The 52435-nt window shown below is 64.8% G+C and carries 43 protein-coding genes, 2 tRNA genes and 1 pseudogene; 28 read left to right on the forward strand and 18 right to left on the reverse strand.

What is annotated here, in order from left to right:
- The 19 genes and pseudogenes from AB7F11_RS19045 to AB7F11_RS19135 form a co-directional block, all read left to right on the forward strand.
- Positions 1-131: pseudogene (locus AB7F11_RS19045) on the forward strand (elongation factor Tu); the annotation flags it as partial.
- Positions 132-211: 80 nt separating this feature from the next.
- Positions 212-287 (forward strand) — tRNA-Trp (locus tag AB7F11_RS19050).
- Between the two features lie 142 nt (positions 288-429).
- Positions 430-813, forward strand: a complete 384-nt coding sequence (gene secE, locus AB7F11_RS19055) for a preprotein translocase subunit SecE (protein WP_428291397.1) — start codon at positions 430-432, stop codon at positions 811-813.
- Positions 813-1379, forward strand: coding sequence for a transcription termination/antitermination protein NusG (gene nusG, locus AB7F11_RS19060; protein ID WP_428291398.1), 567 nt, complete (start codon positions 813-815; stop codon positions 1377-1379). Before secE ends, nusG begins: the two co-directional genes overlap by 1 nt.
- A 119-nt stretch (positions 1380-1498) precedes the next feature.
- Complete coding sequence (gene rplK, locus AB7F11_RS19065) at positions 1499-1930, forward strand: 50S ribosomal protein L11 (protein WP_137922451.1); 432 nt, start codon at positions 1499-1501, stop codon at positions 1928-1930.
- Positions 1931-2626 (forward strand): 50S ribosomal protein L1, encoded by a 696-nt coding sequence (rplA, locus tag AB7F11_RS19070; protein WP_428291399.1) that lies wholly within the window; start codon positions 1931-1933, stop codon positions 2624-2626.
- A 231-nt stretch (positions 2627-2857) separates the two neighbouring features.
- The gene (rplJ, locus tag AB7F11_RS19075) at positions 2858-3385 is read left to right on the forward strand and encodes a 50S ribosomal protein L10 (RefSeq protein WP_428291400.1); all 528 of its coding nucleotides are present in this window, start codon (positions 2858-2860) and stop codon (positions 3383-3385) included.
- A gap of 43 nt (positions 3386-3428) precedes the next feature.
- Positions 3429-3809, forward strand: coding sequence for a 50S ribosomal protein L7/L12 (rplL, locus tag AB7F11_RS19080; protein WP_428291401.1), 381 nt, complete (start codon positions 3429-3431; stop codon positions 3807-3809).
- 259 nt (positions 3810-4068) lie between these two features.
- Positions 4069-8193: a DNA-directed RNA polymerase subunit beta gene (rpoB, locus tag AB7F11_RS19085; RefSeq protein WP_428300806.1), complete on the forward strand. Its 4125-nt coding sequence runs from the start codon at positions 4069-4071 to the stop codon at positions 8191-8193.
- Between the two features lie 25 nt (positions 8194-8218).
- A complete protein-coding gene (rpoC, locus tag AB7F11_RS19090) occupies positions 8219-12442 on the forward strand; it encodes a DNA-directed RNA polymerase subunit beta' (RefSeq protein WP_428300310.1) in 4224 nt (1407 codons plus the stop codon).
- Positions 12443-12616: 174 nt separating this feature from the next.
- Positions 12617-13210, forward strand: a complete 594-nt coding sequence (locus tag AB7F11_RS19095) for a LemA family protein (RefSeq protein ID WP_428291404.1) — start codon at positions 12617-12619, stop codon at positions 13208-13210.
- Between the two features lie 16 nt (positions 13211-13226).
- Complete coding sequence (locus AB7F11_RS19100; protein WP_428291405.1) at positions 13227-14243, forward strand: M48 family metalloprotease; 1017 nt, start codon at positions 13227-13229, stop codon at positions 14241-14243.
- A 42-nt stretch (positions 14244-14285) separates the two neighbouring features.
- Entirely contained in the window at positions 14286-15623 is a 1338-nt protein-coding gene (rsmB, locus tag AB7F11_RS19105) for a 16S rRNA (cytosine(967)-C(5))-methyltransferase RsmB (protein ID WP_428291406.1), read from the forward strand.
- 34 nt (positions 15624-15657) lie between these two features.
- Positions 15658-16341, forward strand: a complete 684-nt coding sequence (locus tag AB7F11_RS19110) for a DUF4390 domain-containing protein (RefSeq protein WP_428291407.1) — start codon at positions 15658-15660, stop codon at positions 16339-16341.
- Positions 16342-16374: 33 nt separating this feature from the next.
- A complete protein-coding gene (locus AB7F11_RS19115) occupies positions 16375-18627 on the forward strand; it encodes an ATP-binding protein (RefSeq protein ID WP_428290649.1) in 2253 nt (750 codons plus the stop codon).
- 30 nt (positions 18628-18657) lie between these two features.
- Positions 18658-19368, forward strand: coding sequence for a response regulator (locus AB7F11_RS19120; RefSeq protein WP_428290650.1), 711 nt, complete (start codon positions 18658-18660; stop codon positions 19366-19368).
- 58 nt (positions 19369-19426) lie between these two features.
- Positions 19427-19502, forward strand: a tRNA-Phe gene (locus AB7F11_RS19125).
- Between the two features lie 425 nt (positions 19503-19927).
- A complete protein-coding gene (locus tag AB7F11_RS19130; RefSeq protein WP_428290651.1) occupies positions 19928-20305 on the forward strand; it encodes a hypothetical protein in 378 nt (125 codons plus the stop codon).
- A 776-nt stretch (positions 20306-21081) separates the two neighbouring features.
- Complete coding sequence (locus AB7F11_RS19135) at positions 21082-21483, forward strand: hypothetical protein (protein WP_428290652.1); 402 nt, start codon at positions 21082-21084, stop codon at positions 21481-21483.
- A 64-nt stretch (positions 21484-21547) separates the two neighbouring features.
- On the opposite strand, the gene AB7F11_RS19140 is transcribed toward AB7F11_RS19135, so the two are convergent.
- Positions 21548-22030 (reverse strand): hypothetical protein, encoded by a 483-nt coding sequence (locus AB7F11_RS19140; RefSeq protein WP_428290653.1) that lies wholly within the window; start codon positions 22028-22030, stop codon positions 21548-21550.
- Positions 22027-24105 (reverse strand): ATP-dependent helicase, encoded by a 2079-nt coding sequence (locus AB7F11_RS19145; RefSeq protein ID WP_428290654.1) that lies wholly within the window; start codon positions 24103-24105, stop codon positions 22027-22029. Before AB7F11_RS19145 ends, AB7F11_RS19140 begins: the two co-directional genes overlap by 4 nt.
- A gap of 95 nt (positions 24106-24200) precedes the next feature.
- Here AB7F11_RS19145 and AB7F11_RS19150 point away from each other — a divergent pair, with 95 nt between their 5' ends.
- On the forward strand, positions 24201-25163 hold the full coding sequence (locus tag AB7F11_RS19150; protein WP_428290655.1) for an AEC family transporter: 963 nt from the start codon (positions 24201-24203) through the stop codon (positions 25161-25163).
- A 12-nt stretch (positions 25164-25175) separates the two neighbouring features.
- Here the strand turns inward: AB7F11_RS19150 and AB7F11_RS19155 are convergent, their stop codons facing one another.
- Entirely contained in the window at positions 25176-26141 is a 966-nt protein-coding gene (locus AB7F11_RS19155; RefSeq protein ID WP_428290656.1) for an MBL fold metallo-hydrolase, read from the reverse strand.
- 157 nt (positions 26142-26298) lie between these two features.
- Here AB7F11_RS19155 and AB7F11_RS19160 point away from each other — a divergent pair, with 157 nt between their 5' ends.
- The 4 genes from AB7F11_RS19160 to AB7F11_RS19175 all read left to right on the forward strand — a co-directional run bounded on the left by AB7F11_RS19160 (position 26299) and on the right by AB7F11_RS19175 (position 28246).
- Positions 26299-26799, forward strand: coding sequence for a GAF domain-containing protein (locus AB7F11_RS19160; RefSeq protein ID WP_428290657.1), 501 nt, complete (start codon positions 26299-26301; stop codon positions 26797-26799).
- Positions 26796-27212, forward strand: coding sequence for a hypothetical protein (locus AB7F11_RS19165; protein ID WP_428290658.1), 417 nt, complete (start codon positions 26796-26798; stop codon positions 27210-27212). The genes AB7F11_RS19160 and AB7F11_RS19165 overlap by 4 nt, the downstream gene beginning before the upstream one ends.
- Positions 27213-27335: 123 nt before the next feature.
- Positions 27336-27836 (forward strand): GAF domain-containing protein, encoded by a 501-nt coding sequence (locus AB7F11_RS19170; protein ID WP_428290659.1) that lies wholly within the window; start codon positions 27336-27338, stop codon positions 27834-27836.
- Complete coding sequence (locus AB7F11_RS19175; protein WP_428290660.1) at positions 27833-28246, forward strand: hypothetical protein; 414 nt, start codon at positions 27833-27835, stop codon at positions 28244-28246. The genes AB7F11_RS19170 and AB7F11_RS19175 overlap by 4 nt, the downstream gene beginning before the upstream one ends.
- A gap of 10 nt (positions 28247-28256) precedes the next feature.
- Here AB7F11_RS19175 and priA read toward each other — a convergent pair whose 3' ends face one another.
- The 4 genes from priA to AB7F11_RS19195 form a co-directional block, all read right to left on the reverse strand.
- A complete protein-coding gene (priA, locus tag AB7F11_RS19180) occupies positions 28257-30371 on the reverse strand; it encodes a replication restart helicase PriA (protein ID WP_428290661.1) in 2115 nt (704 codons plus the stop codon).
- A 435-nt stretch (positions 30372-30806) separates the two neighbouring features.
- On the reverse strand, positions 30807-31910 hold the full coding sequence (hemE, locus tag AB7F11_RS19185) for a uroporphyrinogen decarboxylase (RefSeq protein ID WP_428290662.1): 1104 nt from the start codon (positions 31908-31910) through the stop codon (positions 30807-30809).
- A 76-nt stretch (positions 31911-31986) separates the two neighbouring features.
- On the reverse strand, positions 31987-32613 hold the full coding sequence (locus tag AB7F11_RS19190) for a thioredoxin family protein (RefSeq protein WP_428290663.1): 627 nt from the start codon (positions 32611-32613) through the stop codon (positions 31987-31989).
- 41 nt (positions 32614-32654) lie between these two features.
- Positions 32655-34859, reverse strand: coding sequence for a protein-disulfide reductase DsbD family protein (locus tag AB7F11_RS19195; protein ID WP_428290664.1), 2205 nt, complete (start codon positions 34857-34859; stop codon positions 32655-32657).
- A gap of 208 nt (positions 34860-35067) precedes the next feature.
- Between AB7F11_RS19195 and AB7F11_RS19200 the strand changes: the two genes are divergently transcribed.
- Positions 35068-36291 (forward strand): class I SAM-dependent methyltransferase, encoded by a 1224-nt coding sequence (locus AB7F11_RS19200; protein ID WP_428290665.1) that lies wholly within the window; start codon positions 35068-35070, stop codon positions 36289-36291.
- A 98-nt stretch (positions 36292-36389) separates the two neighbouring features.
- A complete protein-coding gene (locus AB7F11_RS19205) occupies positions 36390-37232 on the forward strand; it encodes a creatininase family protein (RefSeq protein WP_428290666.1) in 843 nt (280 codons plus the stop codon).
- 39 nt (positions 37233-37271) lie between these two features.
- Here the strand turns inward: AB7F11_RS19205 and AB7F11_RS19210 are convergent, their stop codons facing one another.
- Entirely contained in the window at positions 37272-37955 is a 684-nt protein-coding gene (locus AB7F11_RS19210) for a histidine phosphatase family protein (RefSeq protein WP_428290679.1), read from the reverse strand.
- Between the two features lie 201 nt (positions 37956-38156).
- Here AB7F11_RS19210 and AB7F11_RS19215 point away from each other — a divergent pair, with 201 nt between their 5' ends.
- The gene (locus AB7F11_RS19215; protein WP_428290667.1) at positions 38157-40466 is read left to right on the forward strand and encodes a hybrid sensor histidine kinase/response regulator; all 2310 of its coding nucleotides are present in this window, start codon (positions 38157-38159) and stop codon (positions 40464-40466) included.
- A gap of 39 nt (positions 40467-40505) precedes the next feature.
- Here AB7F11_RS19215 and AB7F11_RS19220 read toward each other — a convergent pair whose 3' ends face one another.
- The 7 genes from AB7F11_RS19220 to AB7F11_RS19250 are packed head-to-tail and all read right to left on the reverse strand — an operon-like array spanning position 40506 to position 46245.
- Complete coding sequence (locus AB7F11_RS19220; protein WP_428290668.1) at positions 40506-41477, reverse strand: threonine dehydratase; 972 nt, start codon at positions 41475-41477, stop codon at positions 40506-40508.
- Positions 41470-41940, reverse strand: coding sequence for a cupin domain-containing protein (locus AB7F11_RS19225; protein ID WP_428290669.1), 471 nt, complete (start codon positions 41938-41940; stop codon positions 41470-41472). Before AB7F11_RS19225 ends, AB7F11_RS19220 begins: the two co-directional genes overlap by 8 nt.
- A complete protein-coding gene (locus tag AB7F11_RS19230) occupies positions 41937-42788 on the reverse strand; it encodes a PhzF family phenazine biosynthesis protein (protein WP_428290670.1) in 852 nt (283 codons plus the stop codon). Before AB7F11_RS19230 ends, AB7F11_RS19225 begins: the two co-directional genes overlap by 4 nt.
- 15 nt (positions 42789-42803) lie before the next feature.
- Positions 42804-43418 (reverse strand): glutathione S-transferase family protein, encoded by a 615-nt coding sequence (locus AB7F11_RS19235; protein ID WP_428290671.1) that lies wholly within the window; start codon positions 43416-43418, stop codon positions 42804-42806.
- Between the two features lie 2 nt (positions 43419-43420).
- Positions 43421-44632: a PLP-dependent aminotransferase family protein gene (locus tag AB7F11_RS19240; protein ID WP_428290672.1), complete on the reverse strand. Its 1212-nt coding sequence runs from the start codon at positions 44630-44632 to the stop codon at positions 43421-43423.
- 21 nt (positions 44633-44653) lie between these two features.
- On the reverse strand, positions 44654-45634 hold the full coding sequence (locus AB7F11_RS19245; RefSeq protein WP_428290673.1) for a DMT family transporter: 981 nt from the start codon (positions 45632-45634) through the stop codon (positions 44654-44656).
- Complete coding sequence (locus tag AB7F11_RS19250) at positions 45631-46245, reverse strand: LysE family translocator (protein WP_428290674.1); 615 nt, start codon at positions 46243-46245, stop codon at positions 45631-45633. Before AB7F11_RS19250 ends, AB7F11_RS19245 begins: the two co-directional genes overlap by 4 nt.
- Before the next feature lie 146 nt (positions 46246-46391).
- Here AB7F11_RS19250 and AB7F11_RS19255 point away from each other — a divergent pair, with 146 nt between their 5' ends.
- Positions 46392-47840 carry a PLP-dependent aminotransferase family protein gene (locus AB7F11_RS19255; protein WP_428290675.1) on the forward strand — a complete coding sequence of 483 codons (1449 nt, stop codon included), beginning with the start codon at positions 46392-46394 and terminating at the stop codon, positions 47838-47840.
- A 9-nt stretch (positions 47841-47849) separates the two neighbouring features.
- Here AB7F11_RS19255 and AB7F11_RS19260 read toward each other — a convergent pair whose 3' ends face one another.
- From AB7F11_RS19260 to AB7F11_RS19270, 3 genes are all read right to left on the reverse strand, one after another.
- Positions 47850-50072 carry an ATP-binding protein gene (locus tag AB7F11_RS19260; protein ID WP_428290676.1) on the reverse strand — a complete coding sequence of 741 codons (2223 nt, stop codon included), beginning with the start codon at positions 50070-50072 and terminating at the stop codon, positions 47850-47852.
- A gap of 47 nt (positions 50073-50119) precedes the next feature.
- On the reverse strand, positions 50120-52030 hold the full coding sequence (locus AB7F11_RS19265) for an ATP-binding cassette domain-containing protein (protein ID WP_428290677.1): 1911 nt from the start codon (positions 52028-52030) through the stop codon (positions 50120-50122).
- A gap of 206 nt (positions 52031-52236) precedes the next feature.
- Positions 52237-52435, reverse strand: a 199-nt coding sequence (locus AB7F11_RS19270) for a hypothetical protein (RefSeq protein ID WP_428290678.1), incomplete at its 5' end; no start/stop codon positions are given.

Below are 52435 nucleotides of genomic sequence, written 5' to 3' on the forward strand. Positions count from 1 at the left end.
TGCCGGGTGACAACGTGTCGATCACGGTCAAGCTGATTGCCCCGATCGCCATGGAAGAAGGCCTGCGCTTTGCCATCCGCGAAGGCGGTCGCACCGTCGGCGCCGGCGTGGTTGCCAAGATCATCGCTTAAGGACCTTGCGAGGCAGACCACTCGCGAAGGCGATGTGCTCGGCCTCAACTGATTAACAGCCCTCGTGGGGTATCGCCAGTAGGGGTATAGCTCAATTGGCAGAGCGTCGGTCTCCAAAACCGAAGGTTGTAGGTTCGATTCCTACTGCCCCTGCCACTCAACAGGATTAGCCGGAGGCCGAATCCACCCTGTTTTGTGGTGTCACAAGCCCACCGAAGTCGTGAAGACCTCTGGTGGGCTTGCGTGTCTCAAGCTTTTGGCTTTTTCACGCGTTTTGAAAAGTATTGTCTGGATCGTCATGGCCACTTCCGAAGTTCAAACCGTCCACTCCGGCGCCGACAAGGCCAAGCTGGCGGCTGCCATTGCGCTCCTCCTGGGCTCGTTCGTGGCCTTCTACCTGTTGTCCGCTCAAGGCGCGCTGGCACAGTGGGGTGCCCTGGTCGTGCTGCTGGCTGCTGCGGTGGTGGTGTTTGCCATCTCCGAATCCGGCAAGCAGTTGCTGGCCTTTGGCCGTGATGCCTGGCGCGAAGTGAAGAAGGTCGTTTGGCCCGCCCGCAAGGAGGCCATCCAGATGACGGCTTACGTGTTCGCGTTCGTGTTCGTGATGGCCCTGTTCCTGTGGCTGACCGACAAGACCGTCGAATGGGTGTTTTACGACCTGATCCTGGGCTGGAGAAAATGATGACAGAGCAAAACAGTCCCTTGACCGCTGCCGAGGGTATGCGCTGGTACGTGGTGCATGCCTATTCCGGCATGGAGAAGGCCGCCGAGCGAAACATCATCGAGCGCATCACTCGGGCTGGCATGCAGGACAAGTTCGGCCGCATCCTGGTCCCCACCGAAGAGGTGGTGGAGATGAAAAACGGCCAGAAACGCACCACCGAACGCAAGTTCTTTCCTGGCTATGTGCTGGTTGAAATGGTGATGGACGACGACACCTGGCATCTGGTCAAGCACACCAACAAGGTGACCGGTTTCGTCGGCGGCGCGAAGAACCGCCCGGCACCGATCTCCGAGGAAGACGTTCAGAAGATCGTCAATCAGATGCAAGAAGGCACGGACAAACCGCGCCACAAGGTCGAATTCGTCGTGGGCGAATACGTCCGCGTGAAGGAAGGCCCCTTCACCGACTTCAACGGTACCGTTGAAGAGGTCAACTACGAGAAGAACAAGATGCGCGTGTCCGTGACCATCTTTGGTCGGGCGACGCCGGTGGAGCTGGAGTTCAGCCAGGTCGAGAAGACCTGATCGTTTTTCGTGGCACAGGCGGGTCGGCCCGACGCCTGTGCCATCTGATCTTTCCCGGGTCCCCAACCGCGAGGAGGTTGCCTTTCATGGCAACCGTTTGCACTCGCAGGAGCTGAAAAATGGCGAAAAAAATCGTCGGTTTCATCAAGCTGCAAGTGCCAGCTGGTAAAGCCAATCCTTCCCCACCGATCGGTCCGGCGCTGGGTCAGCGCGGCCTGAACATCATGGAGTTCTGCAAGGCGTTCAACGCCCAGACCCAGGGCGTCGAGCCCGGTCTGCCGCTGCCCGTGGTGATCACGGCCTTTGCGGACAAGAGCTTCACCTTCATCATCAAGACGCCGCCGGCGACGACACTGATCAAGAAGGCCATCAAGCTGGACAAGGGCTCCTCGGTGCCCAACAAGAACAAGGTCGGCAAGATCACCCGCGCACAGCTCGAAGAGATCGCCAAGACCAAGATGAAAGACATGACCGCAGCCGATGTGGACGCCGCCGTGCGCACCATCGCTGGGTCGGCCCGTTCGATGGGCGTGATTGTGGAGGGCGTGTAAATGGCCAAGCTGACCAAAAAACAGAAAGCCTTCGAAGGCAAGGTCGACAGCAACAAGCTGTACCCGTTGACGGACGCGCTGGCAATCGTCAAGGAATGCGCCAACGCCAAGTTTGACGAGTCGATCGACGTGGCGATTCAGCTTGGCGTGGACGCCAAGAAGTCCGACCAGGTGGTGCGTGGTGCCGTCGTGATGCCCAATGGCACCGGCAAGACCAAGCGCGTGGCGGTTTTCGCACAGGGCGCCAAGGCTGAAGAAGCCAAGGCCGCCGGCGCCGACATCGTGGGCATGGACGACCTGGCTGCCGAGATCAAGAGTGGCAACATGAACTTCGACGTGGTCATTGCCTCGCCGGACGCGATGCGCATCGTCGGTACCCTGGGTCAGATCCTGGGTCCGCGCGGCCTCATGCCCAACCCCAAGGTTGGCACCGTGACGCCCGATGTGGCGCAAGCCGTGCGCAATGCCAAGGCGGGTCAGGTGCAGTTCCGTGTCGACAAGGCAGGCATCGTGCATGGCACCATCGGCCGCCGTTCGTTTGATGCCGACAAGCTCCAGGGCAACCTGGTGGCGTTGCTGGACGCGTTGACCAAGGCCAAGCCCGCCACCAGCAAGGGTGTCTACCTGCGCAAGGTGGCGGTGTCGTCGACGATGGGTGTGGGTGTCCGCGTGGACACCCAGTCCATCTCGGCGTAATCGCAAGGGATTCGGGCCTTTCGGGGCCCGGGTGTGGTGGGCCCGGGGCCGGCGCAAGCTGGTCCGGGGGCCATCCAAGACCGTTGGTGCTGGTGCAAACCAGCTTAATTGTGACAAGCCAACGCAGATGGCGATCCCGCTGCAGATGGAACAAGTTCCGAAACAGTTGGTCGCTGCAATGAGGCGTGCCGCAGGTCCTCAGGGGCCGAAGGCACATTTAAGGAGTAGACCTTGAGTCTGAATCGCAGTGAGAAAGAAGCGGTCATTTCTGAAGTGACCAGCCTCGCCGCTAAAGCTCAAACGCTCGTGATGGCGGAATACCGTGGCATCACGGTCGCGAACATGGACAAACTGCGCGTGACAGCCCGCAGCAATGGTGTGAGCCTGAGTGTTCTGAAGAACACCCTGGCCCGCCGTGCGGTGGCTGGCAGCTCGTTTGAAGTGGCCGCTGACCAGATGACCGGCCCGCTGATCTATGGCTTTTCTGAAGACGCCGTGGCCGCCGCGAAAGTGGTGGCCGATTTCGCGAAGACCAACGACAAGCTGGTGATTCGCGGTGGCGTGTACGGAGGCAAAGTCCTGGACGTCGCTGGCGTGAAGACGCTTGCCAACATCCCTTCCAAGGAAGTGTTGCTGGCTCAGCTGTGCGGCTTGCTGATGTCCCCCATCTCGCGGACGGCCGTGGTGCTGGGCGCGTTGGCGGCCAAAAAAGGCGAAGGCGCTGCCGCACCGGCAGCAGAAGAAGCGGCTGCTGCCTGAGTGGCGCGGCACGTTCGTTCAAACCAATTGTTAGGAAATCAAAATGGCATTCGATAAAGACGCATTTCTGACCTCGCTGGACAGCATGACGGTCATGGAACTCAACGACCTGGTGAAAGCCATCGAAGAGAAGTTTGGCGTGAGCGCAGCCGCCATGGCCGCTCCGGCCGCTGGTGGCGGCGGTGGCGGCGCAGCCGCTGCTGCAGAAGAGAAGACCGAGTTCAACGTGGTGCTGGTCGAGGCTGGCGCCAACAAGGTTTCGGTCATCAAGGCCGTGCGCGAAATCACCGGCCTGGGCCTCAAGGAAGCCAAGGATCTGGTGGATGGCGCTCCGAAGAACGTCAAGGAAGCGATCGCCAAGGCCGACGCGGAAGCCGCTGTGAAGAAGCTGGTGGAAGCCGGCGCCAAGGCCGAGCTGAAGTAATTTGCTCGTGTCCCGAGGCTGGAGTGCCCGAAAGGGCCTCCAGCCTTCTGTGCTTTCAGAGCACACCCACAAGCGCGGTCCGTGACCCCGTTTTTGAGTGTCTTCTGACCCCGACTGCAGAAGACGACTTGGTTCGGGCCTGTGTGCAATGCACAGGCCGTCCGCCAATGGTTGGTAGAGGCCAGCCACCAAGAAAGCCACCAGGAGTCCATCCCTGGTAGGCAAGACAGTCGCCGCAGACCTCAAGCCCGGAGATCTCATGGCCTCAGCATCGAAATATTCCTACACCGAACGCAAGCGCATCCGCAAGAGCTTTGGTACCCGCGAAAACGTTCTCGCGATTCCCTACCTGCTCCAGATGCAGAAGGACGCCTACACCGCGTTCCTGCAGGCCGACAGCGCACCGAAGAAACGCACCAACGAAGGCCTCCAGGCGGCGTTCGAAGCCGCTTTCCCGATCGTCTCCCACAACGGTTTCGTGGAGATGAAGTTCGTCGAGTACAACCTGGCCAAGCCCGCCTTCGACGTGCGCGAATGCCAGACCCGTGGCCTGACCTTCGCCTCGGCGGTGCGCGCGCGCGTGCAGCTCATCATCTACGACCGCGAGTCGTCGACCGCCCAATCCAAGGTGATCAAGGAAGTGAAGGAGCAAGAGGTCTACATGGGCGAAGTTCCCCTGATGACCGAGAAGGGCTCCTTCATCATCAACGGCACCGAGCGCGTGATCGTGTCTCAGCTGCACCGCTCGCCCGGCGTGTTCTTCGAGCACGACAAGGGCAAGACCCACAGTTCGGGCAAGCTGCTGTTCTCCGCGCGCATCATTCCCTACCGTGGTTCGTGGCTCGACTTCGAGTTCGACCCCAAGGACGTGCTGTTCTTCCGTGTCGACCGCCGCCGCAAGATGCCGGTCACCATCCTGCTCAAGGCCATCGGCCTGACGCCGGAAACCATTCTGGCCAACTTCTTCGTCAACGACCACTTCCGCCTGATGGACAGCGGTGCGCAGATGGCTTTCGTGCCCGAGCGCCTGCGCGGTGAGGTGGCGCGTTTCGACATCACCGACAAGAGCGGCAAAGTGGTGGTGGCCAAGGACAAGCGCATCACCGTGCGCCACACCCGTGAGCTGGAGCAGTCGGGCACCACGCATATCAGCGTGCCTGAAGACTTCATGATCGGCCGCGTCGTGGCCCGCAACATCGTGGACGCCGACACCGGCGAGATCATCGCCAAGGCCAACGAAGAGCTGACCGAAGCCTTGCTGAAGAAGCTGCGCACCGCCGGTGTGCAGGATCTGCAGTGCCTCTACACCAACGAACTTGACCAGGGTGCGTACATCTCGCAGACCCTGCGCATCGACGAAACCGCCGACGAATTCGCTGCGCGGGTAGCCATCTACCGCATGATGCGCCCCGGCGAGCCGCCGACCGAAGACGCCGTGCAGGCCCTGTTCCACCGCCTGTTCTACAACCCGGACACGTACGATCTCTCGCGCGTGGGCCGCATGAAGTTCAATGCCCGCGTGGGCCGCGACGAATCCACCGGCGCGATGGTGCTCTCCAACGAAGACATCCTGGCTGTGGTCAAGATTCTGGTGGACCTGCGCAACGGCCGTGGTGAAGTCGACGACATCGACCACCTGGGCAACCGCCGCGTGCGCTGTGTCGGCGAACTCGCCGAGAACCAGTACCGCACAGGCCTGGCGCGCATCGAGAAGGCTGTGAAGGAACGCCTCGGCCAGGCAGAGCAAGAACCGCTGATGCCGCACGACCTGATCAACTCCAAGCCGATTTCTGCGGCGCTCAAGGAGTTCTTCGGCGCCTCGCAACTGTCGCAATTCATGGACCAGACCAACCCGCTGGCCGAGATCACGCACAAGCGTCGCGTCTCAGCCCTGGGCCCGGGCGGCCTGACCCGCGAGCGCGCTGGCTTCGAGGTGCGCGACGTGCACGTGACCCACTATGGCCGTGTCTGCCCGATTGAAACGCCGGAAGGCCCGAACATCGGCCTGATCAACTCGCTCGCCCTGTACGCGCGCCTGAACGAATACGGCTTCATTGAAACGCCGTATCGCCGCGTGATAGATGGCAAGGTGACGAACCAGATCGACTACCTGTCGGCCATCGAGGAAGGCAAGTACGTCATCGCCCAGGCCAATGCCGCGCTGGACGCCGAAGGCCGCCTGACCGGTGACCTGATCTCTGCCCGTGAAAAAGGCGAGTCGATCCTGACCCCGGCCGACACCATCCAGTACATGGACGTGTCGCCCGCGCAGATCGTCTCGGTGGCCGCTTCGCTGGTGCCTTTCCTGGAGCACGACGATGCAAACCGCGCGTTGATGGGTGCCAACATGTCGCGTCAGGCGGTGCCTGTGCTGCGCCCTGAGAAGCCCCTCGTGGGCACCGGCATCGAGCGCGTCGCTGCGATCGACTCCGGCACCGTGGTGACCGCCAAGCGCGGTGGCGTGGTCGACTATGTGGACGCGACGCGCATCGTGATCCGCGTGAACGACGCCGAAGCGGTGGCAGGCGAAGTGGGTGTGGACATCTACAACCTCATCAAATACCAGCGTTCCAACCAGAACACCAACATCCACCAGCGTCCCATCGTGAAGAAGGGCGACAAGCTCGCCTCAGGCGACGTGATCGCCGACGGCGCTTCGACCGACCTGGGTGAAATCTCGATCGGCCAGAACATGCTGATCGCCTTCATGCCCTGGAATGGCTACAACTTCGAAGACTCGATCCTGATCTCCGAACGCGTGGTCGCCGATGACCGCTACACCTCGATTCACATCGAGGAACTGGTGGTGATGGCGCGCGACACCAAGCTGGGCGCGGAGGAAATCACCCGCGACATCCCCAACCTGGCCGAACAGCAGCTCAACCGCCTGGACGATTCCGGCATCATCTACGTGGGCGCCGAAGTGCTGCCCGGCGATGTGCTGGTCGGCAAGGTCACGCCCAAGGGGGAGACCACGCTGACGCCGGAAGAAAAACTGCTGCGTGCGATCTTCGGCGAAAAGGCCTCCGACGTGAAGGACACTTCGCTGCGCGTGGACCAGGGCTCGCAAGGCACCGTGATCGACGTGCAGGTGTTCACCCGCGAAGGCATCACGCGCGACAAGCGCGCCCAGCAGATCATCGACGACGAGCTCAAGCGCTTCCGCCTGGACCTGAACGACCAGCTGCGCATCGTGGAAGCCGATGCGTTCGACCGCATCGAAAAGCTGCTGACCGGCAAGCTCGCCAACGGCGGCCCGAAGAAGCTGGCCAAGGGCACCACCATCGACAAAGCCTACCTGGATGAAGTCGAGAAGTACCACTGGTTTGACATCCGCCCGGCCGACGACAACGTGGCTGCCCAGCTCGAGTCCATCAAGAACTCCATGGAGCAGACGCGCCACAGCTTCGACCTCGCATTCGAAGAGAAGCGCAAGAAGCTCACGCAGGGTGATGAACTTCCTGCGGGCGTGCTCAAGATGGTCAAGGTGTATCTGGCCGTCAAGCGACGTCTGCAACCTGGCGACAAGATGGCCGGCCGTCACGGCAACAAGGGCGTGGTCTCCAAGATCGTGCCCGTGGAAGACATGCCTTACATGGCCGACGGTACCCCCGCCGACATCGTGCTCAACCCGCTGGGCGTGCCTTCGCGCATGAACGTGGGCCAGGTGCTCGAAGTTCACCTGGGCTGGGCCGCCAAGGGCCTGGGCCAGCGCATCGGTGACATGCTGCAGGCCGAGGCCAAAGCAACGGAGGTGCGCCAGTTCCTGGAGCAGATCTACAACCAGGCCGGCAAGAAGGAAACGCTCGGCGCGCTCAGCGACGCTGACGTGTTCGAGATGGCCGACAACCTGCAGCACGGTGTGCCGTTTGCCACGCCGGTGTTTGATGGTGCCTCGGAAGACGAGATTCGCGCCATGCTCAAGCTCGCGTATCCGGACGACATCGCACAGGTCAAGGGTCTGACAGAAACCCGCACCCAGGCGCAGCTGTACGACGGCCGCACGGGTGACGCATTCGAGCGCAAGACCACCGTGGGCTACATGCACTTCCTGAAGCTGCATCACCTGGTCGACGACAAGATGCACGCACGTTCCACCGGCCCGTACTCGCTCGTGACCCAGCAGCCGCTGGGCGGCAAGGCGCAGTTCGGCGGTCAGCGCTTCGGCGAAATGGAAGTGTGGGCGCTGGAAGCCTACGGCGCGTCGTACATCCTGCAGGAAATGCTCACCGTCAAGTCCGACGACGTGCAAGGCCGCACCAAGGTGTACGAATCCATCGTCAAGGGCGAGCACACGATTGACGCGGGCATGCCCGAGTCGTTCAACGTGCTGGTCAAGGAAATCCGCTCGCTCGGTATCGACATCGAGCTGGAACGTTCCTGATTCACCGAACTTAAGGAAAGTACCCATGAAATCTTTGCTCGACCTGTTCAAGCAGTTCACGCCCGACGAGCACTTCGATGCGATCCGCATCGGCCTTGCTTCGCCGGAAAAAATCCGTTCCTGGTCCTTCGGTGAAGTCAAGAAACCCGAGACCATCAACTACCGTACGTTCAAGCCCGAACGCGACGGCCTGTTCTGCGCCAAGATCTTTGGCCCCATCAAGGACTACGAATGCCTGTGCGGCAAGTACAAGCGCTTGAAGCACCGCGGTGTCATCTGCGAGAAGTGCGGCGTTGAAGTCACGCAGACCAAGGTGCGCCGCGAGCGCATGGGCCACATCGACCTGGCGGCACCTTGCGCTCACATCTGGTTCCTGAAGTCGCTGCCTTCGCGTCTGGGTCTGATTCTGGACATGACGCTGCGCGACATCGAGCGCGTGCTGTACTTCGAAGCCTACGTGATCGTTGATCCGGGCATGACCCCATTGAAGAAGTTCGCGATCATGAGCGAGGACGACTTCGACGCCAAGCGCAAGGAATTCGGCGACGAGTTCATTGCCAAGATGGGTGCCGAAGGCATCAAGGAATTGCTGCAGGCCATCGACCTCGATATCGAGATCGAGAAGCTGCGCAACGACCTGACGGGTTCTGAACTCAAGATCAAGAAGAACGCCAAGCGCCTCAAGGTGCTGGAAGCCTTCAAGAAGTCTGGCATCAAGCCTGAGTGGATGGTGCTGGACGTGCTGCCCGTGCTGCCGCCGGACCTGCGTCCGCTGGTGCCGCTGGACGGCGGCCGCTTCGCGACCTCGGACCTGAACGACCTGTACCGCCGCGTCATCAACCGCAACAGCCGCCTGCGCCGCCTGCTCGAACTCAAGGCGCCCGAGATCATTGCGCGCAACGAAAAGCGCATGCTCCAGGAAGCCGTGGACTCGCTGCTGGACAACGGCCGTCGTGGCAAGGCGATGACCGGCGCCAACAAGCGCGCGCTGAAGTCGCTGGCCGACATGATCAAGGGCAAGAGCGGTCGTTTCCGCCAGAACTTGCTGGGCAAACGCGTCGACTACTCGGGCCGTTCGGTCATCGTGGTCGGCCCCACGCTCAAGCTGCACCAGTGCGGTCTGCCCAAGCTGATGGCCCTGGAGCTGTTCAAGCCCTTTATCTTCTCGCGCCTGGAAGCCATGGGCATCGCGACCACCATCAAGGCCGCGAAGAAGGAAGTTGAAGCCGGCACGCCGGTGGTGTGGGACATCCTGGAAGAGGTCATCAAGGAACACCCGGTGATGCTCAACCGCGCACCGACGCTGCACCGCCTGGGCATCCAGGCGTTCGAGCCGATCCTGATCGAAGGCAAGGCGATCCAGCTGCATCCACTGGTTTGTGCGGCCTTCAACGCCGACTTCGACGGTGACCAGATGGCCGTTCACGTGCCACTGTCGGTGGAGGCGCAGCTCGAAGCGCGCACACTGATGCTGGCCTCGAACAACATCCTGTTCCCCGCCAACGGCGAGCCTTCCATCGTGCCGTCGCAAGACGTGGTGCTGGGTCTGTACTACGCCACCCGCGAGCGCATCAACGCCAAGGGCGAAGGCATGATCTTCGCTGATCTGTCCGAGCTGCAACGCGCCCTGGACAACGCCATGGTGGAGATCACCGCCAGGATCAGCGTGCGCCTGACCCAGCAGATGCTGGACAAGGCCACCGGTGAGTGGGTGTCGACGACCTCGCTGGTGGATACCACCGTGGGCCGTGCGCTCCTCTCCGAGATCCTGCCCAAGGGCCTGCCGTTCGACGTGCTGAACAAGGCGCTGAAGAAAAAGGAAATCTCGCGCCTGATCAACACCTCGTTCCGCAAGTGCGGTCTGAAGGAAACCGTGGTGTTCGCCGACAAGCTGCTCCAGAACGGTTTCCGTCTGGCCACGCGCGCCGGGATTTCCATCGCAGTGGACGACATGCTGGTGCCCAAGGAGAAGCCCGCCATCATCGACCGCGCCGAGAACGAGGTGAAGGAAATCGCCCAGCAGTACGCGTCCGGTCTGGTGACCGCTGGCGAGCGCTACAACAAGGTGGTGGACATCTGGGGCAAGGCGGGCGACGAGATCTCCAAGGTCATGATGGCGCAGCTCGCCAAGCAGAAGACCACCGACCGGCACGGCAAGGAAGTGGATCAGGAGTCCTTCAACTCCATCTACATGATGGCCGACTCGGGCGCACGCGGTTCTGCGGCGCAGATCCGCCAGCTGGCTGGTATGCGCGGCCTGATGGCCAAGCCCGATGGCTCCATCATCGAGACACCGATCACGGCAAACTTCCGTGAAGGCCTCAACGTGCTGCAGTACTTCATCTCCACGCACGGCGCCCGCAAAGGCCTGGCCGACACGGCGCTGAAGACGGCAAACTCCGGTTACCTCACGCGCCGCCTGGTGGACGTGACGCAGGATCTGGTGGTCAACAGCCACGACTGCGGCACCACCAACGGCACGCTGATGCGCGCCATCGTCGAGGGCGGTGAGGTCATCGAATCGCTGCGTGACCGTATCCTGGGCCGCACCACGGCCGAGGAAGTGATCCACCCTGAAACGCGCTCGGTGCTGGTGCCCGCGGGCGAGATGCTCGACGAAGACATGCTCGACGAGCTGGAAGTCGCTGGCGTGGACGAAGTCAAGGTCCGCACGGCACTGACCTGCGAAACCCGCTTCGGCATCTGCGCCAAGTGCTACGGCCGTGACCTGGGCCGTGGCGGCCTGGTGAACATCGGCGAGGCGGTCGGTGTGATCGCAGCCCAGTCGATCGGTGAGCCCGGCACGCAGCTGACCATGCGCACCTTCCACATCGGTGGTGCGGCATCGCGTGCGGCGGTGGCCTCCAGCGTGGAAGCCAAGTCCAGCGGCTCGATCGGCTTCAACGCCACGATGCGCTACGTGACCAACACCAAGGGCGAACTGGTGGTGATCGCTCGCTCTGGCGAGATCATCATTCACGACGAACATGGTCGCGAGCGCGAGCGCCACAAGGTGCCTTACGGCGCCACGCTGTCGGTCAAGGCCGACCAGCAGATCAAGGCTGGCGCCATTCTCGCCAACTGGGATCCGCTGACGCGCCCTATCATCACGGAATTCGCCGGTCAGGTGAAGTTCGAGAACGTCGAAGAGGGCCTCACCGTGGCCAAGCAGGTCAACGATGTGACCGGCCTGTCCTCGCTGGTGGTGATCGATCCGAAGCACCGTGGCTCGGCCAAGGTGGTGCGTCCGCTGGTCAAGCTGCTTGACTCTGCTGGCAACGAAGTGAAGATCCCTGGCACTGATCACTCGGTGACGGTGGGCTTTCAGGTTGGTGCGCTGCTCGAAGTGCGCGACGGCCAGGACGTCGGCCCTGGCCACGTGCTGGCGCGCATCCCGGTCGAAGGCCAGAAGACTCGCGACATCACCGGCGGTCTGCCGCGTGTGGCCGAGTTGTTCGAAGCCCGTAGCCCGAAGGACAAGGGCATGCTGGCCGAGATGACCGGCACCGTGTCGTTCGGCAAGGAGACCAAAGGCAAGGTTCGCCTGCAGATCACCGACCCCGAAGGCAAGGTGTGGGACGAGCTCATCCCCAAGGAAAAGAACATCCTGGTGCACGAAGGCCAGGTGGTCAACAAGGGCGAGAGCATCGTGGACGGCCCGGCCGACCCGCAGGACATCCTGCGCCTGCTGGGCATCGAGGAACTCTCGCGCTACATCGTCGATGAAGTGCAGGACGTCTACCGTCTCCAGGGTGTGAAGATCAACGACAAGCACATCGAGGTGATCGTTCGCCAGATGCTGCGCCGCGTGGTCGTCGACAGCGTGGGCGATTCGAGCTACATCGCTGGCGAACAGGTCGAGCGCTCGGAGATCCTCAACACCAACGACGCGTTGCGTGCCGAGGGCAAGCTGCCGGCGGTGTACAGCAACATCCTGCTGGGCATCACCAAGGCTTCGCTGTCCACCGACTCGTTCATCTCGGCGGCTTCCTTCCAGGAAACCACCCGCGTGTTGACCGAAGCGGCCATCATGGGCAAGCGCGACGAGCTGCGAGGTCTGAAGGAAAACGTGATCGTGGGTCGTCTGATCCCGGCCGGTACCGGCATGGCCTACCACGAGGCGCGCAAGGTCAAGGAGAAGATGGACGACGAGGAACGCCGTGCCATCGCCGAAGCCGACGCGATCTCGCTGGCCGCAGACCAGGCGGACCAGGCCGATGCAGCGAGCACCAATGAAGCTTCTGAATAAGGCTTGAAGCAGCGCCTCGCGCGCCGCTGAATCTCCAGACGCCTCCGGTCATCCGACCGGGGGCGTTTTTCGTTGCGAGGCCGTCAAACCTCACGCAACCCCTCGAAAACGCTGGGGTATATTGGCCGCGCCTGCCGGCGGGCGGGCTGTGCAATCCAACAAGGAGTTCCGAATATGTCCGTCTCGCTCTGGGTGGTGCTGGCCGTGGGCCTGGTGGTGTTCTTCTGGGCGGTGGGCGCCTACAACCGCCTGGTGCGGCTGAAGAATGCGATTGCCAACGCCTTTGGCCAGATCGACGTGCAGCTCAAGCGCCGCTACGACCTGATCCCCAACCTGGTGGAAGTGGCGCGACGCTATCTGGCGCACGAAGCCCAGACGCTGGAAGCCGTGATTGCAGCGCGCAACCAGGCGCGCACCGCCGAACAGACGGCAGCGGGCAACCCGCTCAACGCTGGCGCGCTCGGAGCCCTGGCCGGCGCCGAGCAGTTGCTGGGCGGTGCCCTGGGCAAACTGTTTGCCGTGGTGGAGGCCTACCCCGACCTCAAGGCCGACCAGAACATGCGCGAACTCAGCGAAGAGCTCGCCAGCACCGAGAACCGCGTGGGCTTTGCGCGGCAGGCGTACAACGATCAGGTGCTCGAATTCAACGATGCTGCCGCGCAGTTTCCCACGCTCATCATTGCGAGGTTGTTCGGGTTCATGCCGCAAAGCATGCTGGAGTCGACCGCGAGCGAAGCAGAGCGGGCGAGCCTGCGCATCCAGATGTGAGCGGCCGCCCCGCCTGATGCGTTTCTTCGAATTCCAGCGCGACGCCCGAGGCGAAACCCGGCGGCTGCTTTTCGCCTTCGCACTCACCGTGGCGCTGCTGGTGGTGGCGGTCAATGCCGCGCTGGCATTGGCCTGGGGGCTCACCTGGGGCTTCTGGATGCCGGGTGAGCTGACCTACCCGCGCCACTATTTCGCCGTCAACACGGCTGTCACGCTGCTCTTCGTCCTGGGTGGCTGGTGGGTCGAGACTTCGCGGCTGGCCGATGGCGGTGGTCAGCGCCTGGCCGAGCAAATGGGGGCGCGGCTGGCGCAGCCCTCGGGCGACTTCGACGAGCAGCGCTTGTGCAACATCGTCGATGAAATGGCCATCTCTTCGAATCTGAAGCGACCCCAGGCCATGGTGCTCGCACGCGACCAGGGCATCAACGCGTTTGCCGCGGGCTGGGACGAGGACGACGCGGTCGTGGCAGTGACGCGCGGCGCGCTCGATCACCTCACACGCGAAGAACTGCAAGGCCTGGTGGCGCACGAACTCAGCCACATCGGTGAAGGCGACACACGCTTGAACATGCGTCTGGTAGGCATGGTCTTCGGGCTGGAGATGCTGTTTCGCCTGGGGCAGCATCTGTTCGAGCCCGACACCCGCGACCGCCGGATGGCCGCCGCTCTGATCGGGCTGGCCATCATGGCCGCAGGCTGGCTGGGCTGGCTCGCGGGGCACGCCTTGCAGGCGGCGGTGTCGCGCCAGCGCGAGTACCTGGCCGACGCCCGGGCGGTGCAATGGACGCGCAGCCGCGACGGCCTGGGTGGCGTGTTGCGCAAGGTGCTCACCCAGCGGCGCGAGGGCATCGAAAACCGTTCCACCGGCTCGCTGGTGCAGCACATGCTGCTGGTGGCCAACGAGAGCGGTCAGGTCGCACACTGGCTCGACTCTCACCCGCCGATTGCGCAGCGCATCCGCCGCATTTATGGCCGCGACATGGGACCGCTGCCGCTTTCACGCGAGGAAGCGCCCGCCGTTGGCGGTGTGTGACACTGGCGGTCCCGCCGCCAGGCCCGCCTCCGGAATCCGCTGTTGACCGCTCCCGCCACTCCTTCGCTCGCCCCCAGCCTGTCCACCCAGTTGCGCGCCACCGCCCGTTGCGTGCGCGCGGTGGAGCAGGGCCGCTCGCTCAGCGATGTGCTGCCCGAGGTGCAGCCCGCGCTTCGGCCGGGTGTGCAGGCGCTCACCTTTCACGTCCTGCGCCACCTCGGCGTGGCGCGCGCGCTGGTGGCGCTGCTGGCCGAGCGCAAGCCGCAGGCGGCGGTGCAAAGCCTCCTGCACAGCGCGGTGGCTTTGCTGCTCGAGCCCACCGATGGCGTGCGCTATGCGCCGCACACGGTGGTGAACCAGGCCGTGGAGGCCGCCCGTGCCGACCGCGCCACCGAGCGCCAGGCTTCGTTCATCAACGCCTGTCTGCGCCGCTTCCTGCGCGAGCAGTCCGATCTGCAGGCCGAGGTCGAGCGCGACCCTGTGGCACGCTGGAACCATCCCCATTGGTGGATCGAGCGCCTGCGGCGAGACCACCCTCAGGACTGGCAGGCCATCCTGACGGCCAACAACCGGCCTGGCCCCATGACGCTGCGTGTGAACCGCCGTCGCATCGACCGCGCCAGTTATCGGCAAGCCCTGCAAGCCGTCGGCCTGACGTCCACTCCGGTGGGCAGCGACGGCCTGGAACTCGCGGCCGCGCAGCCTGTGGAGCGCCTGCCCGGGTTCGCTCAAGGCGAGTGCTCGGTGCAGGACGCCGCTGCGCAGATGGCGGCCGATCTGCTGCTCGAGGGTCGCGACTGGAGCCGGGCCGATCGTGTGCTCGACGCCTGCGCCGCGCCCGGGGGCAAGACCGCGCATCTGCTCGAACGCGCCGATCTCGATCTGCTCGCGCTGGATGTGGACCCCAGGCGATGCGAACGCATCCAGGACACCCTGACCCGGTTGGGCCTGCAAGCCGAGGTGCGCTCTGCCGATGCCGCCCGACCGCAGGCCTGGTGGGACGGTCGGCCCTTCGACGCTATCTTGCTGGATGCTCCTTGCACCGCTTCGGGCATCGTGAGACGCCATCCGGACGTGCGCTGGCTGCGCCGTGAGGCCGATGTGGCCGCGCTGGTGGCCGTGCAGCGCGGGCTGCTGGAGGCCCTGTGGCCACTGCTCAAACCAGGAGGTCGTTTGTTGTACGCCACCTGCTCGGTGTTCCGCGCCGAGGGCTCCGAACAGGTCCGGGCGTTCCTTGAGCACCACACTGAGGCAGTCGTTCGCCCCTCCGTGGGGCATTTGCTGCCGGGTTTGCCGGTCCCCTCCGGGGAGTTCAACGACAATCATCCGGGTGGACAAGACGGCTTTTTTTACACCCGGATCGACAAGGCCCTGCCTTGAAGTGCCCCGCTGCGCCGAGCGCCGGAGCCGGGGCTTGAGCCTGGCCTTTCGCCGGCTTCGGGATCTGTGGCTGGCACTGGCGTGGCTCGTTTTGTGGCCCGCGCAAGCCCAGGCGCCGCTGCTCGACCAGCTCACCCTGCAGCGCACCGCCGAGGCGCTGTACCTCTCGGCGCGCATGGAAATCAACCCCTCTTCCGTGGTGGAAGACGCACTGCTCAAAGCTGTGCCACTGTATTTTGTCTGGCGCGCCGACGTCTACCGCGACCGCTGGTATTGGACCGACAAGCGCGTGACCACCGCCTTTCGCACCCTGCGTCTGGCCTACCAGCCACTCACGCGCCGATGGCGAGTGAGCCTCTCCAACGAAACCGGCAGTTCCAATGGTGGTGCGGGCCTGCAGTACGCCTTGCACCAGAACTTCGACACCCTCTCGGAAGCCCTGGCTGGCGTGGCGCGTGTCTCGCGCTGGCGCATCGTGGGGGCGGACCGGCTGGAACCCGGCTCCTCCCACCGGGTCGAATTCGCTTTCCGCCTCGATCTCTCCCTGTTGCCCCGCCCATTCCAGATCGGCATGGCCAATCAGCCCGAATGGGCCATCGAGTTGCAGCGTTCGTTGGACGTGCCAGAAGGCGTCGAGCCCGACAAGCCGCTCCTGACCGAGGGCGTGCAGGCCGTGGAAGTGACGGGCGAAACGCCCAAGTACGAGCCTGCCCGCTGATACCCTCGCGGTCCAGCCCGACCGCAGACCACCGTGACACCCACCAGCGAACCCCTGCACCCCCGCCGAAAGACCGCCGCCGTGCGCTGGGCGGTGGGCGCCGGCCTGGTCTTCATGGCCGGCGTGGGCATGGTGCTGCTGTTCTTGCTCACGCTGGCCACCAACAACCGCGCGCTATACGAACAGAATTTCACCTGGCTGGTCGGCATCAACGTGGCCGTGGCGGCATTCCTGCTGCTGGTCATTCTCTGGCTGGCCCTGCGTCTGGCTCTGCGCCTCAAACGCGGCAAATTCGGCAGCCGGCTGCTGATCAAGCTGGCCGCCATCATCGGGCTGGTGGGCATCCTGCCCGGCGTGCTCATCTACACCGTGTCCTACCAGTTCGTCTCGCGCTCCATCGAGAGTTGGTTCGACGTGCGAGTGGAATCAGCGCTGACCGCCGGCCTGAATCTAGGGCGCACCACGCTCGAGACCCTCACCGCTGACCTCAGCAGCAAGACCCGCGTGGCGGCCGAGAGCCTTTCGCGCGTACCCAACTCGTCGGCCGTGCTCGCCCTGGAGCGCTTGCGAGAACAACTTGGCGTGACCGATCTGGTGCTCTGGAGCGCCAGCGGCCAGGCGCTCGGCAGTTCGGGACTCTCGCGGTTTGACATCAATCCCGAGCGGCCAACGCCTGCGCAGTTGCGCAATGCGCGCAACTCGCGTGTCGTGGCGCAGATCGAGGGGCTGGAAGAGGGCGCAGAAACCGACATCGAGGCACTCATCGCCGTCAGCCAGGCGAGCATCAAGGTGCTGGCCCTCGTGAGTCCGCCCAATTTCGGGCTCAACGCTGAGCCTCGTTACTTGCAGGTGGTGGTTCCGCTGCCCAGTGCGCTGGTCACCGACGCGCTGGCCGTGCAGGTGGCCAACCGCGAATACCAGGAGCGCGCGTTGACGCGCGAAGGCCTGCGTCGCATGTACATCGGCACGCTCACGCTGGCGCTGTTCCTCGCCGTGTTTGGCGCCGTGCTGCTGGCCGTGTTGCTGGGCAACCAGCTCGTGCGCCCGCTGCTGGTGCTGGCCGAGGGCATGCGCGAAGTGGCCGCTGGCAACCTCGCGCCCAAGACCGCGCTGACCTCCCGCGACGAACTCGCCAGCCTCACCCGCACCTTTGCCCACATGACGCAAGACCTGGCCGATGCGCGCGGCGCTGTCCAGAAAAGCATGGAGCAAGTGGACGCCGCCCGCGACAACCTGCAGACCATTCTGGACAACCTCACCGCGGGCGTCGTGGTGCTGGATGAACAGGGGCGCCTGCACAGCGTCAACCCGGGCGCGGCCCGCATCCTGCGCACGCCGTTGGCGTTGCACATGGGCCAGCCGCTGGCCAAGGTGCCCGGGCTCGAAGCGTTCGCTTCCGGCGTGCTGCAGCAGTTCGAGCGCTTTCTCTCCGAACAGACCCTGCACGAAGGAGGCCATTGGCAACAGTCCTTCGAACTCAGTGCGGATGGCAACACCCCGTTTGACGAAGGCATCACACTCATCGCGCGTGGCGCGCTGCTGCCGCACAACGAGCGCCTGCTGGTGTTCGACGACGTGTCCGAAATGGTCTCCGCCCAACGCGCCAAAGCCTGGGGTGAAGTGGCGCGCCGGCTCGCGCACGAGATCAAGAACCCGCTCACCCCGATCCAGCTATCGGCCGAGCGCCTGGCCATGAAGCTCGACGGCAAGGTGCAGCCGGCCGAGCAGGCCATTCTCAACAAGTCGGTTCGCACCATCGTCGACCAGGTCGACGCCATGAAGCGGCTCGTCAACGAATTCCGCGACTACGCGCGCCTGCCCGCCGCCCGCCTCGCACCTACCGACCTCAACGCCCTGGTGCGCGACATCCTCGTGCTGTACGACCACGCCGCCGTGCCGGTGCGCCTGGAGCTCGCCGAAGACCTGCCGCTCGCCCTGGCCGACGGACAGCAGGTGCGCCAGACCCTGCACAACCTGGTGCAGAACGCGCAGGACGCCATGGCTGGCCTGCCCGGCGCCCAGGTGGTGCTGCGCACCCGCCGTTCCGACTCGGGGCAGTGGGTGCGCCTGAGCGTGCTCGACCAGGGGCCGGGATTTGCCGAGCACATCCTCAAACGTGCCTTCGAACCCTATGTCACCACCAAGACCAAAGGCACCGGCCTGGGCCTGGCCGTGGTCAAGAAAATCATGGACGAACACGGTGGGCGGGTCGATCTGGCCAATCGCATGACCGAAGGCAAGGTGACGGGTGCCCAAGTGTCGTTATCATTCGCAGTTGCGAATTGACAACATGCTCCAAGGGAAGCACACCGAGCCATGGCAACTATTCTGGTCGTAGATGACGAATTGGGCATCCGGGATCTGCTCTCCGAGATCCTCAACGACGAAGGTCACACGGTCGAACTGGCCGAGAATGCCGCGCAGGCGCGCGCCGTGCGTTCTCAGTTGCGCCCCGACCTCGTGCTGCTCGACATCTGGATGCCCGACACCGATGGCGTCACGCTCCTCAAGGAATGGGCCAGCACCGGCCTCTTGTCCATGCCCGTCATCATGATGAGCGGTCACGCCACCATCGACACCGCGGTGGAGGCCACGCGCATCGGCGCCACCGCGTTCCTCGAAAAGCCCATCACCTTGCAGAAACTTCTCAAGGCAGTGGACCAGGGTCTCAACAAGTCCTCCCCCAAGCCCGCCAACAGCCACAGCGTCGCCGCCATGCCGTCCATGCGCATTGGCGGCATCGTCACCGCCAGCGAACTCACGGTTGAATCCGTCATGACCGGTGGCGTGCTTCACGAGCCCATGCTCGACCTCGGCCCGCAGGCCTCGCAATCCTTCAACCTCGAAGGCCCGCTGCGCGAAGCCCGCGACGAGTTCGAGAAAGCCTACTTCGAATACCACCTGGCCAAAGAGTCCGGCTCCATGACCCGAGTGGCCGAAAAAACCGGCCTGGAACGCACCCACCTCTACCGCAAGCTCAAGCAGCTTGGCGTGGACCTGGCGCGCAGCAAACGCAACGCCCTCTGAGCCCGCCAGCCCCGGAAAACCGGGGCGAGGAAGCTGCTACAATCTCGCTTCTTCCAAAGGCCCGGTAGCTCAGTTGGTAGAGCAGCGGATTGAAAATCCGCGTGTCGGTGGTTCGATTCCGCCCCAGGCCACCAGAACATGCAAGCCCTTGATTCTTAACGAATCAAGGGCTTTTTGTTTTGGCCTTCACATGATGTCCGTTGGTTTCTGGTGCACCCAACAGTTACACCGTGAACCCTTCTATCGTTGCCTCATCGAGGCGCAAGGCCTCCCGCTCTCGCTTTCTCATGCCCCAGCCATTCAAGCATCCCAAAAGCGGTGTCTATTACCTGAGGCGCAAGGTGCCTATTCCGCGTAGGGATGCGCTGGGACGCACCGTGGAGTCCAAAATTTGGGTATGGACTGGCTTGGTGTGTTTGCGTAGTATTGCCCCGAGTGTGCAGATCGCTGTTGCGGCAGATGGATGGGGCATGTTTCAAATCGAAGGTCGTTGAAAAGTGACCGCTCGAGGAGGTTCAAATTTTGCCAGGGGTAACCGTTATCCAAACAGAGGGTTGATATGAATCTGACAGTTCGACGGTCACTTGTCGCTATGGTGCTCAGTATTGGCTCCACTAGTCTCGTGCTCGGTGCGGAGTTCCCGGAAGGGGCCACTAAGCCCAACGCTGAAGAGCTCAAACAGCGACTGGCGGACAAAATTTTTGACGTCAAATTGGCCAACGGTGGCTCTTGGCGGCTTGAATACAAGAGCAACGGCTACTTTTTCATAAATACGAACACCAACTTCAATGGCACAGGAGACTGGCACACAGAAGATGGAAAAATCTGTGGAAACCTTAGGGGACGAGGACCGGCATGCAACGATGCTCGTCTCTTCAATGGGGTAATCCACTACTTGCGAGATAACGGCGAAGTGGTGCAATTTGTTGCAAGGTAAATTCATCAGGCCTGCTATCTGTCAATAGACCATTGCCTTCATATCGTCGCTGACTAATGATGCTGGCTGCGGAGTGTGAGGGCCAGATCATGGTCGTGCCGAGCCCAGCATTTAGTTGGTGCGAGGCAAGGAACGGGCTGTGGGCCGAGCTCATTGGCTCGGTGGCGTGACGCGCGCCAGCTGGCTAACGCGGCTCTATTGATCGAGGTTGCAGAGCACCCTCAAGCCGTCAATTGCGCTGCCATTTGCCAACCGGTGCCCATTGCTCTTGGGCGGCGACCGCTGTTGTGTGCCAGTGGCTGAGGGCCACCTCGCTCCAATAAACGTGGCGCCCCAAGCGCACGGGGGGCGGAAAATCCCCATCGCGCACCATCATCTCGAGGCAGCGGGGGGAGACGGCCAGGCGTTCGCAGACGGTGGCTTTGTTCAGAAGGGTCGGGCTTGCAGGGGCCATGGTGGGTACACCAAGAGTTGCTGATGCTCCGTATAGCGCTGCACTCGCCCCATGTTTGCCTACACCGTTATGGAGGGGCAAATTTCTCTGTCATTTTTCTGGCGTTTTTGGAATAGAATGGCTGCGTTAGTATGCGCTAGGCCGCGTTAGAGTGCGGCTAAGTGCATGATTCATATGGGGGTTGCGTTTCTCTTCGCCACGCTGACCTGGGTTTTACCCTTTGAAAATCCGCGTGTCGGTGGTTCGATTCCGCCCCAGGCCACCAAACATCTCGCAAAAGCCCATCCGTCGCGATGGGCTTTTTGCTTTTCAGGATTGCCCCATGACCCCAAACACACCTCTGACCGTCAACGCTGAATGGGTGTCGCGAACGGTCAAGCTGCTCTGCACACGCACGCTCCAGCAATTCGCTGACGAAGCGCGTCAGGATGGCGAGAGCCTGCGTGATCTGGTGGACCGCTACGACATCGACTTTGCGTGGCAGGTTCTGGGTTCGCAGCGGCTGCTCGACGCGACCGTCGCTGAGCTGGAAAGCCGCATGGAACGGAAACCGACGTCTCAGCAGCAGGCCGAAGTGGTCGCTGTGCTGCATGCCGTGGCCTTAGGCCTTGCGTCCGACCAACTCATGAGCTTCGACAATGATCTGGCGCAGCAGCTGGCCGAGATGATGATCGAGCTCTGGGGCGCGGCCCAGAAAGAGCGCGCTCCGTCCGAAGCCGTTTGACGAGAACCAGCGGCGGATGCCGCCAACGAAGAGCGTCAAGCACCACGCAGGCTGGCGTGTGCGCTCAGCGCCAGCCCGGCGATTTCTTCAACACAAAGTTCATGACCGGTTCATCCGGCTTGCTGCCCTGCGCGGGACGGCGGATGCCGCGCAGCTCCTGGCCGCAGCCGCTGGGAGTCGCGTTGCCCTCCCACACGGCATCCATGTTCACGCCGTCGGCAGATTCGTCGAGGTTGAATTCACCGTGGGTGACGTCGCCCGACACCAGCGCGGCGCGATCGTTGCCTTGGCTGCTTCGCTTCAAGTTGCCGCGCACGCTGCCCGGATATTCGGGGTGGCGTTCGAAGAGCAGGGCACCTGTGGATGCAGGCGAGGATTCCTGACCGCCCAGCGGCCACAGCGTGAGCTGCCACAGGCCGTAGAGTTGCGCGGGAGCCATGTCGCCGGGTTGGTCGCAGGCGGAGGCAGGCTGTTGTGCAGGCGATGTCGTGCTGACGAATGGGACCATGCCGCATGCGAGCGCCATCAGCGCCAGGCGGCGTTTCATGGTGCGACGTCGGCCGCTTTCTGGGCAGCCTGTTCGGTGGCGCGTTGCGCGAATTCGGCGCGCAGCGCACGCAGCTTTTCGCGCGGATCTTCCTTCACGGTGTTCTGGTCCAGCGCCATTTCCTGGATGAAGCGGCTGGCCTGGCCGGGGATGCTTTCGCGGCCCTTCTTGCGGCGCTTGAGCCAGCTCACCGCCAGCGTGCGCTGCGCGCGCGTGATGCCCACGTACATGAGGCGACGCTCTTCCTGCAGCCGCTGCGCCATGCTTTCCGCAGCCGCATCGCTCTGGCCGGGTTCCTCATCCATCTTGAAAGGCAGCAGGCCTTCGTTCACGCCAACCAGCATCACATGCGGCCACTCCAGGCCTTTGGAGGCGTGCAGCGTGGAGAGTGTCACCACGTTCTGGTCCTGTTCGCGTTCGCTCAGGGTTGACAGCAATGCGATGGTCTGAACCACCTCCAGAAGGCTCTTGCGTTCGCTCTCCACCTGCAGTCCGGCATCGTCCTCGATCTTGCCGCCGCAGCGTGCGGCCATCCAGTCGCAGAAGTCCATCACGTTGGTCCACCGCGCGGCCGCCACCTTTTCGTTGTCCTCGCTGTCGTAGAGGTGCTTTTCGTAGTCGATGTCCTTGAGCCATTCGGTGAGGAAGGCGCGTGCCGCTTCGTGGCCCACGGTATGTCGTGCGCGGTATTCCAGGTCGTTCACCGCGCGGCCGAATTCATGCAGGGTGGCCACGGCGCGCGCGGGCAGTGCGGTGCCCAGCGAGTTGGCGAACAAGGCCTCGAACAGGCTGAGCTTGAACTTCGTCGCGAAATTGCCCAAGGCCTGCAGCGTGGTGTGGCCGATACCCCGCTTGGGGGTGGTGGCCGAGCGCAGGAAGGCGGGGTCGTCGTCGTTGTTGACCAGCAGGCGCAGCCAGGCGCAGAGGTCGCGGATTTCGGCACGGTCGAAGAAGCTCTGGCCACCCGAGACCTTGTAAGGGATGTTGGCCTTGCGCAGCGACTGTTCGAATGATCGCGCCATGTGGTTGGCGCGGTAGAGGATGGCAAAGTCGCGCCACTCCTTGTGCTGCGAGCTCGACCGCAGACTCTGGATGCGGGCCACCGCGCGTTCGGACTCGTGGTCCTCGTTGTCGGCGTCGACCACGCGCACTGGCTCGCCTTCACCGAGGTCGCTCCACAGCGTCTTGGGGAACAGCTTGGGGTTGGGTCCGATCACATTGTTGGCCGCGCGCAGGATGGCGCTGGTGGAGCGGTAGTTCTGCTCCAGCTTGATGACCTTGAGTTCGGGGAAGTCTTGCGGCAGGCGTTTGAGGTTGTCCAGCGTGGCGCCGCGCCAGCCGTAGATGGACTGGTCGTCGTCGCCCACGGCGGTGAAGCGGGCGCGCTCACCGACCAACAGTTTGAGCAGTTCGTACTGCGTGGCGTTGGTGTCCTGGTATTCGTCCACCAGAACATGGCCCATTTTCTTTTGCCAGCGTGTGCGCACGTCTTCGTGTTCGCTCAGCAACTTGAGCGGCAGGCTGATCAGATCGTCAAAGTCCACGCTCTGGTAAGCGGTGAGGCGCTCTTCGTAGCGCCCCATGATGGTGGCGGCCACGCGCTCGTTCTCGTCCTTGGCCTGGGCCAGCGCCTGCGCCGCGTTCAGGCCCGCGCTTTTCCAGGCGCTGATGGTCCATTGCCAGCCGCGCGCCGTGGCGGCGTCGGTGGTGCCGCCGCAGTCTTTCAGCAGGCTGGTGATGTCGTCGGTGTCGAGAATCGAGAATTGCTTCTTGAGGCCGAGCACCGCGCCGTCTTCGCGCAGCAGGCGCACGCCCAGGGCGTGAAAGGTGCAGATGAGAACCCGCCTGGCATCGCGCCCTACCAGCTGCCCCGCACGCTCGCGCATTTCGGCAGCGGCTTTGTTGGTGAAGGTGATGGCGGCGATGCGGTCGGCCGCAAGGCCGGCCTGGATGAGCCGGCCGATCTTGTGCGTGATCACCCGCGTCTTGCCCGAGCCGGCGCCTGCGAGCACCAGGCAAGGCCCGCCCAGGTGGTTCACGGCTTCAAGCTGGGCGAGGTTCAGTCCGTTGGACATGGAAGAGGAGACAAGGAGCGCTTCGGGGAAAGCGTTGAATCATACCGGGCGGGGCTTGTCGGCCGGGTGGGCCGCGGCCTGAGACAATCGCCCCCGTGCTGCAAATCCTGCTCGTCACCTTTCCCTTCTTCGCGCTCGTGCTCGCAGGCTTTGTGGCCGCGCGCAGGCGCATGCTCCCGCTGGAGGCGATTCCAGGGCTCAATGGCTTTGTGCTGTTCTTTGCCCTGCCTTGCATGCTGTACCGGTTTGGCTCGACCACGCCCATTGCCACCTTGCTCGATCCCTCGGTGATCGGCGTGTACCTGCTGTGCGCGCTGGTCATGGTGGCGTTCACCATTGCGATCACCATGAATGCACGCATCCGCTGGAACGACGCCTCGCTCGGCGCGCTCGTTGCGGCATTTCCCAACACCGGGTTCATGGGCGTGCCGCTGCTGGCCGCCTTGCTGGGCCCGCAGGCGGTGGGTATCGTGATCCTTACCATGCTGATCGACATGGTGGTCACCAGTTCGCTGTGCATCGCGCTCTCGCGCCTGGACGAGGGCGAGGGCCACGGCGGGCAGGCCATGATGGACGCGGGCCGCAAGGCTTTGCTGGGGGTTTTCAGCAATCCCATGCCCTGGTCGATCGTGCTGGGTGCGGTGGCTTCGGCTTATGCATTCACCCTGCCCAAGCCGGTGGAACAGACGGTGTGGCTGCTGGCCGATGCGGCCTCGCCGGTGGCGCTGTTCACCATCGGTGCGGTGCTGGCCCGTGCGCAGATGCAGTCCAACCACCCGATGCCGCTGGCCGACTACGTGCCGGTGGCGCTGATGAAGCTGTTGCTGCACCCGCTGCTGGTGCTGGCGCTGGGCACGGCGGCCATTCAGGTGGGTGTTCCGCTTTCGCCGGCTGCGCTGTCTGTGATGGTGCTGGCGGCCGCGCTGCCCAGCGCGAGCAATGTCTCTTTGCTGGCCGAGCGCTTTGGTGCGGACAATGGGCGCATCGCGCGCATCATCCTGGTCACCACGGCAGCGGCCTTCCTCACGTTCTCAGGTGCGGTCGCTCTCATGACCTGAGGTGCATGGTCCTCAGCGCTTGCCCTTCTCCAGGGTTTCTTCCTCGATCAGCAAGTAGGTGTTGTAGGCGTTCATGCGGTTGGCGGGGCCAAACATCGGCATGCCCTCGAACGCGCGCCAGTCGGTGCTGGCATAGGCTTCGTCGAAGGGCACGAATTCCTCGACCGCCTTGCCCATGCTCTGGCGCAGGTGCCGCAAATAGTCGCGCGTCATGCCGATGTCTTTCTTCGGATCGGTTGAGGCCGGGCCGTGGCCGGGCACGACGGCATGCGTGTCGTAGGCCAGCAAGCGATCCAGCGAGCGGATCCACTGGCTGCTGTTGGCCTTGCCCACGAAGGGCAGGCGCCCGTTGAAGAACAGGTCCCCGGCAAACAGCACCTTCTCCGAGGGCACGTAGACCGTGATGTCCTCCGGCGTGTGGGATGGGCCCACCCGGTCGAGTTCAAACACCATGCCGCCCACCTTGAGCGTGGTGGCGCTGTCGATCCAGGTGTCCGCCGCCACCAGTCGGGTCTGCTCATTGATCCACGGTGCCAGGTCGGTTCGCGAGGCTTCCAGGCGCAGCCTCGCGGTTTCCGACTGCATGTACTCCTGCGCCGCCCCGTGCGCGATCACCTGGGCGCCCTGCTGCTTGAAATGCTGCAGCCCATAGATGTGGTCGGCGTGGTAGTGGGTGAGGATGACGTGCGTCACGGGCCTGTCGGTCAGTTGCCGGATCGCCTGTGTCAGCCGCTCGGCCAACCGGGGCGAACCCAGCGCGTCCACCACCACCACGCCCGCCGGTGTGATCACGAAGCCGGCGTTGCTGATGAAGTTCTGGTTCTTTGTCGACCCGAGCTGCGTGAGTCCCTGCACGTAATAGCTGTGAGGCCCCACCTGTTCCACCTTCATGGGCGGCTCGGCGATGCCTTGCGCGAGCAGAGCCAGCGGAGCCAGAAGCATGGGTGCCAGCAGGGCGCGAATCAGGGTGGAACGCATGGTGTGTCTCCGTATGCGGTAAATGCAACTCATCGCTTATATCGCAGTTCACTTATGTTTAGCCTTTTTCCTACAGTTTTCCTGTCACCCTGCCGACATTCTGGTACGCGAGACCCATTGGCGCACGCCGCGCCATTTTCCGAAGCTGGAGATGTCCATGACAACGCCACCCTTGCCCCGCAATGAATCCAGACGGCTGGACGCCTTGCGCGAACTGCTGATTCTCGACACGCCGCCCGAAGAGCGCTTCGACCGCATTTCGGCCTTTGCCGCCAAGGAGTTCGATGTGCCGATGGCCCTGGTTTCGCTGGTGGACCGCGACCGCCTCTGGTCGAAATCGCAGTTCGGCTTCGAGGAGCGCGAGTCGCCCCGCGAAGAGTCTTTCTGCGGCCATGCCATCCACATGCCCGATGCGCTGGTGGTGCCCGATGCACTGAAGGATCCGCGCTTTTGCGACAACCCCATGGTGATCGACAAGCCCTACGTGCGCTTCTACGCGGGCTCCGTGCTGCGCCTGCCCTATGGCCAGGTGGTGGGCACCTTGTGCATCATGGACCGGCGCCCGCGTCAGTTCGATCGCCTGGACGTCGCCATCCTCGGAGGGCTGCGCGACATGGTGGTCGAGGAGATGTTCCGGCGCGAGGAGGCAACGTCATGAGCGGCGGCGACACGCGCCCACCGCTGGGGACACTGTTGCTCATCGAGCCCGACGGCCTGTTGCGCAGCACCGTGGCTTCGGTCTGCCGCGACATGCAACTGGTGCAGGTGCAGCAGGCCACCAGCGTGGCCATGGCCGAGCCGATGCTGAAATCCGGTCTGGCGGATGGCTTGCTGATCTCGCTGGCCGAGGGCGAATCGTCGCTTGCATGCCTGAGCCGATTGCGAGCCGGCGGTTTTGGCTGCGATGCCTCTCTGCCCGTGGCGGTGATGGCCCGCGAAGGCGATCCTGCCCTGATCAAGCAACTCAAGGCGCTGGAGGTGAGGCGCCTGCTGTTGCAGCCGTATCGGCTTCGCGACGTCATCCAGACTGTCGAGCAACTGTGGTCGGCGCGCGCAGGGGCCTGCGTCTGAAAAAGACCGCAAGCGCAGGCAGCTCGTCGGAGCGGCCTCATATTTCTGGCGAGCTTGCCGATGAACAGGTAGGGGCCGGTGTGACCGGCCTCAACCTGACTGTCATCCTGCCCGGAGTTCATCATGATTGCGGCGCCACTGCCCCACAACGAAGCCCAGCGGCTTCGCACCCTGCGCGAGTTGTTGATACTCGACACACCTCCCGAGGAGCGGTTTGACCGCATCTCGGCTTTTGCCGCAAAAGAATTCGACGTGCCGATGGCACTGGTGTCGCTGGTGGACCGTGACCGGCAGTGGTTCAAGTCCAACTTTGGACTGGAGGATCGCGAGACACCCCGGGACACCTCGTTCTGTGGTCACGCCATCCTCCAGCCCGATGCACTGGTGGTGCCCGACGCCCTGAAGGACCCGCGCTTTCGCGACAACCCCATGGTGCTTGGCAAGCCCTACATCCGCTTTTACGCCGGTGCGGTCTTGCGCCTGCCTTACGGGCATGTCGTCGGCACGCTGTGTGTGATGGATCGTCGACCCCGCCAGTTCGATCGTCTGGACGTGGCCATCCTTGGTGGCTTGCGCGACCTCGTGGTCGAAGAGCTCTTTCGTCGCGAGGAGGCGGTGTCGTGAGTGCGAACCGGCCTTCGGCTACCCGCAAGTTGCTGCTGATCGAGCCCGACGGACTCGTTCGCAGCACGGTGGCGTCGGTGTGTCGAGATTTGCAGCTGGCGCGCGTGCGCCAGATCACCAGCGTGGCGCTGGGCACGCAGTGGCTGAAATCGGGCAGACCCGACGGCGTTTTGATATCGCTGACCGAGGGCGACGCGTCGCTGGCGTTCCTCACCCGGTTGCGCGAAGGAGGCCTGCGCTGTGATCCTGCCATCCCCGTGGCTGCCATGGCGCGCGTGGCAGATGCGGCATTGGTGACACGGCTCAAGGAGCTGGATGTGCGCCGCTTCCTTTTGCAACCCTTCAAGTTGCGCGACGTGATCCACACCGTCGAACAGTTGTGGCCGGCGCAGGAGCTGGTGGGCGCCTGAATCCGAGGCTTCAGACGGTCAGTGGGTCCACGTCGACGGCGAAACGGATCAACCCCTTTGCTTCAGGCAGGCTGCGGCAGGCCAGCAGCGTGGGTTGCCACGCCGCCAGAAAGCGCTGCAAGGCGCCGCGTGAGGCCGACTCCACCAGCATTTGCGCGCGCTCCACGTTGGCCACGCGCTGGATGGTCAGAGGGACGGCGGGGTAAAGCGTCACGTCCGCAAAATGCGGCAGGCCTTGGGCAGCCTGGGCTGCGGCGTTGAGCCAGGCGTGCGCCGCTTGCTGGGTGCGGGCATCGGCTCGCAGCAGGGCCTGGTGGCCAAAGGGCGGCATGCCGGCGCTCTCGCGTTCGGCCAGCTGGGTGGCGGCGAAAGCGGGGAAGTCGTGCCGCCGCAGGGCGTCGAAGAGCGGATGCTGCGGGTACCAGGTCTGCACCCACATCTCGCTGCCGGTACCCTGGTCGCTCATGAATGCGGCATCGCGCCCGGCCCGCCCGCCCGCCTGCATGAGCAGCGCAAACAGACGTTCCGGTGCGCGGTAGTCGCTGGCGAACAGGCCCGAATCGGCGTTGATGCCCGCCACCAGGGTGATGCGCCGGAAATCGTGGCCTTTGGCGATCATCTGCGTGCCCACGAGCACGTCCACCTCGCCGCTGTGCATGGTCGCCAGTTGCGCTTCCAGGCTGCCCTTGTGGCGGGTGGAGTCCGCGTCCATGCGGCTCACCCGTGCGGGTCCACCGTCCGGGCGCGTCACGTCGGCCAGCAGGCCGGCCAGTTGTTCTTCCAGTTGCTCGGTGCCCTTGCCCACGGGCGCGATGTCGAGGTTGCCGCAGTCCGGGCAGGCGCGCGGCACGCGCTCGGTGAAGCCGCAGTGGTGGCAGCGCAGCGTGCGGTCGAGCTTGTGGAACACACGGTAGGCACTGCAATGGGGGCAGGCGCTTTTCCAGCCGCAATCGTGACAGGCCAGCACGGGTGCGTAGCCCCGCCGGTTCAGCAACACCAGGCATTGTTCGCCTCGCGCAATGCGTTCGGCCATCGCCGCCACCAGCGGTGGCGCCAGCACCGCGCCTTTGGGTTGGTGGTTCATGTCCACCAGGCGCAGGCGCGGCAACGCGCCCCCGCCAATGCGCCCCGGCATGGCCAGGCGCTGATAGCGTCCCTGTTCGGCCGCATGCCAGCTTTCGAGCGAGGGCGTGGCGGAACCCAGCACGACGCGGCAGCGCGCACCTTGCGGGGCCAGTGCCTCGCTCTCCACCTTCGCCCGATACACCGCCAGGTCCCGAGCCGAGTAGCGCGCACCTTCCTGGCTCTTGTAGCTCGGGTCGTGCTCTTCATCCACCACGATCAGGCGCAGGCCGGGCAGGCTGGCCAGCACCGCCATGCGCGTACCCAGCACGATGCGCGCCCGACCGGTGTGGGCCGCCAGCCAGCTGGCCAGCCGCTGCGCAGGCGTCATGCCGCTGTGCAGGCAGACCACGGCGCCGGCGCCAGACAGGGGCTCAAAGCGCTCGCGGAACCTTGCTTCGAGCTGAGGCGTGAGGTTGATCTCGGGCACCATCACCAGCACCTGGGCGTCGGCGTCCTCGGCCAGCGCGCGCTGCGTGGCCTGCAGGTAGACCTCGGTCTTGCCACTGCCGGTGGCACCGAACAACAGCACCGGAGCCTGTGCAACATGCAGAGCGGCCAGCGCTGCGCGCTGTTCTTCGCTCAGATCGTGGCCGTCCGGTTCGCCGGGCGTGGATGGCTGCGGCGTGCCTGCGCTGCGCTTGAGGCGGCGCGCCAGCTGCACGCTGCTCAGGTCGCGCAACTGCGGCGGCAACGCTGCCAGGGCCACTTCGCCCAGGCTGCGCTGGTAGTAGCGCGCCGCAAACTGCACCAGCTGGCGCCAACGGTCATTGAGCGGCGGCAGGCCGTCCAGCACACCCGCCACCTCGCGCGTGCGCGCCTCGCTCAGGCCGGGCGGTGCGCAGGCTGGACATTCCCACACCACACCCAGTACCTCACGCGCGCCCAGTGGCACCCGCACCATCGTGCCCGGCGCGAGCGACAACTCACTTCGGTAGCAGAGGCCTTCGGCCACGCCGCTGTGAGCCGGGGTTGCCACGACCACGTTGGGCCAGAAACTCATGGTTAGCGCGGGTTCCTCAGCTTTTGTGTCGGAATGCACGCTAAGTGCTTGATTTGAAAGTGCATCGGAACATATCCAGACTTTTTGTGGATAACTTTGTTGATAGATTGCTCCAGCGATGCCGGAAGCCTTGCAAATCAAGGGTTTGCTTAAATTGCCTTCAAAAAAAGCAGAAAACAAAAGCCTTATGAATCAACAACTTGCCAGGGATTGTGTCACGGAGATATCGTTTGGTACCGCTTCCCTGGCTATGGCGCACCGCAGCACAAGTTTTGTGCATAAGTGAGCCTTGTCAAGTGCCTTTTTCGCTGATTTTTGTGTTAAGCCCGAGCCCTGGCCGCTCGGGAATCCCGATTTCCAGGCAGGCTTTTCGGCTCCAGGGCGGTGTGGCACCGCAAGAACACAGGCCGGTGAAGCTTCAGAAATCGCAGCGCCTCAGCCTGCGGTCCGCAGCCGGCGGGAGTGCCGGTGCACCGCCTCCACCAGCACCGACACGTGCTCTGGCGGGGTGAACTGGCTGATGCCGTGGCCGAGGTTGAAGATGTGCGTGGCGCCCTGGCCAGGGCCTTGGTGGGGCCGACCGAAGCTCTCCAGCACCGCCGCCACCTCGGCGTCGATGCGTTCGGGTGGCGCAAACAGCACGTTGGGATCGATGTTGCCTTGCAACGCCTTGCCCTGCGGCCCTTCGCCCACCTGCGCGCGCGCACGACCCAGGTTGACGGTCCAGTCCAGGCCCAGTGCCTCGCAATCCAGATCCCTCATGTCGTCGAGCCACAGACCGCCACCCTTGGTGAACACGATGCGCGGAATGGTCGCGCCGTCGTGTTCGCGGTGCAGCTGGGCCAGCACGCGGCGGGTGTAGGCCAGGCTGAAGTCCTGAAACTTGCCATCCGCCAGCACGCCACCCCAGCTGTCGAACACCATCACCGCCTGCGCGCCGGCCTCGATCTGTGCGTTCAGGTACGCGGCCACGGCGTCGGCGTTGATGGCCAGGATGCGGTGCATCAGGTCGGGCCGGCTGTACATCAGCGACTTCACGGCGCGGTAGTCGTCCGATCCCCCGCCTTCGACCATGTAGCACGCCAGCGTCCAGGGGCTGCCCGAAAAACCGATCAGGGGCACGCGGCCGTTCAGCGCCTTGCGGATCGAGGTGACCGCATCGAACACGTAGCGCAGCTTGCCCATGTCGGGCACCGCCAGCGTGGCCACATCGGCCTCGGTGCGCACCGTCTTCGCGAACTTTGGTCCTTCGCCCAGGGCGAAGGACAGGCCCAGGCCCATGGCATCGGGCACGGTGAGGATGTCGCTGAACAGGATCGCCGCATCCAGCGCATAGCGTTCCAGCGGCTGCAACGTCACCTCGGTGGCGTAGTCCACATTCGTTGCCAGCCCCATGAAGCTGCCCGCTCTGGCGCGCGTGGCGCAGTATTCCGGCAGGTAGCGCCCGGCCTGGCGCATCAGCCACACCGGCGTGTGGTCTGTGGCCTGACGCAGGCAGGCGCGGAGGAAGGTGTCGTTCTGGAGCGGAGCGAAGGGCATGGGCGGAGTGGGAAGTGGCAGGGCTGGAGGCAGAGGTTAACCGAGGCACCGCAGCGCGACCCCGCGGAGCACGCAGCTAGGCTGCGCCGTTCTTGTACTTGATGCTGCAACCGTAGGCCTGGCTCGTGGCCACGCTCACCGGCTTGCCGGTGCGCAGTTCGGTCAGCGCCTGGCGCACGTAGTTGGTGGCTTTCTGGATGTCGTCGACCCGCGCGGAGGGAATGCTGTCGATGCCGCCCGCATACACCAGCGTGCCCCGCGCATTGACGATGTACATGTGAGGCGTGACGCGCGCCGAATAGGCCGCCCCGACTTGGCCGTCTTCGTCCATCAGTGTGGCCGTGGGGCTGGCCTTCTGCTCGGCCATCCAGCGGCCGAGCTGTGGCGGCGTCAGGTAGTCGGCGCTGTCGTCTCGCGTGGAATTGATGGCCAGCCACACCACGCCCTGGCCGGTGGCTTCCTTCTGCAGGGCCTGCATGTTGCCCTGGTAGTGCTTGCGCACGAAAGGGCAGCCCGGGTTGTTCCATTCCAGCACCACGGTCTTGCCCTTGAAGTCGGAGAGCCTGACCGACTTGCCGGCGGTGTCCGTCAGGGTGAAGTCGGGCGCGGCCTGGCCCACGCCGCCCGCCGCAAAAGCGGGGGTGACCAGCAGCGTGCCAAACGGCGAAAAGGCAGCGAGGGCGAGCAGGGGACGGCGTTGCATGGTGGCGCTCCTGAAAAAAAGGACGATGGAAACAGGCGGCGCTAGAACCGGGCCAGCGCCGCGCGGACCTCCTCGACAGTCAGCACTTCGGACAGGACTTGCGTGGCCTGTCCGTTCTTGTAGATCGCGTACACCGGCACGCCGTTGCGGCCGAGCCCGGCCAGAGCGGCCGTCACATCCGGGTCGCGGCGTGTCCAGTCGGCCCGCAGCAGCGCCACGTTCTTGCCCGCCATGTCGCCGAGCAGGCTGGCATCGGCCAGCGTGGTTCGCTTGTTGTACTGGCAGGTCACGCACCAGGCGGCGGTGAAGTCGACGAACACCGGGCGACCCTGCGCGACCAGCGCGGCCTGAGTCTGCGGACTCCAGGGCTGCCAGTTCACACCGGCCACCGCAGTGGCCACGGGCTGGCCGGGCAGGGTGTCCTGAAGGCGCGTGATGTTCGGGCCAATGGCCCAGCCCAGCCATGCCAGGCCGGCCAGCGAGAGGCTGACCATGGCGGGGCGTCCCTTGCCGCGCAGGCCGAGCGCCCAGACCACCAGCGCCAGCACCACCAGCAACATGAGCAGCGTGGCCGCACCGTCGATGCCGCTTTGCTGCCCCAGCACCCAGAGCAGCCAGACCACCGTGGCGAACATCGGAAAAGCCATGAGGTGGCGGAAGGTGTTCATCCAGGGTCCAGGGCGCGGCAGCGCACGCGCCACCGCCGGCACCCAGCTGGCGGCCAGGTAGGGCAGGGACATGCCCAGGCCGAGCACGGCAAACACCGCCAGGGCCTGTGTCGCCGGCAGGCCAACGGCCAGGCCAAGTGAGGCGCCCATGAATGGCGCGGTGCAAGGCGAAGCGATGGCGCTGGCCAGCACGCCGGTAAGAAAGGCGTCCACGGTGGGGCTCTTCGCCTGCAGGCTGGCCACCCGGCTGGGCAGCACTTGGCCGAACTCGAACAGGCCAGCCAGGTTCAAGCCGATCAGCGTGAACAGCGCCGCGAGCGTGGCCACCACGGCGGGGCTTTGAAGCTGGAAACCCCAGCCGAGTTGCTCGCCGGCAGCGCGCAACACCAGCAAAATCGCGCCCAGCGCGGCGAACGAAAGCACCACGCCGGCGGTGTAGGCCACACCATGGGCGCGGTGCGCGCGACGGTCGTTGGCGTGCCTGGCGAAGGCCATCACCTTGATCGCCAACACCGGGAACACGCAGGGCATCAGGTTGAGGATCAGGCCGCCGAGCAGGGCGCCCAGCAGTGCCGCACCCAGCGTGAGCGAGGTCGCGCCGCTCACCGACGCCTTCGCTTGCGCGACGTTGGCGTCAAGCGCCGCTTGCAGTGCGTCTGGCACCGCCACCGGCAGCGGCGCTGCCGCCGGCCATGCGCCTTGCACAGGCACCTCCATGCGCACGCCGGGCGCACCAGGCCCCTGGCCTGGCGCATTTGCTTCGGCCACCACCAGGGCCAGCGTCGCCGGGCCTTCGCTGCGGTGCGGCGAGAGCGGCACCTCAGCGGTCCAGCGCTCGCCTTCCCAGGCTTGTTTCCAGGCAGCGCCAGGCTCGATCAGGCCCGTGGATTCAGGGAAGAACTCCAGCGGCTGGCCGCGCCAGGCCACCGGCAGGCCGGCGAGCGACACCTTCAGGGCGTCAGGTGTGGGTTCGACACGGCTGCCCGTCGCGGGCTGGTCCTTGGGCGCGGCCTTGAAGCTGGCCTCGAACGCGGCGCCGTGACCGCCCGTGGAGCCCCGCACCGGAATGCGCAGCGTGAAGTTGCCCTCCTCGGGGATGCACTCCTTGCGGCAGACGAGCCAGGCCGCGTAGAGCTTGACGTCGATGTGTTCACCGGCGAAATCGGGTGCGACGGTGAGGGGCACCGGCAGCACGACCGTGCCGTCGTAGCCATAGTTCGCGAGGTTGCCAATGGGGAACTTGCGTGGCGTGGGCCAGGCGATGGGTCCGGCGCTCACGCCAGGCGGCAGGGTCCACTGCAATTCGGTGGGAAGGCCGGAGTCGCCCGAGTTCTTCCAGTAGGTGTGCCACTCCGGCGCGTGGGTGAGCTGCAGCCCCACCCAGAACGGCTTGCCCGGCCCGGCGCCATCAGGCGCGTGGGCCATCAGTTCGGCACGCGCCTGTTCGCTCTGCACCACGGTGGTGGCCGGTTTTTCGGCCAGCACACCCTGCGCCAGCGCCGAAAGGGGCAGCAACGCCAGCAAAAGTGCAACGCGCAGGCGGGCGCAGGAGACGGGAAACAGCGAAGTCGCGGACATGAATGGGTGGGGTGGGTGAAGTGGGCCGGGCGCCAGGGACTGGCGTGCAGCGGTAGGAGGGGCCTTTGGCGCCCAAGTTCCTGCATGGCCCGACCCTGGAAATATAAGTCAACGCTGTTGGTTTGTCAGACCCCGCTGACTTCACAAGGTTTTCTGGTTTCGGTACAAACCATCTGGGGGATGGGACGACTGGCTTGGAGGTTGATGCATGGGATCGATCGTTGAGCGCGCTCTGCTGCCATGGGCGCAAAGAATGAAGTCGCGGGTGAACCTGCCGGTTCGCCTGAGTTGGGGCGAGCGAGGCACCTCGTCCATTGAACTGGGTGAGTTCCAGCAACCCAGCGTCGAGATTCGGGTGCGCGACGCTTCCGCGCTGCCGCTGCTGATTGACCCGGGCCTGGACACCTTGGGGCAGGCCTATGTGGAAGGCCTGATCGACGTGGAAGGATCTCTGCCGGACATCCTGGCCGTCGCGCACCGGCTGGCAGAGCACGCGCAGCCAGAGGGGGGCCTGCTTGGCCGCCTGCGCCGACGCTTCAGCCACACGCGCGAGAGCGACAGCGAGGCCATTCAATACCACTACGACGTGTCCAACGAGTTCTATGCGCAGTGGCTCGATGAACGCATGGTCTATTCGTGCGGCTATTTCGAAACCGGCGAAGAAACGCTGGCCGAGGCACAGGTCCGCAAGATCGACCACATCCTGACCAAGATTCGCCTGCAACCTGGTCAGCGCCTGCTCGACATCGGCTGCGGCTGGGGCGCGCTGGTGCTGCGAGCAGCGCAGAAGTACGGCGCACAGTGCGTGGGCGTCACGCTGTCGAAGAACCAGTACGAACTGGCGCGCAAGCGCGTGCGCGAGGCAGGGCTTGAAGACCACATTGACGTCCGCCTGCAGGACTACCGCGACGTGAAGGACGGCCCGTTCGACCGCATCACCAGCGTGGGCATGTTCGAGCACGTGGGGCTGAACCACCTGGCGGCGTACTTTGGCCACATCCGCAAACTGCTCAAGCCTGAAGGCTGGGCCATGAACCATGGCATCACCAGCACCGACGCCTACGACGGCGAGACCCGGCATGGCGGTGGCAGCTTCATTGATCGCTACGTGTTCCCGCAAGGCGAACTGCCGCACCTCAGTACTGTGCTGCGCACGCTGCAGGAGGGTGGTCTGGAAGCTTTCGACATCGAGAACCTGCGCCGCCACTACATGCGCACCACCCAGCTCTGGAGCGACGCTTTCGAGGCGCGCAGCGAGCAGATCAAGCCACTGGTGGATGAGAAGCGCTGGCGCATCTGGCGCGTCTACCTGGCCGGTTGCGCCTGGGCTTTCGAGCACGACGAGGTGTCGATCTACCAGGTCCTTTGCCGGCCTGGCGGGGAGAGCGCTTCAGGGTTGCCGTGGTCGCGCGGCTGGATCTATGCCCGCTGACAGCTACCCCGTGGCATCGAATGCCTGCAGCCAGACGTTCTCGTGGAAGAGATCCCGCGTCATGGCAGGCTCCCGCGACCCGGCCTTAAGATGCGCACATGCCCACCGCCGCCCGTTTCTGGTCTGATCTCACCACCGCCGATTTCGCCTCGCTGGACACGGCCCGTGCCATTGCCGTGTTGCCGGTGGCGGCCACCGAGCAGCATGGGCCGCACCTGCCGCTTTCGGTGGACACCGATATCGTCAACGGCGTCGTGCAGGCCTCGCTCCCCCACATTCCGGTCCCTCTGCCGGTGCTGTTCCTGCCCACGCAAGCCGTCGGCTTCAGCCCCGAGCACACGCGTTTTCCTGGCACGCTCACGCTCAAGGCCGACACGCTGATGCGCATCTGGACCGAACTCGGCGAGTGCGTGGCCGCAAGCGGCGTGAAGAAGCTGGTGCTCTTCAATGCGCATGGCGGTCAAGTGGGTGCCCTGGATCTCGTGGCACGCGACCTGCGCGCGCGACTGGGCATGCTGGTCTACAGCCTGAGCTGGTTCAACCTGCCCCTGATCGACGAACAAGGGCAGGACCTGGCCGAGCTGTTCAGTCCCGAGGAACACCGTTTTGGCATCCATGCTGGCGAGATCGAAACCTCGCTCATGCTCGCGCTGGCGCCGCAGCGTGTGCGCATGGCGCAGGCTGAATACTTCCGTTCCAGCTCACAGGAACGTGCGCCAGACTTTCCCATACTGGGCAACGGCAAGACCGCCAAGCTCGGCTGGCAGATGCAGGACTACAACGCCAATGGAGCGGTAGGCAACGCGGGTGCCGCCTCGGCCGACAAGGGCCGCGCCGTGGTGGACGCGGCAGGTCGCTCGCTGGCACGACTCTTGTCCGAGATTGACCAGTTGCCCGCTGACACCCTCAGCGAACGCACGGCCTACCAGGCCGCTGACTGAACGCAAGCGATCTGGTGCAGGGCCGCCCCAAATCGCTCCCTAGGCATAGGTGATCCAGCCGTCGAACTCCTTTGAGTTCAAGTGCGGCAATGTGTTGTAGCTCAACAGCGTGTGCCGCTTTGGATTGAACTGGAATTCGGTCACCGCGCTGTTGCGGATGCGCAGGTTCAATTCAATCGTGGCCTCCGGGCTCATCCCCAGCACGCGGCCCACCGCGGTGGAGATCGGGCCGCCGCTGGAGACCAGCAGCACGTTCTGGCCATGGTGGCGGGCGCGCACGTGGTCGAGTGCACTGGTCACCCCGTTCACAAACTCGTTGTAGCTGGGCATGCCGCGCGGACTCACCGTGCCGGCCATCCACTGTGTCAGCCCATCGCGCAGCAGGCGAAAGTGGTGGCGGTACAACTCAGGCGCGGCCTCGGCAGATCGCGCTTTCTCCAGCGGGTGAGGATGAATGGCGTGGATCACGGCCTCGCTGTCGTATTCGTTGAGGCCTGGCCACGCCAGTGCTTGCTGGTCAAAGCCCGCGCCCTCGGCGATGCCCGCCCAGGTCTGGTGTTGGCGCCGCAGCGTGCCGGTGATGACGGCGTCGAACGCCAGGCCGCGCTCTGCCCAATGCCGGCCCAGTTGAACGCTCTGTCGGTGTCCCAGCTCGCTGAGTTGGTCGTAGTCGTCGGCGCCAAACGAGGCCTGGCCGTGGCGCACGAGGTAGAGCGTTCCCATGGCGGACATTCTGAGACCGCAGGATGGACCCGATTTGTCCCGGCAGCGACTGTGCGGCCTGCGCGAGTCGCACAAGTGTCTGCAGGTGCACGGGGTTGCGCGGACTTGCGGTTGTTTTGGCCCCCTATTCGGAGCTTCTCGCCCGCAGGCGCGTGCTTCAATGCCCGTTCATGTTTGCTTTACCTCCCCATGTTGTTTGACATGCCGACCCTGCTGGCCCTTCGGGTCGGCATCGACGTGCTCATCGCGTTGGCCTTCTGGGGCCAGATGCGTCGCTACCCCAGCATCGGAGGACCCGGTTGGTGGGCGGTGTCGGCGCTGGTGGCGATTGTGGGTTCGGTGGGCCTGTCCATGCGGGGCTTCGCGCCAGAGCTCTTCTCGGTTGGCGTGGCCAATGCGGTGCTGACCATCGGTCCGCTGCTGGCCTGGATGGGCCTGCGCAGCTACCTGGGCTTTTCCTGCCCGCGTGTCCTGGCGACGGTGGCTTCACTGGCTGTGCTGGCCGCGCAAATTGCGTTCCTTGTGGTGTGGGACCTGCCGGCGATGAGGCAACTGATCTTCGTGGCGAGCACGGCGGCCATCATTCTGCTCGCGTTGCGCGACATGAACCAGGCCGATCCGCAACGCCGGGTGCCCGAGCTGCAGGCGCTCAAGCTGCTGACCGTGGTCGAGATCACAGTGCTGTTGAGCTTCGGGGTGGCGGTGCCACTGGGCAGCGTGTCGCTGGAGACCGCGGCGCCCGTGACACTCTTCTTCTTCATCCTGGCACGCTTGCTGCGCGTGGTGCTTTACGGCGCGTTGCTCTCGTACCGCCTGCGTCAGGAAGGGGACCGCGCCAGGCAAGGCTTGCTGGCCCGCGAGGCCGATTCGCGCGCGCTCATCGACAACCTCAGCGCGGGTGTGTTGGTGTTTCGTCCCGATCACACGCTGGCCACCATCAACAACGCCGCCCGTTGCTTCCTGGGCTGGAGCGAGGGTGGTTCCAACACCACGTTGTACGAGCCCAACGCCGCCAACTGGAACCTGCTGCGTGAAGACGGCCAGCCCATGCGTCGCCACGACCTGCCGTTCGAGCGCGTGCTGGCCACAGGCCAACCGGTACACAGCGTGATCGTTGGCGTGCCGGTGGGTCAGGCCGAGGAAGTGCGCTGGGCGCTGTGCAACGCCTACCCGGAAAACAGCCCGCAGGGTGCGTTGCGCCACGTGGTGCTCACCTTCATCGACGTCACCTCGCTGCGCGAAGTGCAGGCGCAGCAGAAGCGCTTGCAGAACCAGCTCGCCCAGTCGCAGAAGATGGAGGCATTGGGCACCCTGGCGGGCGGGGTGGCACACGACTTCAACAACATCCTGGCCGCCATCCTGGGCAACGCCGACCTGGCGCGCCAGGATCTCACGCCAGAAGCGCCTGCCCGCGAGAGCCTGCACGAGATCAGCACGGCGGCACGGCGCGGGCGGGAACTGGTGCGCCAGATCCTGGCGTTCAGCCGCCAGCAACCAGCCGAGCGCACGGTGGTGAACATGGGCGACATCGTCGCCGAATCCTGCGCGTTGCTGCGCGCAGCCATGCCCCCACATGCGCAACTGCTGCACGACTGCCATCCGCAAACGCCCGCCATCCTCGGCGATTCGACCCAGCTGGGCCAGGTGCTGATCAACCTCGGCACCAACGCAGTGCATGCATTGCAGGGTCAGGCCGGCCGAGTGGAGTGCCATGTCGACCGAATTCCCCGGGGTGACCCTCGCCTGCCGGCAGACGTTGCCAAGACCTGCGACGAGGCTGGCGCCGACGCGTTGCGCGTGCGGGTGAGCGACACCGGCTGCGGCATGAGCGAGGCGGTGAGCAGCCGCATCTTCGAACCCTTCTTCACCACCAAGGCGGTCGGCAAGGGAACGGGTCTGGGCCTGCCGGTGGTGCTGGGGATCGTGCAGGTGCATGGCGGCGGCATCGAGGTGCAGAGCCAGCCAGGGCAAGGCACCACCTTCACCCTGTATTTCCCCGGTGCACCAGCAGAAACCTTGCACAAGTGTGCAGTGGCCGATGCAACAAAGGTCACCGATGCCGTCACAATGGTCGCTATCCCGCCTGAGCGGGGCGACCCCGCTGCAACGGAGACCCTTCCCATGGCCGACGCAACGCCGGATCCGGCACCGCACGTTCTTTACCTCGACGACGACGACACGCTGGTGTTTCTGGTGCGCCGCCTGCTGGAGCGCCGGGGCTATCGCGTGACGGCTTTCACCGAACAGCGCCAGGCGATCGAGGCGGTGCGAGCCGATCCCCAGGGTTTTCAGTTGCTTCTCACCGACTTCAACATGCCCGGCATGTCCGGCCTGGACGTGGCGCGTGCCGTGCTGGCGCTCAGTCCCTCGCTGCCGGTGGCGGTGGCTTCAGGCTACATCACCGATGAACTGCAGGCCGAGGCACGCGCCGCCGGTGTGCGCGAAGTGGTGTTCAAGACCGATGCGGTCGAGGCTTTCTGCGAGATCGTGGCGAGGCTCGTTCAGCGCTGAAGGGCAATTGCCCCCCACGCTCCACCCCGACGCCTGGCCTCATGCGGGCCCGCTGAGCACCGATGACAGCACGGTGCTGTCCACATTCCCGCCGCACAGGGTGGTGCCGACCACCTGGCCGCGCAAGGTCTCGCGTTCGCGCCAGGCGGCCGCGAAACTTGCGGCGCCGGCGCCTTCGGCCACGTTGTGTGTGTCGGCGAACAGCATTCGCATGGCCTGGGCCACCTCTTCGTCGCTCACCTGCACGATGCGATCCAGGTGCGGCGCAAGCACTTGAAGCGCCGCCTCATCGGCCACCCGGCAGGCCATGCCGTCGGCCAGCACCGTGGTCACTGGCGCCTCCACCACCCGCCCGGCAGCCAGCGAATCGGCGTAGGTGGTGGCATGCGCGCTCACCACGCCCACCACACGCACGTCGTGCCCGAGAGCGAGCTTGGCGGCAATGGCCGAACACGCACCCGAGCCCTGGCCAATGGGCACGTACACCACATCCAGCGCAGGCACGGCGCGAAAAAATTCCCACCAGTAGGTGCTGACGCCGCGCAACAGGTCAGCGTGGAAGCTGGGCACCATGTGCGCGCCGCGCGCGTTGGCCAGCGCGATAGCGTGTTCGCGGCTGGACTGGAAGTCGTCACCATGCTCGATCAGCGTGGCGCCCAGCGCGCGCATGGCGGCGTTTTTTTCCACCGAGTTGCCGCGAGGCACGACGATGGAGCAACCCACGCCATGTGAACGAGCGGCCCAGGCGATGCTCTGTCCATGGTTGCCGCGCGTGGCGCTCATCACTTCCCTGGGCATCTCACCGCGCTGGCGCAGCTGGTCGAAGTAAGTGAGGCCGCCACGGATCTTGAACGCACCCACCGGCGTGTGGTTTTCGTGTTTCACCCAGCAATCCGCGCCCAGGCGCTGGCTGAGCGTGGCCCAGCGGTATTGCGGTGTGGGCGCGAATTCACGGTACACCACCTGAGCGGCAGCTTCGATCTCGACCAGCGTGGGAAGGTGCTCAGTCATATGGATGGCCGTCCTTGTGGTGGAATCGCCAGCGCACACCGTCGTGCTCGGCCACGATGTCGTCGTCTGGATACTGCGCGGTGTCGCCACGCGTGCGATCGCCGACTTCCAGGTAGACCACCTCGTCGGTGGTGTCGTTGATCAGGCGGTGGCCGTTGCCGCTGCCGGCCTTGAATCCCGCGCAATCGCCTGGACTGAGCCTGCGGCGACCGTCGTCGGTGTGCAGCGTGGGGTGGCCCTGCAACACGTAGATGAACTCGTCCTGATGCGAGTGCGCATGACGCAGCGAAGAGACCGCGCCGGGCGCGAGCCGAGTGAGGTTGACACCGAAGTTGGTCAGCCCGAACAGGTCACCCAGTGGCCGCTTCTGGCGACCCGCCATGCGCGAGGCAAAGGGCTCGGGGTAGTTGGAGGGCTTGGTGCGAAGCGGTGCTTCGTCCGCCCGGATAGACACGGGTTTCACAGCGTCACCTGCCCGTCGATGCAGGTCATCGAGCCGCCACCTACCCAGATGGTCTCGCTGCCTTCGCGCTCGATGTGCACGCGCCCGGCACGTCCCATGGCAGTGCCTTGCGCCGCCACGTAGCGGTCGGGCGCCAGGCCGGCGCCGATCAGCCACTGCGCCAGCGCGGCGTTGAGGCTGCCTGTCACCGGGTCTTCGGCCAGACCCTGGTGGCTGCGGAAGAAAGCGCGCACTTCGAACGCGGTGTCCGCGCCCGCCGCTTGCGGCGCCACCAGACCGATCTCCATCTCCCCCAGCAAGGCGGCGTCGGCCCGCACCGAGAGCACCTGCTCCGCCGAGCGCAACATCACGGCGCGCCAGGGCGGGCCGTTCTCGCACCAGGCGTGGGCCACCAAATCGTCGCGATGCAGGCCGAGGCCGCGTGCAATCAGTGCGACATCGGCTTCGTCGAGCGGACCGCTGCGGCGCAGCGGTGGCGCGGCGAAAGCCAGGCGCTTGCCGTCCCGCCGGATGCGCACCAACCCTACGCCGCATTCCTGCACCACATGCGCAGCGCGGGGATGGCCGCCGGCCTCCAGCCAGGCATGGCAGCTGCCCAGCGTGGGATGGCCTGCGAACGGAAGCTCCCGCCCGGGACAGAAAATGCGCACGCGGTAGTCGGCGCCGCCAGCACGCCCGTCGTCAGTGGGAGGCAGGAGAAAGGTGCATTCCGACAGGTTGGTCCAGTCGGTGAAGCGCTGCATCTGCTCGGTGCTCAGGTCAGCGCCGTCGAGCACCACGGCGAGCGGGTTGCCGGCATAAGGTGTGTCGGTGAACACGTCGACTTGCTTGAACTGGCGTTGGCGCATGGTGGAGGTCTCCGGTCAGGACAAAGGGAGGTCGAGCACGCCGCGGCTCGCGGGCATGGCAAGCCACCGTGCGTGCCAGCGCTCCAGGTTGGGCCACGCTGGGCGCGGCTGCGGCAGGCCCCACCAGCGGTGCACTTCGCAGGCGATCGGGATGTCGGCCATGGTGAGCGCGTCGCCGGTCATGAAGGCTTGTTGCGCGAGGTGCGCGTCAAGCAGGGCAAACAGCGGCTCGGTGGCAGCGACCGATTGCGCGATGACCTGCGCATCGCGCCGTTCGGCGGGGGTGCGAATCCACTGCACGAATGCCGGTCCGCTGGCGCGATTGAGCGTGGTCTGCTGCCAGTCCATCCAGCGCTCGGCGTCGAAGCGTTCCTTCAGGCCAGCTGGGTAGAGCCGGTTCTCTCTTGCACAGAGGTAGCGCACGATGGCGTTCGACTCCCAGAGGGTGAAGTCGCCATCCTGCAGCAAAGGCACGAGGCCATTCGGATTGCGGGCCCGATAGCCGGGCGTGTCGACCACGCCAAAGGCCATGCCGGCATCACTGCGCGGGAGATCGAGGCCGAGCACCTGCGCGCAGAGCATGACCTTGCGCACGTTGATCGAGCTCAGGCGCCCCCACAGGTGCAGCATGCTCAGCCTTTTTGCTGTTCCCGGATCGCTTGGGCCAGGGCGGTCATGCCGGTGCGGATCTGGTCGGCGGTGGCGGTGACGAAGCTCAGTCGCAGCGTGCGCGGATCGGCGTGGTCGGCGTAGAACGCGCTGCCTGGCACGAAGGCCACGCCCAGTTCCACGGCCTTGGGCAGCAGGTCAACGGCGCTCATGCCTTCAGGCAGTCGAATCCACAGGAACATGCCGCCATCGGGCTTGTTCCAGCGCACGTCCATGCCGGCCATTTCGCGCTCCAGGCATTCGAGCATCACCTCGCACTGGCCCTTGTAGAGTGCGCGGATGGTGGGCACGTGGCGCTCCAGAAAACCGTCCTTGAGCACTTCCGCCACCATGCGCTGGTTGAAGCTGGGGCTGTGCAGGTCGGCCGCCTGCTTGGCTTGCAACAATTTAGGATAGACGCTGGTGGGGGCGACCATGAACCCCAGGCGCAGGCCCGGCGCCAGGATCTTGGAGAACGAGCCCAGGTAGATGCTGCCTTCGGGGTTGAGCGCCGTCAGCGGCGTGGGCGGCGGCGTGTCGAACCAGAGGTCGCCGTAAGGGTTGTCCTCCACCAGCGGCAGTCCGGCACGGGCTGCGGTGTTCACCAGTGCCTGGCGCCGCTGCAGACCCATGCTCCGACCGGTGGGATTCTGGAAATTGGGCAGCACGTAAAGGAAGCGCGGGACCTGCGCGGGATCCGAGCCGATCTGCTGCTCCAGGGCATCCACGTCCACCCCTTCGGTGTCGCTGGCCACACCTTCGATGACCGGTTCCATGGGGGTGAAGGCCTGCAGCGCACCGAGGTAGGTGGGCGTTTCCACCAGCACGCGGCTGCCAGCGTCGATCAGCACCTTGGCGACCAGGTCCAGGCCCTGCTGTGAGCCGGTGGTGATGAGGATCTGCGACGGGTCCACCGCCCAGGGCAGGCTGGCCGCCACCCATTCGCGCAGCGGGCCATAACCCTCGCTCGCAGCGTATTGCAGCGCGGCACTGCCGTCTTCGCGCAACACGCGGTCGCAGGCCTGGCGCATGGCTTCTACGGGAAAGGTGGCGGGCGAGGGAAGGCCGCCAGCGAAGCTGATGATGCCGGGGCGCTCGGTCACTTTCAGGATCTCGCGGATCACCGAGGGGTTCATGCGCGCGGCGCGGCCCGCGAGGGTCCAGCCAGTGGGATTTTTCAGGTCGTTGGGTTTCAAGGGATTCTCCGTTGCATCGGTTCAGGAAAGGCGAGAGTCTGGCAGGGTTGCGCGCACCGGCATGCGCTTGCCCACGAAAACGGTGGCAATCACCGCCAACGCAAAGCCCAGCGTCACGAGATCGAGTCGTTCGCCCAGCAAAGGCACGGCGAACAGCATGCCGAGGAAGGGTTGCACCAGTTGCACCTGGCTCACCCGCACGGTGCCACCCAGCGCGAGGCCTCGGTACCAGGCAAAGAAACCCAGCCACATGGAAAAAACGGCTGTGTAGGCAAAGCCCGCCCAGGCCGAGGCGTGCAGTTCGTCGCGCGGCCAGGTAACCAGGCTGATAGGCAGCGTCAGTGGCAGCGCCATGACCAGCGCCCAGCAGATCACGTGCTCGGCACGCATGCGCTGCGACAGGCGCGCACCGTATCCATAGCCCACGGCGGCGCAGGCCATGGCGGCCAGCAAGAGCGCGTCTGCCGGGTGCAGCGACAAGCCGCTCTGGCCAGAGCGCAGGACGGCGAAGCCCACCACCAAACCGCTGCCGAGCGCAGCACACAGCCAGAACCCCGGGGATGGCCGTTGCCGGTGCAGCAAGGCACCCACGGCGGCGGTGGCCAGGGGCAGCACACCCACGATCACGGCGGCATGCACCGCCTCCACATACCGCATGGCGATGGACGTGAACAGCGGGAAGCCGAACACCACGCCGGCGGCAGTGAAAAGCAGGGGCGCCAGGTCCTCACGCCTGGGCCAGCTCGCATGCGTGGCCAACAGGAAGCCGATCGAGAGCACGGCCGCCACCACGGCGCGACCCAGCGCGATGAACACGCCCGACATCTGCGGCGCGTCCATCGTGCCCACGGCCAGGCGCGTCATGGGCAGCGTGAGCGCAAAGATGGTCACGCCCAGCAGACCGAGCAGCAGGCCCTTGTGGGCGGCGGTGCTCACGGGAGTATCTCCACCCTTCGGACGGCGGTGCGAGCTTGCCTGGGAGTGGCCCGGCGCTGCGCTCATACCGTGAGCATCCACAGGGCGGTGGCCACCAGCACGCCCGCCAGCACGCGGTTGAACCACGCGAGCCGCTGGCCCTGCGAAAGCCACTGGCGCAGCATCGAACCCATCAATGCATAGACAAAGTTGCTGGTGAAGGCGAAGAGCACCATCACCATACAGATCAGGGCCAGGCGCTCACCCGGGTTGGGTGCCGGCTGGCCGGCGGCGTTGACAACCCAGCCGGCGGTGAGCGCCAGGCCCAGCATCCAGGCCTTGATGTTGAGGAACTGCAAGCCCACGCCCTGGAGAAAGGTCACGTTCAGGCGTGAGGCGTCGACCTCGGTCATGCGAGCCGCGCCGGCGAGTTTCCAGGCCAGCCAGAGCATGTAGGCCACGCCGAGCAACTTGACGCCCCAGCGCAGCGCCGGTATGCCCTGCACGAGCGCACCCACACCCAGGCCGCAGGCCAGCATCAGCAAGGTCCAGCCGGTGGGCACGGCCAGGCAGAACTTCAGCGCGCCGCGCAGGCCCAGGTTGGCCGCCAGGGCGGTCGACAGGGTGGTGTTCGGCCCGGGCGAAAAGCTCATGGCGGTGCAGAACAGCAGCAGGGCGGTGAGCTCGGTCGCGCTCATGGGCATCTTGGACAGGGCTGGTTGTGGTGAAGCGGAAATCAATGTAATCTTTGACGCCAATACACCACCAATACAGTTTGGCAGCGCAGTTGCAGTGCTGTATTGGTTGGCGTGACAGTACAGGACCCGTCCCAAGGCGCCTCACCATGTTGATGAAGACCTCCGCACAATCCCTGACCGACCAGCTGGCGGCGCGTTTCGCCGAGCGTGTGCGCAACCGCCTGCTGGTGCCGGGCGCCCGGCTGCCGTCGGTGCGGCAGTGTGCCCGGCAGCATGGGGTGAGCCCGTCCACGGTGGTGGCTGCCTACGACCAGCTGCTGGCACAGGGCCTGGTGGAGGCGCGCAAGAACAGGGGTTTCTTCGTGCGCGAGATGCCACCGGCTCGTGCCCATGGCGCGCCCGTCGATGGCCTGCGCGCGGCGGCCTTGCTGAGCGCAGGCGCTGCGCAGAGCGTGGCCGCGCGCAGCAGCGCCTCGCCCGTGAACGCCACCGCCCTGATTCGCGGCATGTTCCACAAAGTGAGCCAGAAACCGCAGCCCGGCATGGGCGTGTTTCCGCCCGACTGGATGGAATCCACGTTCATGCCGGCGGCGGTGCGCAAGGTCACGGGCACGCGGGCGTTGCAGGACTTTTCCCTGCAGTATGGAGAGCCGCTGGGCGACGGCGATCTGCGCCGCCTGTTGGCGCAGAAACTGGCCACGCTCAACATCCAGACCCGTGCCGACCACATCATCACCACGGTAGGTGCCACGCACGCGCTCGACATCGTGAGCCGCACGCTGTTGCGCACGGGAGATCCGGTGATGGTGGAAGAACCTGGCTGGGCGGTCGAGTTTGCCCGCCTGGCCGCGCTGGGCATGCGCATCCTGCCCGTGCCGCGCGGCCCCGACGGGCCGGATCTGGAGGTGATGGCGCGCTACTGCGAGGCCCATCAGCCCAAGCTGTATGTGAGTGTGAGCGTGTTCCACAATCCCACCGGCTACTGCCTCTCGCCGGGCAGCGCGCACCGCTTGCTGCAACTGGCGAACCAGCACAGCTTCCACATCGTCGAAGACGACACCTACAGCCACATCGCACCCGAACACGCCACGCGCCTGACGGCACTTGATGGCTTGCAGCGCACCATCTACGTGAGCGGATTTGCCAAGATCCTGGCGCCCAACTGGCGCATTGGCTACATGGCCGCTCCACCGCACCTGGTGGAGCCCTTGCTTGACACCAAGCTGCTCACCACCCTGACAACGCCTGCACTGCTGGAGAAGGCGTTGGCGCTGTGCATCGAACAGGGGCAGTTGCGCCGCCATGCCGAGCGCATCCGCACCCGACTCGATGCCGCCCGCGCCCGCAGCGTGAAACTCGCGCTGGCGGCAGGATGCCGGTTTGCGGCCGAGCCGGTGGGGTTGTTCGGGTGGGTCGATACCGGGGTGGATACCGATGCGCTGGCCCAGCGCATGCTGGACGAGGGCTACCTGATCGCCCCCGGCGCCCTGTTTCATGCCGCGCGCGCGCCCAGCACCCTGATGCGCATCAATTTTGCGACCACGCAGGACGCCGCCTTCTGGCGGGTATTCACGCGGCTCAAGGCCAACGCCTGAACGCAGCGCTCAGTGCCGCGTGTCGAACAGATCGCGGTTTTCGGGGCTAAGAAGTTCGGCCAGCGCCAGATCGATCTGGCGCGCCTCCACCTGAAGCAAGGGCAGGGCGCGTGCGAAGAGGTGCCAGTCTCCCGAGCGCGCCGCCAGTTCCAGGCCCTTGGCCAGGCGCGCGCCTCGCTCGGCCGTCATGCTGCCCAGCGACCCTTTGAGCCCGTGCGCATGGGCCACCGCTGCGTTGGTGTCGCGCGCTTCCAAGGCCCGTTGCAGTTCGAGCTGGCGCGAAGCCAGGTCAGATCGCATGACCTGCGCCAGTTGGCGCAAGGTGTCCTCATCGCCGTCCAGGCGGCGCAACAGCTTCTCGACATCCAGAGCTTCAAGATGGCTGGCTCCGCGCGGCGACTTCTCCGAGAGTTCCGGGGCAGCGGAAGTGGGGGGAGACGGCGGCATAGGTACCAGCGAATCGGCCTCATCCTGCGCTGGCGCTTCCTCGAGCTGCAGAACGCGGTCCATCTCTTTGATCAGTGCCTGCGGGCTCACCGGCTTGGCGGTGTAGCCGTCCATGCCCGATGCCAGGCAGGCCTCCCGGTCGCCAGCCATGGCGTTGGCGGTCACGGCCACGATGGGCGTGCGCGGCAGCTTCCGGCGGGCCTCGATCTCGCGGATCTCCTGTGTGGCCTGCAGGCCGCTCATGCCGGGCATCTGCACATCCATCAGGATCAGGTCGATGCCGCCCTGCTCCCATTGCGCCACCGCCTGCACGCCGCCGCGTGCCACGCGCACCGTGCAGCCCATGCGCAGCAACAGTTGGCGCATCATCAGTTCGTTGACCGGGTGGTCCTCCGCCAGCAGCACCACCAGGCCGACATAGCGCGGTCCGGCCTGGGCCACACCCAGCAATTCGGCCGAAGCGCTCAAAGGGCTGGGCTCCATGAGGGGGGCTTCGCGCAGTGGCAGCGTGAGCGTGAAGGTGCTGCCCTGTCCCAACTCGCTTTTGAGCACAATGTCGCCCCCCATCAGGCGCGCGAGCCTGGCGCAGATGGACAGGCCCAGCCCGCTGCCGCCGAAACGGCGTGCGGTGGACGCATCGGCCTGGGTGAAGGCGTTGAAGATGTTGTCCTGGTGCTTTCTTGCAATGCCGACGCCGGTGTCGCGTACCTCAAGTTGCCATTGGCGGGCGGCATCGCCGACGGACTCCTGCACGCTGGCGCGAACCTCGATCAATCCACCTTTTGGTGTGAACTTGATGGCATTGGAGAGCAGGTTGCTGAGCACCTGGCGCAAACGCCCCGTATCGCCCATCACCCATTGCGGTATGGCCGAGGGCAGGTCGAGCACGAAGTCCATGGGCTTGGCCCGTGCCTGCTCGGCGTATGGCGCACAGGCTTCTTCGATGGTTTGACGCAGATCGAAGCGTGTGTGCTCGATCTCCAGCTTGCCGGCCTCGATGCGCGAGAGGTCCAGGATATCGTTGAGCAGTTCAAGCAGGGCATGTGCCGAACTGTCCATGAGTGCCAGCCACCCCGCCTGCTCGGCGTTCAGTGGCGAATCCATCAGCATGCGCGTCAGGCCCATGAGCGCGTTCAGCGGCGTGCGCACCTCGTGGCTGATGTTGGCCAGAAACTCGCTTTTGGCGCGGCTGGCCTGCTCTGCCAGTTCGCGCGCACGCTCACTGTCCTGCTCGACGCGTTTTCGCTCCCCGATGTCGCACAGCGTGCCCATGAGCCGCAGCGGTTTGCCCTTGTTGTCGTGTTCCGCCACCATGCCATGCGTTTCCACCCACAGCCATCCGTCGATCGTGCGCACGCGGTGCTGAACCACTGCTCGCTGGACTCGGCCTTCGAGCAACGACATCATCTGCGCGCGCAGCGGTTCGATATCTTCCGGGTGCAAACGTGTGCGCAGGTCGGTCACTTCCCAGTAGCCATCCGCCGCAATGTCGCCCAGCAATTCGCCCCAACGGGCGGTGAGAAAGACCTGAGTGGCGGGCAATTGCCAATCCCACAAGGCCAGCCCGGCGGCATCCACCGCCAGTTGCAGGCGATCGCGGGTTTCATCTAGCGCTTCTTCAGCCAGCAGGCGGCTGTTGGCTTCGCGATGCACCGAATTGCGCAGGCGATCCAGCTCCCGGTTCTGGTGCTCCAGTTCGCCCAGCAGCTTTTGCGTGCGCTCGCGCTCCTGCTGGAGCTCGTTCAGCGTGCGTTGCAGGTCAAAAGCAAGACGATCGGGCGTCATGGGCAATATTGTGGCGTGTGGGAATGGCGTTGTGCCCATGCCGGGCCTCAGACGCCGCCGAGCGCCTCCAGACGCTCGAGGGCCTGAAGCCACTCCTCCTCAATTTCGGCATGCCGCTGGCCAAGTTGAGCCGCCCGGGCGGGATCCTTGTGAAAAAGTTGACCACCGTCCAGGTCCTTGTCAATGACGGCCTGCTCCGCCTCCAGGGCAGCAATCCGCTGGGGAAGCGCGTCGAACTCCCGTTGCTCCTTGTAGCTGAGCTTTTTCTTCGGACCGGCGCTGGCGGCTAGCAAACGGGCCACCTCTGGGCCCGGCGCGGCAGGTTTGGAGGCCGCGATGGCTGCCGTAGCTTCCCGATCGGACTGCAGCTGTGCCGCGCGCGCCGACTGCGTCAGCCAGTCCTGTACGTCACCCACGTACTCGCGCCAGCGACCATCCCCCTCGAACACCAGCGTGCTCGTGACCACGTTGTCAAGGAAGCGACGGTCGTGGCTCACCAGGAACACCGTGCCCTCATATTGCTGCAGAAGATCCTCCAGCAGCTCCAGCGTGTCGATATCGAGATCGTTCGTCGGTTCGTCCAGCACCAGCACGTTGGCTGGTCGGGCGAACAGCCGCGCCAGCAACAGCCGGTTGCGCTCACCGCCCGAGAGCGTGCGTACCGGGGCATTGGCGCGGGCCGGAGAAAAGAGGAAGTCCGCCAGATAGCTCTTGACGTGGGTGCGCTTGGCTCCGATCTCGATCCACTCGCTTCCAGGGCTGATGAAATCTTCCAGGGTCGCATCCAGGTCCAGTTGCTCACGCATCTGGTCGAAATAGGCCACGCTCAGTTTGCTGCCCTGCTTGACCGTGCCACCCTCCGGCAACAGCTCCCCCAGGATGATCTTGAGCAGGGTCGTCTTGCCGGCGCCATTCGGACCGATCAGGCCGATCTTGTCGCCGCGCAGGATGGTGGCCGAAAAGTCGCGGATGACCGTGCGCCGACCGCCGTCGTTCGTGGGAAACGAATGGCTCACGCGCTCGAGTTCGGCCACGATCTTGCCGCTCGCGCTGCCGCTGGCCACCTCCAGTTTCACGCTGCCCAGCGCATCGCGCCGCTGCGCGCGCTGCTCCCGCAGGCGCTCCAGCCGTGTGATGCGACCTTGCGCCCGCGTGCGCCGCGCCTCCACGCCTTTGCGGATCCAGACCTCTTCCTGCGCCAGCAACTTGTCTGCACGTGCGCTGATCACCGCCTCCTGCGCCATCTGCTCTTCCTTGAGCACCTGGTACCGCGCAAAATTGCCTGGGTAGCTCAGGAGCCGGCCTCGATCAAGTTCCACCATGCGCGTGGCGACCCGGTCCAGAAAAGCGCGGTCGTGGCTGATGGTCACCACGCTGCCCTTGTATTCCAGCAGCAGGTCCTCCAGCCAGGTGATGCTGTCCAGATCCAGGTGGTTGGTTGGCTCATCCAGCAACAGCACATCTGGCCGGCTGACCAACGCCTGGGCCAGCGCCACCCTTTTCTTGTTGCCGCCCGAAAGGTCGCCCACCTTCACGCCGCCCTCCAGGTGCAGGCGGTGCAAGGTTTCCTCCACACGCTGCTCCCAGTTCCAGGCATCCAGAGCCTCGATGCGGTTTTGCAATGCATCCAGATCCAGGCCATCTGCCCCGCTCAAGTACAAATCACGTGCCGAGCGGGCATCCGCCAATCCCATGCTGGCCGCCTCGAATACCGTCGAATCGACATCCAGCAAAGGCTCCTGGGCCACATACGTGACCCGCAGGCCCGTCTGGATCTGCAGCGTTCCGTCATCCGGCCTCTCAATCGAGGCAAGAATACGGAGCAAGGAAGACTTGCCTGTGCCGTTGCGGCCGATGAGACCGACGCGCTCCTGAGCCTCCAGTGCGAAGTCGGAGTGATCAAGCAATGCCACGTGGCCATAAGCCAGCTGCGCGTCTTGAAGGGTAATAAGTGCCATGCTGTGCCCGAGACCAAAGTCGCGCGATTATCCCCGGCATGCGCCCCAGGAAAGCCTGGCCATGCGCCTTGGCCGACATCGCGCGTGCCAGCCCACTATTTTTGAGAGACCTTTGACCAGGCCGCAGAAACTGTCGTATACTGCAAGGCTTCGCTGCTCACTTCGAAGTTCGAACGAACCGAGATGCCAGTGGCGATCGTGGCCAGTCAGGCGCAGTCAAAAAGAATGAGTGAAAACCCCAATTTTTTTGACAAGCCTCCAAAAACTGTGTCATAATTTGAGGCTTCGCTGATCGCAGCGGGGCAAAGCGGAAGAGGTGGCTGAGAGGCTGCTGAGGTCTGCGGGATCATTAAAAACATACAGCCGATAAGCGTGGGCGTTTGAAGGCGATTGCCAACGGACCCG

Origin of the sequence: Hydrogenophaga sp. (genome assembly GCF_050250835.1) — a bacterium.
In the GTDB taxonomy this organism is placed as follows: Bacteria; Pseudomonadota; Gammaproteobacteria; order Burkholderiales; family Burkholderiaceae_C; genus Hydrogenophaga.

Coding starts and splice junctions, on each gene's coding strand:
- AB7F11_RS19260 (WP_428290676.1), bottom strand. CDS start 50,072: ATGACGCCCGATCGTCTTGCTTTTGACCTGCAACGCACGCTGAACGAG.
- AB7F11_RS19165 (WP_428290658.1), top strand. CDS start 26,796: ATGAGCGGCGGCGACACGCGCCCACCGCTGGGGACACTGTTGCTCATC.
- AB7F11_RS19140 (WP_428290653.1), bottom strand. CDS start 22,030: ATGAAACGCCGCCTGGCGCTGATGGCGCTCGCATGCGGCATGGTCCCA.
- AB7F11_RS19250 (WP_428290674.1), bottom strand. CDS start 46,245: ATGAGCGCGACCGAGCTCACCGCCCTGCTGCTGTTCTGCACCGCCATG.
- AB7F11_RS19265 (WP_428290677.1), bottom strand. CDS start 52,030: ATGGCACTTATTACCCTTCAAGACGCGCAGCTGGCTTATGGCCACGTG.
- AB7F11_RS19235 (WP_428290671.1), bottom strand. CDS start 43,418: ATGCTGCACCTGTGGGGGCGCCTGAGCTCGATCAACGTGCGCAAGGTC.
- AB7F11_RS19155 (WP_428290656.1), bottom strand. CDS start 26,141: ATGCGTTCCACCCTGATTCGCGCCCTGCTGGCACCCATGCTTCTGGCT.
- AB7F11_RS19220 (WP_428290668.1), bottom strand. CDS start 41,477: ATGACTGAGCACCTTCCCACGCTGGTCGAGATCGAAGCTGCCGCTCAG.
- AB7F11_RS19160 (WP_428290657.1), top strand. CDS start 26,299: ATGACAACGCCACCCTTGCCCCGCAATGAATCCAGACGGCTGGACGCC.
- AB7F11_RS19190 (WP_428290663.1), bottom strand. CDS start 32,613: ATGCAACGCCGTCCCCTGCTCGCCCTCGCTGCCTTTTCGCCGTTTGGC.
- AB7F11_RS19205 (WP_428290666.1), top strand. CDS start 36,390: ATGCCCACCGCCGCCCGTTTCTGGTCTGATCTCACCACCGCCGATTTC.
- AB7F11_RS19200 (WP_428290665.1), top strand. CDS start 35,068: ATGGGATCGATCGTTGAGCGCGCTCTGCTGCCATGGGCGCAAAGAATG.
- AB7F11_RS19210 (WP_428290679.1), bottom strand. CDS start 37,955: ATGGGAACGCTCTACCTCGTGCGCCACGGCCAGGCCTCGTTTGGCGCC.
- rpoB (WP_428300806.1), top strand. CDS start 4,069: ATGGCCTCAGCATCGAAATATTCCTACACCGAACGCAAGCGCATCCGC.
- AB7F11_RS19145 (WP_428290654.1), bottom strand. CDS start 24,105: ATGTCCAACGGACTGAACCTCGCCCAGCTTGAAGCCGTGAACCACCTG.
- AB7F11_RS19095 (WP_428291404.1), top strand. CDS start 12,617: ATGTCCGTCTCGCTCTGGGTGGTGCTGGCCGTGGGCCTGGTGGTGTTC.
- AB7F11_RS19170 (WP_428290659.1), top strand. CDS start 27,336: ATGATTGCGGCGCCACTGCCCCACAACGAAGCCCAGCGGCTTCGCACC.
- nusG (WP_428291398.1), top strand. CDS start 813: ATGACAGAGCAAAACAGTCCCTTGACCGCTGCCGAGGGTATGCGCTGG.
- secE (WP_428291397.1), top strand. CDS start 430: ATGGCCACTTCCGAAGTTCAAACCGTCCACTCCGGCGCCGACAAGGCC.
- AB7F11_RS19255 (WP_428290675.1), top strand. CDS start 46,392: ATGTTGATGAAGACCTCCGCACAATCCCTGACCGACCAGCTGGCGGCG.
- rplA (WP_428291399.1), top strand. CDS start 1,931: ATGGCCAAGCTGACCAAAAAACAGAAAGCCTTCGAAGGCAAGGTCGAC.
- AB7F11_RS19100 (WP_428291405.1), top strand. CDS start 13,227: ATGCGTTTCTTCGAATTCCAGCGCGACGCCCGAGGCGAAACCCGGCGG.
- hemE (WP_428290662.1), bottom strand. CDS start 31,910: ATGCCCTTCGCTCCGCTCCAGAACGACACCTTCCTCCGCGCCTGCCTG.
- rplK (WP_137922451.1), top strand. CDS start 1,499: ATGGCGAAAAAAATCGTCGGTTTCATCAAGCTGCAAGTGCCAGCTGGT.
- rpoC (WP_428300310.1), top strand. CDS start 8,219: ATGAAATCTTTGCTCGACCTGTTCAAGCAGTTCACGCCCGACGAGCAC.
- AB7F11_RS19120 (WP_428290650.1), top strand. CDS start 18,658: ATGGCAACTATTCTGGTCGTAGATGACGAATTGGGCATCCGGGATCTG.
- AB7F11_RS19135 (WP_428290652.1), top strand. CDS start 21,082: ATGACCCCAAACACACCTCTGACCGTCAACGCTGAATGGGTGTCGCGA.
- priA (WP_428290661.1), bottom strand. CDS start 30,371: ATGAGTTTCTGGCCCAACGTGGTCGTGGCAACCCCGGCTCACAGCGGC.
- AB7F11_RS19130 (WP_428290651.1), top strand. CDS start 19,928: ATGAATCTGACAGTTCGACGGTCACTTGTCGCTATGGTGCTCAGTATT.
- AB7F11_RS19195 (WP_428290664.1), bottom strand. CDS start 34,859: ATGTCCGCGACTTCGCTGTTTCCCGTCTCCTGCGCCCGCCTGCGCGTT.
- AB7F11_RS19245 (WP_428290673.1), bottom strand. CDS start 45,634: ATGAGCGCAGCGCCGGGCCACTCCCAGGCAAGCTCGCACCGCCGTCCG.
- AB7F11_RS19230 (WP_428290670.1), bottom strand. CDS start 42,788: ATGCGCCAACGCCAGTTCAAGCAAGTCGACGTGTTCACCGACACACCT.
- rplL (WP_428291401.1), top strand. CDS start 3,429: ATGGCATTCGATAAAGACGCATTTCTGACCTCGCTGGACAGCATGACG.
- AB7F11_RS19215 (WP_428290667.1), top strand. CDS start 38,157: ATGCCGACCCTGCTGGCCCTTCGGGTCGGCATCGACGTGCTCATCGCG.